The sequence below is a fragment of the Shewanella sp. KCT genome (assembly GCF_007636505.1).
Taxonomy (GTDB): domain Bacteria; phylum Pseudomonadota; class Gammaproteobacteria; order Enterobacterales; family Shewanellaceae; genus Shewanella; species Shewanella halotolerans.
This window is the reverse complement of record NZ_LVDJ01000007.1, coordinates 115,343-173,013: the sequence shown is the minus strand read 5'-3', so window position 1 is coordinate 173,013 and position 57,671 is coordinate 115,343. Positions and strand designations below refer to the sequence as shown.

Genomic DNA, 57,671 nt, shown 5'->3' with positions numbered 1-57,671 from the left:
ACCAGTGCCTGAGAGAATTTGAGCAGCTGGGCTACCAAGATCTCTTTATCGAACAGATACGCCAGGAGGCTCGACAGCTTGAGCAGAAGCTTGCACGCCGCGCCAAGGCTAACCATAAACAGGCGCCCAAGCAGCTCCCCTAGATCTCTTGCGCCAGCTGGTCAAGAAAGTCCTGCATCACCCGGGTGCGATGCCGCGCCTCCTCCCTCGCAGCCGCCGTCTGCATGGTATCCGCCAGGGTAAACAGCTTCTGCTTGAAATGATCTAAGGTGTAGCGACTATCATCCGCCTCCCGCTCCCGACAGAAGGGATCTTCCGCAGCATACAGGGGCCGCCCCAAGGCGGTGCCCACCTGTAGACAGCGCGCCACACCTATGGCGCCCAGGGCATCGAGCCTGTCGGCATCCTGCACTATCTTGGCTTCCAGCGTCTCGGGGGCAATACCCGCGCTGAAACTATGGGCGAGAATGGCATGGTGAATGGCGGCCAAGTACTGCTGCGGATAACCCACCTCGATGAGGAAGGCGATCGCCTTATCGGCCGCCAGCATAGAGCCCTGACTGCGCCTCGGATCGTCTTTTGCCAAAGTGACACAATCATGCAGCCAAGCGGCTGGCACCACCACCTCGGCGCAGGCAGATTCGAGATCGCACAGGCGCTTGACCGTCTTCACCACCCGCCTAACATGGGCGAGATCATGGGCGGCATCGGCTGACGAGCTGGCGGCAATAAATTGGGAAAATAGCGACTCAAAGGCCTGCATGGATAGGGCTCCGACAATAAAAAAGGCCGATCTATGATCGGCCTCTTTCGCTCAGATAGCAAATGCCCCTTACCTGTCGCAGGGCTACATATCGCACGGCTTGAGCGGCTTACGCAGCTGTGCCCGCACGTTGTCCATGCCTGAGTAGAACTCTTTCATCATCAACAGGCCCATCATCTTGCCGTTATCCGTAACGATCAGGTTATCGGGATCATTGGGGTCGTTCTTGATGGCACCGATCGCCTTCATCGAGGTCATCTCTTTAAACAGGGCCCAATCCAGGTTAACGCCGAAGGTGTCGCGGAAATATTTGCGCGACAGGCGACCCGAGAACATCCCCAGCAGAAAGCGATACTGCATCACATCCTTCTGGCTGTAGTTCTTCTGCTGCTCGACGCCCATGCGACCCGAGGCGATATTCTCCTGATACTTGCGCAGGGAGAAGGTGTTCACATACAGGGTGTCGTTGAGGAAGCTGAAGGAGCCCGAACCTACCCCAAGATACTCGTCATAGTCGATCACATACTCGTCGAAGCCTTCGTTATTGGCCTTGCCAAATGCCCAGGCCGACAGCTGGTTGTACTGACCGTTAAGGCTGTTGAGGATCTGGCGGTATTGGCGCGCCATATCCCCCTGAGGCGCGGCCAGCTTGCCTTTGACGCTCTTACGGGTCTGATGGGTGATCATCAAGGGATAGGTGGTGATCTGGCGAGGGTCCAGGCGTGAGGCCATATCCAAGTCGTGCTGAATCACCTCATCTGTCTGGCCACGAAAGCCGAAGATAAGATCCACGTTGATGATAGGAAACAGCTCCTTGGCCGCCATGATCTTATCGAAGGTCTGCTGACCCGAGCCAAACTTCTCCAGACGATCTGTCATCGCCAGGATGTCGTCGTTGAAACTCTGCACCCCGATAGACATGCGATCCACCAGGCCTTCCAGCTGTTTAAAGCCAGGGCTGTCCAGATGCTGAGGATCCGACTCACAGGAGACCTCTTTGATGTTGGGAAAGAGGGTCTTGGCATGTTCTATGGTACGTGCCAGCTCATCTTCTAATACGGTTGTGGTGCCGCCGCCGATATACATGGACTCGAAGTCATAGCCCAGCGCCTTGACCATCTCCATCTCCTTACGCAGCGAGACGAAATAGGCGCGCGCCTTCTCCTCCTTAAACAGGAAACGATGGAAGGTACAGAAGGAGCACAGGGTATGGCAGAAAGGCACATGAGCATAGAGCATGTACTTCTTGCCTTCGACGGGTGCCGGCATCATGGAGGCGGACTGAGTATCGAGTCGCAGATTCTTGTCGACATAATACTGCATCACTCGTTCCATCGAGCTCAGCATCCAGTTAGGGACGGTAATGTTAGCTTGGTACGGCCTAATCAATGCACCTGGCGCCGTTTGAATAATAGAAGACGAAGACATAGATATTCCTAGCTGAACCGGCCTTGAGAACAAAGCCTTTTAATAAATAAGGACTTAAAGCGATACACATCCATTTGCGGAACACAAAAGTATCACTTAAGGAATATATAAAACGTGAACTGGCTTGGAGTTACAACACCTAGCATTAGATTAGCCGAAGAATTGTTAAGCATGTCATGTTTTAGGGAATGTTGAATAAATGTGATCGCCCATTTTGACCCAATAGAGGCAAAGAGAAGACTCGAAGAGTGTGCGGTAAGCATCGACCTGTTGCGGTGATAAAACAAATAGCGTAGGTTAAATAGTTAATAAAAATAATGATATAGACTCCGGCTGTTTCAGTGGAGCGCAATTCGACACAAGGACGTTAAAAATGAAATGGAATCTACTGGTTTCGGTGCTGCTCACCGCATCGCTGGCACTCTTTGGCTATGTGAAATACACAGAGCTCGTGGCCAATAACCTCGCCAACACCCAAGGACTCTCCGCCCTGAGCAAACAGATAGCCGAAACCGGTAGCATCATACCTGCCAAGACGGTGGCCTATTTCGATCTAGCCGCTTGCCCTGAGGGGTGGCAGCCCTACACCGAGGGGCGTGGCCGCTTTACCTTAGCCGTTAATCATCAGGAGAATGCGCTGTCGGTACGCAAGCTCAATGACAAAGGCGGCGAGGAGAAACATAAACTGACACTCGCCGAACTACCCAAGCACACCCACGTCTACGACGACTGGTACTACTATGACTCGGGAGACGAGCCGGAATACGCGACCGGAGAGGGCGATGACGTAGGCATGCGCCAACATCAAAAACGTCGCACCGAGCCCGAAGGCCACAGCGTCGCCCACAACAATATGCCGCCTTTCGTCGTGCTATTGCAGTGCATCAAGCAGTAAGAAACCTTATCTGGCACATTCCCCCGGACTGTGGCTGAAATAACGTTTGAACTCGCGGCTAAACTGGGCCGGGCTCTCGTAGCCCACCTCGATGGCGGCCTGCTTCACCTTCACTCCGGGGCGCTGCAACAGCTCCTTGGCCTTGTTCAGGCGCACCTTCTTCAGGTACTGGATGGGCGATGAGGCGGTCACCTCCTTGAAGCAGCGATGAAACGCCGAGGGGCTCATGTTCACCAGGGCGGCAAGCTGATCCACCTCTATGCTAGCTGCATAGTGTTTATGTAGATAGCTTAGCGCCTTGTCGATGCGCGACAATCTCGTATGACTCAGTGCCAGGGCATAGAGGGGGGCCGCGTTGGGCAAGGCCAGCAGGCGATATAGGATCTCCAGCACCATGGTCTCTCCCAGCGCCTCGGCCTCCAGCGGCGATTGCAATGCCTGCAGCAGACGATGAATGCAGCACTCTATCGCCTCGCCGGTCGGCGCGATGAAATAGCCCGGCAGTCTCGACTCGCTCAGGGCCTGGGGCACCCTGTGGTGGTTGTCCATTATAGGGATGAGGCGGTTTAGCTGCGCCAGATCGATATCTATCATCATCACCAGCACTGGCTCCTCCTTGCTGGCGAAGGTCTCGCACTCCACCGGCATGGGCACTGTCATTACCAGAGTGTTCTGGGGATCATAGTCGAGCACCCTGTTATCCAGATAGATACGCTTCTTGCCCTGCCCCACTATCATGATCCCCTGGGAGTAACACAAGGGGCCGCGGGCACCGTAGGCGGAGCAGCGAAACAGCTTGATACCAGGCAATACGCTGTCGTTCATCCCCTCATCGGGGGCCAGCTCCGACATCAACTCGGCAATACTCTTCACACTTTACCTCTTGGGACAGGATAAGGATTCAACTGATGGCGATAATATCACCCAAGCAGAAAAAGGCATCAAAATTTATCAAATATATGCCTTTTAAACTCAACAAAGCAGAAATAGGCAAGAGTCGTGCAGCAATAGGTATTTAAAACTCGCGTCAAGAGACTAGTATGTGCAGCATATTATTAGGTGACACAAGGTATCCCCATGCTTAACTTCGATTATCGCAATCCCACACAGATCGTCTTCGGTAAAGACCGCTTGGCCGAGCTAGACAAGCTGATCCCCGCAGGCGCCCGCGTCATGGTGACCTATGGCGGCGGCAGCGTGAAACGCTTCGGCACCCTGGACAAGGTACTCAGCGCCTTGGGCGATCGCACCGTCGTCGAATTCGGCGGCATCGAGGCCAACCCACAGTATGAGACCCTGGCCAAGGCGGCCAAGCTGGCAAGAGAAGAGTCTATCGACTTCCTGCTGGCGGTCGGTGGCGGCTCTGTGATGGATGGCACCAAGTTCATCGCCCTGGCGACACGCTTCGAGGGTGATAGCGCCAGCCTGCTGTTCCACGGTTTCGCCCCTGTGCCGGTCGAAGCGGATCAGGTATTGCCTTTGGGCACCATAGCCACACTGCCTGCCACGGGCTCAGAGATGAACGCCTTCGGCGTGGTCAGCTATAACGGCGGCAAGTTCCCGGTTAACCATCCCAGCATCTACCCCACCTTCTCGCTGCTGGATCCGACCCTGACCTTCACCCTGCCAAAGATTCAGGTGGCTAACGGTGTGGTCGACGCCTTCGTCCACGTGCTGGAGCAGTATGCCACCTATCCCGTAGATGGCCGGGTACAAGACAGGACCGCCGAAGGCATAATGCGCACCCTGATCGAGATTGGCCCCATCACACTGGAAGAGCCGGAGAACTACAACGCCCGCGCCAACCTGATGTGGAGTGCCACCTCGGCCCTCAACGGCATGATAGGTGCCGGCGTGCCGTTTGACTGGACGACCCATATGATTGGTCACGAGCTGACGGCCCAGTTTGGCATCGACCACGCCCAGACTCTGGCCGCCGTGTTGCCGTCTGTCTGGCGCGTACGCAAGACCCAGAAGCACGCCAAGCTGCTGCAATACGCCGAGCGCGTGTGGGACATCACAGAGGGCGACGAAGCCAGCCGCGTCGACTTGGCGATCGACAAGACGGAGCAGTTCTTCCAACAACTTGGCCTCAAGACCCGCCTGCGCGACTATGACATCGCCCAGGAGCAGATTGACGACATAGTCGCGGCGCTTGAAGCCCACGGCATGACCGCCCTGTCAGAATCTGGCGATCTCGGCCTGGATATCAGCCGCGAGATCCTGCAGCTGGCCTGGTAAGGCGCAAAACACCACACGATAAAGGCATCCTCAGGGATGTCTTTTTGCTATGCCGCCTCCAGCAACTCCTCCCAGTAATTCCTCCCCCATTCTGGTCGACTGACAAAGCGATACAAACTGCTGACAGTAATCACCCGCGGCCCTTATTACACTGATATTTTTATCGCAGGAGACCGCCATGCCACGCCTTATCCTACCCCTGCTGCTGGTGTTCAGCAGTCTACTGGGCTGTAACGCCGACCAACCCAGAGTGCAGCCGCCGCTGGCTAACTTCGCCTTTAATCAAGAGAAACTCGAGGCGTTAATCCAGGAGCGCGAACCGATATTCTCATCGATTCAACTCGAGTACCAACACACCCACTACGACAGGCTGGAATACGCCGACATCTTCGTCGACACCCAGAAACAGATTCCTTATCTGCTGCTGGCACTGAGCAGCGAGAAGGGTCATAGCCTCACCTTAGGGATCAAGTTTGACGAGTGGCAGCTGCTGGATTGTCAGATCTTTTCCGGCCCCCACCGCATCGACAGCTTCGACTGCTCTGATGCCAAACGACTGACCCAGGATGACAAGAGCATCTTCGAGCTGCGCACCCGCGAGAAGCAGCAATACCTGCGCCTGAGCTTTGTCAGCGACTGGCTGGAGTACGCCTCCTCAATAGGCTCGACCCTCTTCTCGCCTCGGGAAAATGACACGGGTATTGAGATCCTCACCAGCAACTATTTCGAGCCGCTGATCAACAACCAGTGGTGCACCGCGGACTGCGACAACCCGGCTAGCTCGACACTGGGGGTCACCAGCTATCAGGCGCTGAAACGCCTGGTGGATCATTACCCCAAGAGGAAGAAGGTGCTGGTGTTCGATAACTTTGTCGGCGGATCCGCCGACGATGAGATCAACATGTATACCGGCTTGCTGATCCGCGAGCAGGGGTTGGATACCAAGGTCAGCCGCTCGGGACGCGTCTTCTCCGGTGCCACGGATCTGTTTACCGCCGGGGTAAGGCGCACCCTGGAGCTGCAAGACTCCACCTTAAGCGTGGCACGAAACCAGCAAGTTGGCGTACACAGCTGGAGCGATGGCGAGCTTGGCCGGGATGCCACAGAGATCTCCTACAGCGACGCCGCCCACCGTAGTCAGGCCACCTACTTCAGCCGCATGTTGGGCAAACAGGGGATCCCCTTCTACCTGTTTACCCTCACCTCGGCCCCCTCAGAGGGCGCCCATTGGATGACGCAAAAGGAGATGGCCCGCTATCGACTCACCACAGAGATCCGCTGACGGGCACGCAGAGCAATAATGCCATCGCTTGACGGCATCAGCCTCTAGGCCAGACCGCCGCGGGTCAGGCGTTCGGGATCCAGCAGGCGTCTGAGCTCCTCCTCGCTAAGGTCTGTGAGCTCCATGGCTACCTCGAGTATGGGTCTCTGCTCCTGATAGGCCTGCTTAACTATCTTAGCGGCCTGCACATAGCCCACCTTGGGGCTCAGGGCGGTGACCAGTATGGGATTGCGATGCAGGGAGTCGGCTATCTTGCCTCGATTCACCACGAAACTCGCAATCGCCTTGTCCGCCAGGAGGCGCGAGACATTGCTGAGGATCTCTATGCTCTCTAGCAGGTTAACCGCGATCAGCGGCTGCATCGCGTTGAGTTCGAAGTTGCCGGACTGACCGGCGATAGTGATCGCCATATCCTTGCCCATCACCTGAGCCGCCACCATGCAGGCGGATTCTGGGATCACAGGGTTGACCTTGCCCGGCATGATGGATGAGCCCGGCTGCAAAGGTTGCAGGCTAATCTCACCCAGGCCCGCCAGTGGGCCAGAGTTCATCCAGCGCAGGTCGTTGCTGATCTTCATGATGGCCACCGCCAGCGTCTTCAGCTGGCCCGAGAGGGCAACGGCGGTATCATGGCTCGCCATACGGCTAAAGAGATTATCCGCCGGGCGAAACTGAGTGCGGGTCAGGGCGCTGAGTCTCTCGCAGAACAGCCGGGAGAACTCCTCGTGGGTGTTGACCCCAGTCCCCACCGCCGTACCGCCTACTGGCAGCTGGGCCAGGGCGTCGCCTTGGCTGGCGATCCGCTCGCGGCAATCATCGATCTGACTCGCCCACCCCCCCAACACCTGATCGAAACGAATTGGCATGGCATCCATCAGGTGGGTGCGCCCCGTCTTGGTGACATCGGCCAGCTGCTGCGCCTTAGTCGCGATGGTCTGCGACAGCAGGGTTAACGAGGGGAGCAGCGACTGCTCTACCGCTAACAGGGCACTGATATGGATGGCGCTGGGAATAATGTCGTTGCTGCTCTGCCCCAAGTTGATCACGTCGTTGGGATGCACCGCCTGGCCCAGGCTCTTCGAGACTAGGGTCGCAAGCACCTCGTTGGCGTTCATGTTGCTGCTGGTGCCCGAGCCAGTCTGAAACATGTCGATGGGGAAATGGCGCATCATCTGGGGATCTGCCAGCAGCTCCTGCACCGCCTGGGCAACCGCCGGGGCGATATTGGGCGGCAGCAACCTAAGCGCCACGTTAGCCTCGGCGGCGGCGAGCTTAGCTAGCAGCAAGGCCCGGATGAAGCTGCGGGGCATGGGGCGGCCGCTCACGGGAAAGTTCTTGATCGCCCGCGCCGTCTGCGCGCCGTAGAGGGCATCGGCGGGAATATTAAGGTCGCCCATGCTGTCGCTTACCGCTTTACTCTCCATCTCTCTCTCCTGCTTGTTGAGACTAGCTTGATCTTAGGTCAAATTCTGCCGGGTCGCGACCTGGCAACAAGGCACAAACCTGTCCGCAACAGCTAGCAAACAACCCATTATCATTCAACATGTTATTGCAAGAAGTGATGCAGTTTCGCTTGCAAATGTCTCTCAAGGAGTTAGGCTGCCTTCACTTTATTTATTGCCAAGCGTTAGCCTGTAGATGCGAGTAACCATGAGACATAAAGGAGCCTCTGGCTTTACCCTGATAGAGATGGTGGTGGTGATCATCATACTGGCCATTCTCAGCGTAGCGGCCGCCAGCAGGTGGATAAGCCTGACACGAGAGGCGAGGATCGCCCAGCTCAAGCAGCTCGAGGCCTCGGTGCAGGCCGCGAATCAACTTGTCTATGCCCGCTCGGCCATCCTGGGACTAGAGAAGCAGCCTAAGGCCAGCTTCTTCCTCAATTCAGGCGACAGCCAAAAAATCCAGGTGAGATATGGCAACCCGGTATGGGGCGGCGATGCGGTAACTCAGCTGCTGACGGTCACCATGAGTGAATGGTTCTATGGCGGGCGCTGGACGGTGGAAGATATCGAGCTGCGCATCGGCGATCGCAGCCTGTATAAGACCCCTGGGGATCTCATGGCAGACGGCGCCCTCGCCTGCTATCTGAGGGTCGACACGACTGCCGATAGCGTGACCACCAAAATCATGGACAACGACTGTTAAGTCAGTCGCCGACCCTGTTGATGATAAAGCTAAATGTCTGGTCGCCAAAGGTGAGCAAGGCGGCCTTGTCCAGGTCGACTATCGCCTGAGAGGCGGTCTCATAGCCCTCGCCGCTCAGGCTGAAATCCACCAACACCTGAGCCGCATCGTGTGGCGTAACCTTAACGCTGAACCGGTACGTATCCGCCAGCATCACCCGCTCGGCCTCGGCCTTATCAATCACTAGCGTCGGCGCGCCAAGCACCTCGCCCTGCAGGCTGACCTCTGAGGTCACCTTGTAGGTATCGGCAAGGCTACTAAAGCTCACACTTAAACTAACACTCACACTCAGGGCGAGCGCTATCAAGATCCTTCTGATCATATTCAGCTCCTTTATGGTGAAATTGCTTTCCTTACAACCTAGTGGCTTGGCAGTTATTGTCAACATTTTCAACATCTAATATTTATAACGGCTAAAGTTTCTAGCGGCTATTTTTTCTAACTGATTTATGTTGCTAAAAGCGACTCTTGCTAGCTGCTACTATCACTCTCTGCTCCAGGCATTAAACGGCAGGCATAAAAAAAACACCCCACCGGCAACCCGGTGAGGTGTTTTTTCATGGTAACAGGAAACGCTAATGCGCGCGGCGAACGCCTTACGCTTTGTACTTCAGCGTGCCGTTAGCCTTGATCTCGTCATACCAAAGGTTGTGATGCTGGGTCGCCCAGTTTTCATCACAGTAACCCGACACCATACACTCCATACCACCTTCTGACATCACGGTCGCCATGAAGATGTGAACGATAGAGAAGGCGCAGATAACGATGGCACTGACAGAGTGAAGTACCAGGGCGATCAGGCTCAGGGTGCGGCTAGGCTCGAACAGGTTCGGGAACAGCAGCAACATGCCAGAGGCCGAGATGATCAGTCCAAATAAGGCGAAGGCCCAGAACCACATCTTCTCACCGGCGTTGGCAAAGCCCGCATCCGGATGCTTACCCTTGAAGGGACCGAAGTTGATGTAACCACCAACCACTAGGAACCATTTAACATCATACATCTTAGGCAGCTGATTCTTGGCCCACAGCGTGGTCATCAGCGCCCAACCGATCATGAAGGGGATCGCCATGTAGTCATGGATCTGCTTGGCGCCATAGACCAGGCCGGCCCAGAAGCCTTCACCCAGATATGGCTGGAAGAAGAAACGTCCCGCCAGCAGGGTCAGACCCGTGAGGATCAGCAGCAGACAAGGGATAGCCCCCAACCAGTGGATAGAGACATCAAATTTCGACCAGCGATACACCATCTTGCCCGAGAAGCCATGATGCAACTTGGAGATACCGTTCACCTTGATGAACAGCACGAAGATGATGATCATACCAAACAGCGCCGCCATCAGGGCAGGTGCCAGCCAGTCGCTGCGAAGCTCGAGTACCCGCAGATCATAGCTGTTGATTGGCTGGTTGTGGAACTGACCGTGAGAGGTAGTGTATCCGGTGGCACCCGCCTGAATCTCAGACCAAATCTGCCCCTCGGTGGCGGCATGGGTATGGTCGGTCGCGTCGCCATGGGCGAACGACAGGGCACTGAATGTGGTACCTATCACTAGCGCTAAGATCACGCTAAATTGTTTGAACCATTTGTTCATATTACATCCTTATCGTCCACACCGGGCGAGCCCGGTGTGGATTGTTGTGGCCTTATACAAGCTGAGGATTAACCCCAAATCGCATTTTTCGAACCACGGTATGCAACACGCTCGCGGAAGATGTTTGAGATAACCTCAGCATCACCGGCAAGTAGCGACTTAGTCGCACACAACTCGGCACACATAGGCAGCTTGCCTTCGGCAATACGGTTAGAACCGTACTTCTGACGCTCTGCATCTGAGTGATTCTCTTCAGGACCACCGGCACAGAAGGTACACTTGTCCATCTTGCCGCGGCTGCCGAAGGCGCCCTTCTTAGGGAACTGAGGCGCGCCGAACGGACAGGCGTACAGACAGTAGCCACAACCGATACAGGTGTCTTTGTTGTGCAGCGTCAGACCATCTTCCGTCTTGTAGAAGCAGTTTGCCGGACAAACCGCCTGACAAGGGGCGTCGGTACAGTGCATACAAGCCACTGAGATAGAGGCTTCGCCTGGCTGACCGTCGTTGATGGTCACCACGCGGCGACGTTGAATACCCCACTCCAGCGCAGAGTCGTTTTCGTTCTTACATGCCGTGACACAGCCGTTACATTCGATGCAGCGCTTGGTATCACATAAAAATTTCATTGTAGCCATAATGGCAAATCTCCCGATACTTAAGCTTTAGTGATCTGACAAAGCGACGCTTTGGTCTCTTGCATCTGCGTGACAGGGTCATAACCATAGGTCAATGCCGTGTTCGCAGACTCACCAATCACATAAGGCACAGTACCTTCTGGATAGTTATTCTCTAGGCTCTCACCATGCATCACACCGGCGAAGTGGTATGGCATCCAGGTAACACCTTGCTTAACGCGAGGGGTAACCATGGCCTTGATCTTGATGCGGCCACCTTCGGCGCCTTCCAGCCATACGGTATCGCCGTTGCGGATACCACGGTCGGCGGCATCGCCTGGGTGGATCTCAACAAACATCTCTTGTTGTAGCTCCGCCAGCCATGGGTTAGAGCGAGACTCTTCACCACCACCCTCGTACTCAACCAGACGACCAGAAGTCAGACCCAGTGGGTACTTGGTTGCCGTGTCTTTCTCTTGGATAGACTTGTACAGCGTCGGTAGGCGATGGACTTGCATGTCGTCGTAGGTTGGGTACTTAGACACGAGATCGCGACGTGGTGTGTACAGCGGCTCACGGTGCACAGGCACTTGATCAGGGAAGGTCCACACGATACAACGCGCCTTAGCGTTACCAAATGGAATACAGCCGTGCTTCATGGCCACACGCTGGATACCGCCAGAAAGGTCGGTCTTCCAGTTCTTGCCTTCGGCTTCTGCCTTCTCTTCGGCGGTCAGATCGTCCCACCAGCCCAGTTGCTTGAGCAGCTTGTCGCTGAACTCTGGGTAACCGTCTTGGATCTCGCTGCCCTTAGAGAAGCTGCCTTCGGCCAACAGGTTCTTGCCTTGGTATTCGACGCCATAACGGGCACGGAAGTTACCACCGCCCTGCAGTACGTGTTTGTTTGTGTTGTAGAGGATCTGGGTACCAGGGTGTTTCTGCTCTGGTGTGCCCCAACATGGCCATGGCAGACCATAGGTTTCGCCCTTGGCTGGGCCGCCTTCTGCTTCAAGCGTCTTGTTGCTGAAGGTGCCCCAGTTTTGGGTGTGCAGCTTCAGACGCTCTGGGCTTTGGCCAGACATACCGATAGTCCACATACCGCGGTTGATCTCACGGGTGATGTCTTCGATCACTAGCATGTCTTTGGCATCTTTAGCGATGCGCTTAGTGTATTCCTTGTCGAAACCGAGTTTCTGCGACAGGCGATACATGATCTCGATATCTGTCTTAGATTCGAATAGTGGCTCGATCACTTTCTCACGCCACTGCTGGCTACGGCCAGAGTTAGATACCGAACCTTCGGTCTCGAACTGAGTCGCCGCAGGTAATAGATAGACGCCATCCTTACGACGGTGCATAACACCCGCCATTGTTGGGAATGGATCCACAACCACGACTGTGTCCATCTTATCCAGGGCGTCACGCACCTCGCGCTGACGGGTTTCTGTGTTAACAGATTGCCCCCAGAAGAAGGCCATGCGCACGCGATCTTTCTGCGCCAGCTTCTCAGGCGTCTCTAATACGCCGTCATGCCAACGAGAACATGGAATACCAGGAGTGTTCATTGGGATGCGACCCAGGTATTCGTTCTGGTCGAATCGCCCCTTAACCCAGTCGAAATCCAGATCCCAAACGTGAGACCAGTGCTTCCAAGAACCTGTCTTGAGGCCATAGTAGCCAGGCAGGGTATCGAATAGCAGACCTAAGTCGGTTGCGCCCTGTACGTTATCGTGACCACGGAAGATGTTAGTACCGCCGCCAGATACGCCCATGTTGCCCAGAGCCAGCTGCAGGATACAGTAGGCACGGGTGTTGGCGTTACCAACGTGGTGCTGGGTACCACCCATACACCAAACCACAGTACCAGGACGGTTTTCAGCCATCAGCTTAGCCGCTTGGTAAACCTGCTCTTCACTCACACCTGTGATGTTAGCCACTTCTTGTGGTGGGAACTTCTTCACCTCTTCGCGAATGGTGTCCATCTCGAACACGCGCTGCTGGATGAAGGTCTTGTCTTCCCAACCATTTTCGAAGATGTGCCACAACATACCGTAGATGAACGGAATATCGGTACCAGGACGCAGTGCACAGTGCAGATCTGAGTGAGCCGCGGTGCGAGAGAAACGTGGGTCAACCACGATGATCTTGGCGTTGTTCTTCTCTTTGGCGATCAGGATATGCTGCATGGCAACAGGGTGTGCCTCGGCAGGGTTTGAACCGATGAAGAAGATCGCATTCGCATTCTGAATGTCGTTGAAAGAGTTGGTTTGCGCACCATAACCCCAAGTGTTAGCAACACCGGCTACAGTGGTAGAGTGACAGATACGTGCCGAGTGGTCGACGTTGTTGGTACCCCACATGGCCGCAAATTTACGGTACATGTAGCAGCCTTCGTTAGAGAACTTGGCGCTGCCCATGAAGTAGAGTGAATCTGGGCCCGACTCCTGGCGGATGCTCTGCATCTTGTCGCCGACTTCGTTGAAGGCCTGCTCCCAAGAGAGCTTCTTCCACTTACCGTCGACCAGCTTCATTGGGTACTTAAGACGCTTCTCGCCGTGACCATGCTCACGCAGCGCAGCACCTTTGGCACAGTGACCACCGGCGTTGAATGGGTGATCGAATGCTGGTTCCTGACCCGTCCAGACACCGTTTTGGACTTCGGCGTACAGGCCACAACCCACGGCACAGGCACTACATACGGTACGCTTAATCTCGATTGGGGCATCGTGTGGAATATCTTTCGCTTCGGCGCGGCGCATCATGCCGGTACCGAGAAGAGAGGCTGCAGCAATACCACCGGTTGTGATACCCGCATGCTTCATGAATTGACGACGGCTGATGCCTAAGCTTGGCTTAGCCGTTGCGACTGCCTCATTTGTTTTGCGCGTTAACTTCATCGCTCAAATTCTCCTAATTAGCTACGCAAGCTATTGTAATAACTGCGGATATGTGCAGTTTCATGGTAGCCATCGGCATGTTTTTCTTGAGATTTACTTTCGGTTGCATTGGCAACACTTACACCACTCGCGGCGATGGCCACACCGGCCGTACCACCTATGGTGAGTGCTTTCAGCAAAGATCTGCGATTCAGATCGGGCTGTTGCTTCTTCATTCTTGCTCCTAGTGGATTAGGAAGTTTCGATTAGTAGGGATGATTTATTCAAAACCGCCATCGGCACATTGGTTAAAGCAATGTTATTTACAGGTGGCAGCTTGGTAAAAATGCTATGTTTTTTAAAAACATCCGATTAATTGCCGTTGCAATATAGGTAAGAAGCGAGGCGGAGATATTGATCTAAACAGGGGTCAATAAGCGGAAAAAATGAATAAATGGCCAAAGTGTTAAGCCAGTCATACTTTAGCCAATACACTTTGCTGGCAATCCCTAAAAATAGCGAAAACCGGGATCCAGTAGATGTAATGAAGTTGTTGTTATTGAAAATAAAAAGTGCGTTCAAAAAACAGCCAAAGGTGATCTGGATCCGCTAAAATCCTCAACCTTTAACCATAAAAAAACACCCCGCCTAATGCCTAGGTGGGGTGCTTCATCTATGCGCTTTTATTCAATAACGCGTCTGCGTTTTGAGTCTAGTCGCTGTAGGTCTAGTCCCTGTAAGTCAGGGTACCGTTATCTTTGATCTCATCGTACCAAAGGTTGTGGTGCTGTACCGCCCAGTTCTCATCACAGTAACCCGACTTCATGCACTCCATACCACCTTCACTCAGTACCGTCGCCATCCAGATGTGGACTATGGTAAAGGCGATGATGATGATGGCGCTGAGGCCGTGAACCAGCAGTGCCGCCATAGAGGCTTCACGTGGCAGTTCCAGGCCAGGCATCACCAGCATGATACCGGATACCGCGATGAACAGACCGAACAGGGTTAGCGTCCAGAACCACATCTTCTCACCGGCGTTGGCGAAGCCGCTGTCTGGGTGCTTGCCCTTGAAGGGTCCGAAGTTGATGTAGCCACCAACCACCAGGAACCACTTAAGGTCATACAGCTTAAATGTCTGCAACGGCATCCATTTAACCACACAGATAGCCCAGGCCACGATGAACAAGGGACCCGCGTAATCGTGGATCGTCTTGCTGCCGTAGATCAGCGAGCCCCAAATGCCTGTGCCCACATAGGGTTGTAGCACATGCTTACCCAACATGATGTTAAGACCGGTAAAGATCAACGCCAGGCAGGAAAGCGCCATCACCCAGTGAATCCAAAGATCGGCCTTGCTCCAGCGCAATACCATCTTGCCAGAGAAACCATGACTTAGCTTTGAAGGGCCATTCACCAGATAGAAGATCAAGAAAGCACCGAACACACCGCAAACGGCCAGCGCCATCACCGGGGTGAGATAGTCGTTCTTAACGTTAGTGCCTTCGATAGCCGACACGTTAATCATGACCCCACCCTCGGCGCCTTTGGCTGTGGTGTATCCCTTGTCTCCTGACTTCACGGCTCGCCATAGCTCAGCGTCGTTGGTATTTGCCATCTGTTGACTGGTCTGTTCGTCAACGGCATAGGCTGACGTCGTCAAGCCTAAGCCCATTGCCAAGACCAATGGCAATAACAACACAGTGAATAGGCTGCGCAGTGATTTTAATAACATAGTCACTCCTTTACAGACCGTAAGCCCGAAGGCTTACGGTACTATTCACTTTAAACGCCAGTCTTAGGGGTGTAGCCCCAGATCGCATTAGGGTTACCACGGGCCGCAATACGCTCACGGTAGATGTTGGAAACCACTTCCGCATCACCGGCGAGCAGAGCCTTGGTTGAACAAAGCTCGGCACACATAGGTAACTTACCCTCGGCCAGACGGTTAGCGCCGTACTTCTTACGCTCGGCTTCGGAGAAGGTCTCTTCTGGGCCACCGGCACAGAAAGTACACTTGTCCATCTTGCCGCGGCTGCCAAAGGTGCTCTTCTTAGGGAACTGAGGCGCACCGAATGGGCAGGCGTATAGGCAGTAACCACAACCGATACAGGTATCTTTGTTGTGTAGTGTTAGGCCATCTTCCGTCTTGTAGAAGCAGTTTGCTGGGCAAACGGCCTGACAAGGGGCGTCGGTACAGTGCATACAAGCCACAGAGATCGAGGCTTCACCGGGTTGACCATCGTTGATGGTCACGACGCGACGGCGTTGGATACCCCACTCGAGAGCGGAATCGTTTTCGTTCTTACATGCTGTGACGCAACCGTTACACTCGATGCAGCGTTTGGTGTCACATAGAAATTTCATGACTGCCATAATGGCTTATCTCCTCATCAAGTTCCGTTAGGCTTTAGTGATCTGACACAAGCTAGACTTAGTCTCTTGCATCTGGGTCACCACGTCATAGCCATAGGTCAATACGGTGTTGGCCGACTCACCAATGATGTAAGGCACTGTACCTTCTGGGTAGCTCTTCTCCAGGCTCTCGCCTTCGAACATACCCGCGAAGTGGTACGGCATGAAACACTCGCCTTCAATCACACGCGGTGTCACCATTGCCTGCACCTTGATCTTGGCGCCTTCTGGGCTGTGAACCCATACGACATCGCCATCACGTAGACCACGATCCGCCGCATCAGCAGGGTTGATTTCGATAAACATCTCTTGCTGAAGCTCTGCCAACCAAGGGTTAGAACGTGTCTCTTCACCACCGCCCTCGTACTCAACCAGACGACCAGAGGTCAAGGCGAGTGGGAACTCTTTGGCGAAGTCCTGATCCTGAATTGACTTGTACAGGGTAGGAAGACGCGCAACCATACGGTCATCGTAAGTTGGGTACTTAGACACAAGATCACGACGAGGCGTATACAGAGGCTCACGGTGAACCGGAATATCATCTGGGAAGTTCCAAACGATACAACGGGCCTTAGCGTTACCAAATGGGATACAACCGTGCTTGATGGCGACACGCTGGATACCACCAGAGATATCTGTCTTCCAGTTCTTACCTTCGGCAGCCGCTTTCTCTTCTGCGGTCAGGTCGTCCCACCAGCCAAGTTGCTTGAGCATCTTGTCGGTAAACTCTGGATAACCGTCCTTGATCTCACTGCCCTTAGAGTAAGAGCCTTCGGCCAGGATGTTGTTACCCTCGTGCTCAACACCGTAACGGGCACGGAAGTTACCACCACCGAAGCGGACTTCACGGTCGGTACGGTAGAGGATCTGGGTACCTGGGTGTTTCATCTCAGGTGTGCCCCAACATGGCCAAGGCAGACCATAGGTTTCGCCCTTAGCTGGGCCACCCGGTGCTTCCAGACTCTTGATGTCGAAGGTGCCCCAGTTTTCCTGGTGCATCTTGAGACGCTCTGGGCTCTGACCTGTATAACCGATGGTCCACATACCCTTGTTGTATTCACGGACAATATCTTCGATCAACGGCTCGTCACCGTTCACCTGGATATGCTTACACAGTTCTTTCTCTATGCCCCACTTCTTCGCCAACTTGTACATGATGACGTGGTCAGGCTTAGATTCGAACAGCGGCTCAATAACCTGTGAACGCCACTGCAGTGAGCGGTTAGAGGCTGATACCGAACCATAGGTCTCGAACTGAGTCGCCGCCGGCAGCAGATAGACGCCATCTTTACGGGTATGCATCACACCCGCCATAGTTGGGAATGGATCCACAACCACTACTGTGTCCATCTTGTTCAGTGCTTCACGCACCTCACGGCCACGGGTTTCGGTGTTGACCGACTGACCCCAGAAGAATGACATACGGATGTTGTCTTTCTGAGCGATCTTAGACTTGTCTTCCAGCACGCCGTCGTGCCAACGAGAACAAGGAATACCGGTAGAGGTCATAGGATCCTGACCCAGACGCTGTTCCTGGTCGAAGCGAGCCTTCACCCACTCATAGTCCAGATCCCATACGTTACACCAGTGCTTCCAAGAACCTGTCTTGAGGCCATAGTAACCAGGCAGGGTGTCGAACAGCAGACCGAAGTCGGTAGCGCCCTGTACGTTATCGTGACCACGGAAGATGTTAGTACCACCACCAGAGACGCCCATGTTACCCAGGGCCAACTGCAGGATACAGTAAGCACGGGTGTTGGCATTACCTATGTGGTGTTGAGTACCACCCATACACCAGACTATGGTGCCAGGCTTAGTCTCGGCCAGTGTCTTGGCCACACGGTACATCTGCTCTTTAGGTACACCGACCACGTTTTCAACTTCTTCAGGGTTCCACTTAGCGGCAGCTTCGCGGATACGCTCCATGCCGTAGACACGCTGGTCGATGAAGGTCTGGTCTTCCCACTTGTTTTCGAAGATATGCCACAGCAGACCATAGATATAAGGAATATCGGTACCTGGGCGAATATGCACGTACTCGTCGGCCTTAGCCGCAGTACGGGTGAAACGAGGATCGACAACGATAATCTTCGCGCCGCGCTCTTTACCTTCCAGAATGTGTTGCATGGCAACCGGGTGAGCTTCTGAAGGGTTAGAACCGATAAACATCATCGCCTTGGCGTTGCGGATATCGTTGAACGAGTTGGTTTGCGCACCATAGCCCCAGGTGTTAGCAACACCGGCTACAGTGGTAGAGTGACAAATACGTGCCGAGTGGTCGACGTTGTTGGTGCCCCACATGGCAGCGAATTTACGGTATAGGTAAGCCTGCTCGTTAGAGAACTTGGCACTACCCATGAAGAAGATTGAATCCGGGCCTGATTCCTTACGGATATCCAGCGCCTTCTGACCTACTTCCTCGATAGCCTGATCCCAAGAGATACGCTTCCACTTACCGCCTTCTAGCTTCATGGGGTACTTGAGACGCTTCTCGCCATGGCCGTGCTCACGTAGAGACGCACCCTTGGCACAGTGACCGCCGGCATTGAATGGATGGTCGAAAGCCGGCTCTTGGCCTGTCCACACACCATTTTGCACTTCGGCATAGATACCACAGCCCACAGAACAGTGAGAACAGATGGTACGCTTCACTTCGGTTGGCGCATCATGTGGCACTTCTTTCGCTTCGGCTTTGCGCATCATTCCAGCGCCAAGCATAGAGGCCGCGGCAATACCACCAGTAGCAAGACCTGCAGACTGAAGGAACTGACGACGACTTAGACCCAGGGCAGGCTTTTTAGCGACTTCTGCCTGGTCTGTTTTGCGGGTTAATCGCATCACACACTCTCCTAATGTTATTGAATTACTGCGTAATTACTCGTCCAAGGCTTACTTGGTACGTAAAGACGCGTAATAACTACGAATATGATCTGTCTCGTGGTAACCATCGCCTTGCGCTGCATCTTTTTGAGGTGCAGGCGTTGCCGCCGCGGCCTGGCCGCTCACGGTTGCCACGGCACCCGCTGCACTGCCCAGGGCTAATGCTTTTAGCAATTGACGACGACCCATATCAGAAGCTTGCTTCTTCATAGTGTCTCCTTGATGTTGACTCAATTTAGGCTCTAGTCTCTTCATCTCGGTCGATTTGGCTTTGCAGATAAGTCGACACTAAGACCAGAACCCGACGCTTGATGAGGGTTGCCCCTCGGTTTCAATATGTCGGCGCGTTGGCGCCGACCACTAAGCTAAACCACAACCTAGGACGCGAGTTCGCTGGCTGTCGGTTCAATCTTCTCCGCTTCGCTGCCGGGGCAGTTCACCGGAATATCTAACTTAAGTTGTTCAAATTCGTTGGCTTCGATGACGAAGAACGCCTTCGCCAGCTGGGCCACTGTGGCATAGAAGGCCGCGCTTGGCGCCCGTCCCAGGTGGTCACAGAAGCGATCGATCCAGCTGCCGATGTGACGTTGGTAAAACGCCAACTGGCGGAAGCCAGGCGCCTCGAGGATCAGGGTGCCCATCACCTCACACAGGGCGGCTACATGATCTTCCGGTTCCTTCACCTCTTCGCTGCGCTCAAACCCCAGCTGAGCCAGATCCTGTCTGAGCAATGCCAGCGGCTTGTCCATCAGAGAACCCGTCATAAACCAGCTGCCATAGGGCAAGATCTCACCGCTACCCACGCCGAGGAAGATGTTGAAGTACTCATCTTCCAGCTGCTCAGGGGTAAACTGGCCCGCCGCCAATTTAAGCGCCAACCAGGCCTTGGTCATGTCGCTGTCATCGTCGGCATCTATCTCCAGGGTGGAAAGGAACTGCAACAGTTCAGCACTTGGCTGCTTGCGTAAAAGCGCCGCCAAAAGCTGGTAGATATCGGCTCTTAACTGATCGTTTTCTGAAACTTCTCTTACTAATTCGGTCATGGCTAAACTCTTATCGCAGTTGCTTTTCAGGATCTTGAAGTATGTCTTCAAACATGTCTTTTACCCGGCAGTCGCTACACATCTTCAGACGCTCGGTATTGGCACTGAAGGCACTGTGTCCGCCGACTACATCCAGCATCCGTTGCACCATGGATTGGGTGGCGAATGGGGTACCACAACGAATACATTCGAACGGGGCCTCCTCATTCAGGGTTTGACGGCTCTGACGGGCCGCCGCATCGAAATTAATCTGTGGTGTCAGACTGATCACCTTCTCCGGACAGGCCGACTCACACAGGCCGCACTGCACACAGGCCTGCTCGACAAAATAGAGCGCCGGCTTGTCGCCGCCGTCGGTCAGTGCCTGGGTAGGACAGGTCGACACACAGGAGAGACACAGGGTGCAATTATCGGTATTAACGCTCACCTTACCGTAAGGAATATTGCTCTTGCTCAGACAGGCATCGGTAGAGGCCGCCTGGCTGTTGAGGTGATCGAGCGCCGCGTAGAGGGTCTCACGCTTAGTGGTGGCAGCGAATTCACCCGGCACTATCACGGGCCAGCTTGCGCTCGGCTCGATCAGCGAGGCCAGCTCGGCAATCTGCTTGGCCTCAATCACGCTGACACGCTGGGGCTGACCCATCTCGTCGAGGATCTCGTTGGCCAGCTTGAGCTCGCCGTTGAGCATCTGAGTCAGGGTCGGCGCGGTGGCCTCAGTGTTGAGCACTAAGATCTGACGTGCGCCCCAGGCCAAAGCCGCCATCCAGTGATCCATGCTGGCGACCGTGATCTCCTCGAGTTCTACCGGCAAGATGGCGCCGGGCAGCTCATCGCCGATGAGCGAGGCCCCCAGGCTGGCATCGTGGAACAAAATCACGGGGGCGGTCTGCGCCGCACTGCGGAAGCGTGTCACCAGCTTATTCAGGTAGGAGTGCAGCGCCTGTGGCGTCGGCAGGTCGTAACTGATGGCTCCCGTTGGACAGGCATTGGTACAGCTGCCCGCGCCATGACAGAGGTAAGGGTCGATCTCTATCTTGTGATCTACGCTGGAAATGGCATCGGCCGGGCAGAAGTTGAGGCAGCGGTTACAGCCATCTATGCCGTTTCTGTGGTGAGCACAGATGTCGCTGTTCACCTTGACGTAGCGAGGCTTATCGAACTCACCGATCAGCTCGGGCAGCTGGGCGATGGTATCCATCAATTTGGCCTCATCCTGCCCCACGTAGAAGTAACCCGGTGGCAGCATCTCGAGGTTGATGCAGGGCGCTTGGCTAAGGTCGAGGATCAGGTCGAAATGGGCCTTACGAATGGCCACCAGGCTGAGATCGGCAGTGCCATTGTCATGCTCAACCTTGACCTGGAATTGACCCAGGAAGCCTTTGATCTCGATGAGCTTGTTGTAATAGCTCTCGACATCTTCGGCGGCGTTCATCACCTTCTCCAGGTGGTCTTCATCCTGACTGGTGATCGACTCGTTGGCCAGAATGGCGCGCTGACCCATGCTGGCCAACTTGTCGGCCGCCAGACGTGCCAAGTCTTCCGGGCCAATGATCAACACATTGCCCTCTGTGGTGTAACTCACTGTGGGTGGGATCAGGTTTTGCAGAATTTGTGTCTGTCCCAACACTTGCTGGCGCACCTGTTTCAGGTGGGCCAAATTGTCGCTCGTCTCTAAATGCATGCTCACATTGCGTTCCTAAGCAGTATTTGGCTGCTGTATCAGCCGGGTGGCTGTTGTGCTCTGACGGCATGCGCTTGTTGCGCCAGCTTCACCCTAAGTTCAACGATTATCTAACTCGTTGTTAATTGTCGTTAATACAGCAATTCACGTACCAAATTTATGGATTTAAAAGCACTCTAAACTTACCTTAAACAACAGGAGGCTTGGTTGAGGCCTGTATTTCTGGTTCATTTTGGGACACCTCGTCGGATGCCCTGTCCAAATTGTCCTCGACCTGAGGCGCAGCATTTTCCTGCTGTGCCAGCTGGATTTCCGCCGTCTCGGCAGCCGCCTCGACCTTCTCTTCATCCTTGGTCAGATGCCTGAAGACCTTCTTGGCTAGCTCGGCCGAGACCTCGGCGGTCAACTTGGGCTGGTCTGTGTAGTCCAGGGCATATTCCAGCAGGCCATCGATCTCGTGATAGTGTGGCTGCTTCCACAGGGCCCTCAGGGCCGCCGTCTTGGCATCAGGATCGACGTTGTCGGCCATGAAACTGGCGAAGCTGCCGCCCACCTCTATCTTCTCCGGATCCGGCAGGTCCTCGGCAGTCAGTATCTTCTTCTCTTCGGGAGCGACTTGGTCGCTAGCTTCGACACCATCCGCGCCTTCGGCCTCAACCGATGGCTCGACCGGCGTTTCCTGGGCCTGTTCAGCCAGACGCGCCGCCTCTTCCTCGGCCTGCACCTGTTGGCGACGCTGAGTCCAGCGTGCAAAGAGTCCGCTTGGCTTCTCACTCATCAGGACACTAGCCCCCTATCCGGATTGGTACTCGGCCCCTCGTTCTTACGGCGATTGACATGCTTACGCCTATGGGCGCATATCTCCACCTCGCCGTGACGGGTGATGAAGGCCTCTATCCAGCAGGCGATCGCCTTGGGCATGGGGAAGTTCAGCACTGGGGTGTCGCCCTCGAGGCAACCGGCTGCGACATTTTGGTCGGCCGAGATATAGGCGGGCACCCAGGTGCCATCTTCCAGCTCGTCGCACACCACGTAGAGCATGGCGTTATCCATATCCAGGTTGATGCGATAGCTGCCGCGCTCATCTTTGTAGAGTTCAAGCATCACTATGTGGGCCCCGGCTGGTGCGGGCTGGGTGGCGGGAACTATCTGATCTAATTCCCAACTTTCAGCGGTCCAGCGCCCCATCTGTTTCTCCACCTTTTTCAGTGAAACATACATGGGCCATTGACTTTCGGTATGTTGCATTGCGTCTCCGTTTTGCCTAGCAGGCCGGCGTATTGCTGATTCGCCGGGCATTGGGTTAGCGATAGACCTAACGAAGCAATTTACATGCCATCGCTAGAAGGGGAATAGTTTGAACTGGATCATCAAATCCCTAACAAGCGTAGGACAATTTGTCCTAAAAGCCATTTTGGCCGGGACAGAAAAGGGCGACATCGCACAAAGTCGACGCCTGGATCACGCATTTACACTCGAAATCCTTGCGTGGGAACGATACTTGCTATGCTCAATGCGCCCCAATGCAACAAGACGAGAGCAATGACAAGTTTCAAACATCCCACACTGGTCAAGACCCAAGCCGATGCCCCACTCACCATGGCAGTGAAAGCCATCAACGAGCAGGGCGAAGTGGTCGACAAATATATCGCCTGCGAGCGCCCCCTCACCCTCTACCTGAACTGGCGACCCATAGTGACCCTGATGACACTGGGTGCCCGTCCCGAGGCGCTGGCACTGGGCTATTTGAAGAACCAGGGCTTCATCAGCGACGTCCATCAGCTCGAGTCTGTGATTGTGGATTGGGAGGTCAACTCGGCGGCGGTGATCACCAAGGAGTCGACGGCGCATCTGGAAGAGAAGCTGGCGGAGAAGACGGTCACCACAGGCTGCGGCCAGGGCACTGTCTATGGCGGCTTCATGGATGGCGTCGAGGATATTCGCCTGCCCACGCCTCAGCTGAAACAGAGCATGCTCTACAGCCTGCTCAATAACATAAGCGCCTACAACGAGACCTATAAGAATGCCGGTGCCGTACACGGCTGTGGCCTATGCGAGGGCGATCAGATCATCGGTTTCGTCGAAGATGTCGGCCGTCACAACGCCGTCGACACCCTCGCCGGCGAGATGTGGCTCAAGCAGCAGAGCGGCGGCAACAAGCTGTTTTACACTACGGGCCGTCTCACCTCAGAGATGGTGATCAAGGTGGCCAAGATGGGTATCCCCGTCTTGCTTTCGCGCAGCGGTGCCACCCAGATGGGGCTGGAACTGGCCCAGAAGCTGGGGATCACCATGATCGCCCGCGCCAAGGGACGCCACTTCCTCATCTACCATGGTGCGGAAAATATCGAATTTGATGCCACACCGCCGAAACGTAACCTAGGTTAACGGCGAAGGTTAAAGGATTATCCATGACTGAACCCAGCGAACTCGTCTACATGAGCGCCAAACAGGTCGCCGAATATCTGGACCTGAACGAGAAGAAGGTCTACTCCATGGCCAATGACCGCATATTGCCCGCCACCAAGGTGACGGGTAAGTGGCTGTTTCCCAAGATTTTGATCGACCGTTGGGTCATGGACTCCTGCCATAGCGGCATGCTGTCGGATCGCATGCACATCACCGGCAGCGACGACCCCCTGCTCTCCATGTTGGTGGCCCGTCTCATGTCTAAGATAGGCAAGAGCGACCTAATTAGCTACAGCTCCACCGGCTCCCGCATGGGGCTGGATCTCCTGTCGCGCGGATACGCCGACGTCTGTACCCTGCACTGGGGCAATGTTGAGGAGCGCAACATACGTCACCCCGCCCTGCTCAAGGGCTACCCCAACCACCAGCAGTGGGTGATGGTGCACGGCTACACCCGCCAGCAGGGGCTGATGATGCGCAGCGAGATGCACCACAGATGCCAGGAAGAGGAGAAAGTGATCAGCCTGCCCTGGCGTTGGGTCGGCCGCCAGGCCGGTGCAGGTAGTCAGCAACACCTGGAACACTGGCTGATCAAGCAAGGTGCCAGCATAGAGCAGCTCAATCCGCAGATCACCGCCTATAGCGAGCGCGAGCTGGCAGGCTTCATCGCCCGTAACGAGGCCGATATCGGCTTCGGCTGTCAGTCGGTGGCGCTGGAGAGTGGCCTGAGCTTCGTGCCTCTGGTCACCGAATCCTTCGACTTCGTGATGCCCCAGGGGATCTACTTCCGTCGTCAGCTCCAGGCCCTGTTTGAGATGCTCGGCAGCACCCAGACCCGTCAGCTGGCGGCTCAGCTGGGCGGTTATGATCTCAGCCAGTGCGGGCAGATGTTGTGGACGGCTCACTAGACCCGGGGATCTTTTTGGGCAGTGGCCCACACATCGCTTTGTCTTTGAGTTAGTATGTTAGCCATCGCAGGAGAAAATCAGCCACAGGCAGATCTATGGAAGCAGAGTTAAACGAGATCCAAAACTTCTTAAGCCAATATCCCCCGTTTAACGCCCTGCCCGACGAGGTGGTCGACATGGTGAGCCACCATGTGGAGATCGCCTACTACCGCCAAGACACCCCCATCATCCACTTTGGCGATCAGATCCATGACCTCTACATGGTGCGCAGCGGCGTGGTAGAGGTCTACCGCCGCAAGGGCGAACTCTATAACCGCCTCGATAGCGGCGATCTCTTCGGCCAAATGGGCCTGCTTACCAACAACAAGGTGCGCTTCCCGGTCAAGGCGATCGAGGACACCCTGGTCTATTGCATCCCAGAGGCGATCTTCCAGCAGCTGTACGATGAGTACGACACCTTTGCCGACTTCGTCGAAGTAGAAGACAGCGCCCGGCTGCGCCAGACTGTCTCTAACTCCAGCGAACAGAACGATCTGACCACCTCTAAGGTGAAGACACTACTCACCCGGGATGCCCCGCTGATCCATAAAGGTGAAAGCATACAACAGGCCGCCATCATGATGGCTCAGGAGAATGTCTCCGCCCTCCTGGTGATCGACCCGGACGTCCTGGAAGAGGATGATGCCGATACCAGTCCCCTGCTTGGCATCATCACAGACAGGGATCTCTGCACCCGGGTCTTGGCAGAGGGAATAGATCCGGGCACCGAGCTGGCCAGCGTGGTGAGCACAGAAGTGATCACCTTAGATCATAACGCCTATGTCTATGAGGCCATGCTCACCATGCTGCGTTACAACGTGCATCATCTACCGGTGTGCAAGGGACGCAAACCCATAGGCATAATCGAAGCCACGGATATCGTCAGATACGAGTCGCAAAACTCCCTGCTACTGGTCAGCAGCATCTTCCAGCAACAGAGTCTGGAGGAGCTGGCCACCCTCGCCACCCAGGTCAAAGACAGCTTCGTGCGACTGGTGAACGAAGACGCCAACTCCCACATGGTGGGCAGCGCCATGTCGGTGATCGGCCGCAGCTTCAAACAGCGGATACTCGAGCTGGCCGAAGAGAAACTCGGTCCACCGCCCATCCCCTACTGCTTCCTGGCGCTGGGCTCCATGGGCCGCGACGAGCAGCTGATCGTGACTGACCAGGACAACGCCATCATACTCGACGACGACTTCGACAAGGCGAAGCACGATGACTACTTCAGCCTGCTGGCCAACTTCGTCTGCGATGGACTGGATAGCTGCGGCTATAGTTACTGCACCGGGGATATCATGGCCACCAACCCCATGTGGCGCATGACACGCAAAGAATGGGAGGCCTGTTTCGCCGACTGGATCGACGATCCAAACCCTAAGGCGCTACTCAACGCCTCCATCTTCTTCGATCTCGACGGCGTCTATGGCCGCCTCAAGTGGGCCGAGCAGCTCAACGGCTTCATCGTGCGCCGGGCACGCAAGAACAATCGCTTCCTGGCCTGCCTCGCCCGCAACGCCCTGAATCGCACCCCGCCACTGGGTTTCTTCAAAGACTTCGTGATGGAAAAAGATGGCCGCCACAACAACTCCATCAACCTCAAGCGCCGGGGCACGGCGCCGCTGGCGGATCTCATCCGGGTACACGCCCTGGCGGTGGGCTCCCGTGCACGCAACTCTTTCGAGCGCCTGGATGACATCATAGACGCCAACATACTGCCCAAGGGGCGCGGCGAGGATCTGCGGGACGCCATGGAATTTATCTCCATGGTACGCATCCGCCATCAGGCCTTCGACGTGGAGCAGGGAATCGATCCCGACAACAACATAGAGCCTGAGCATCTGTCGGATTTCGAGCGACGTAACCTCAAAGATGCGTTTCAGATCTTGAGTAACGCCCAGAACTTCCTCAAGTTCCGCTACAACGCAAGCAATCAATTTAAGTGAGCCTAAGATGCTGAAGAAGCTACTATCACCACCTAGCATCGACTGGCCGGGCAAGTTTGAGCAGCGGCTCAAGACCACGGAACACCTGGGACTACGTCAGTACTACCTGGGCGGCCTGCCGGATCCCGACACGCCGCTATCACAGGTCGAGCTGCTGGCGATGGACTTCGAGACCACAGGCCTAAACGTGGATAAGGACGATATCGTCAGCATAGGCACAGTGCCCTTTAATCTGCGGCGGATCTTTCTCAATCGCGCCCAACACTGGACGGTAAGACCCAGAGAACAGCTGGCAGAGGAGTCGGTGATCATCCACGGCATCACCCACAGCGACATACTGGACGCACCGGATCTCTCCGCCGTCTTCGAACAGGTGCTGGAACAGATGGCGGGCAAGATCATGGTGGTGCACTATCGGCAGATAGAGCAGCAGTTCCTGGAGCGGGCGCTTATTCGTCGCATTCACCAGGGAATTGAGTTTCCTGTCATCGACACCATGGCATTGGAGTCTGAGCTACAGAAGCGCCAACATGGCGGCCTGCTACAACGCCTCAAGGGCGACAAGCCAGGCTCGGTGCGATTGGGTCAAAGCCGGTCAAGATACGGCCTGCCCAGCTATCCGCCCCACAACGCCCTGACCGACGCCATCGCCACCGCCGAGTTGCTGCAGGCACAGATCGCCCATCACTTCGACCCCAACCGCCCTATCAAGGAGTTCTGGCGTTAGCGCTTGTCTAAGCTCTGGTATTGGCGTTTATACTTGCCCTGACATCGGCGCAGGCAATAAAAAAGGAGGCCAGAGGCCTCCTTTTTTTCACTCAATCCGCATTAGAAACGCTCGGTGCGCATCCCCTTCAGCAGGCTGACACACATCAGCAGCAGTATCACGGTAAAGGGCAGTGCGGTCGAGATAGCTCCGGCCTGCAAGGCCTGAATCGCCTCGGTCCCACCGATCCACAGCAGGGCCATGGCAATCGCGCCCTCGAGCAGGGCCCAGAACACCCTCTGCGGTACCGGCGCATCTATCTTGCCGCCGGCCGTGATGCTGTCGATCACCAGAGAACCTGAGTCCGACGAGGTAATAAAGAACACCAATACCAAGATCACTGCGATGATAGAGAGCAGAGTGCCCATAGGCAGCACATCGAACATCTGGAACATGGCCAGTGGCACGTCTGTCAGACCTTTCGCACCTAGTTCACCCACATTGTTGACGACCTGATCGATCGCCATGCCACCAAATACCGACATCCAGATCAGAGTCACAGCGGTCGGCACCAATAACACGGCGGTGATGAACTCTCGCACGGTACGCCCCTTAGAAACCCTAGCGATAAACATGCCAACGAATGGTGACCAGGAGATCCACCAGGCCCAGTAGAATACTGTCCAGCCCTGGAACCAAGCCTCATCGGTACGCCCGTGTGGATTACTGAGCGGAATAATGTTCTCTACATAGGCCATCAGGGTGGTAGGAATGCTGCCCAGACTAATGGCGTAGCCGATCATGGCCACCAGGATCAGCAGCAGGAAGGCGACTATCATATTGATATTACTGATCACCTTAACACCGCCGTCGATACCCCGTACCACGGACACTACTGCCAGCAGAGTCACGGCGACGATCACTATCATCTGCAGCCCCAGGCTGGCCTCTATACCAAACACATGGTGGATACCGCTGGCAGCCTGCTGAGCGCCGAGTCCTAGCGAGGTTGCCAGACCAAACAGGGTCGCCAGCACGGCAAGGATATCGACAATATGTCCCGCCCAGCCCCAGGCTCTGTCACCTAGCAGGGGGTAGAAGATGGAGCGGATGGAGAGAGGCATACCCTTGTTATAGGCGAAAAAGGCCAACGACAGCGCCACGACACCATAGATGGCCCAGGGGTGTAGACCCCAATGGAACATGGTGGCCCCCAACGCCAACTTGGCCGCCTCCGGCGTGTTGGGTTCGACCCCGAGCGGCGTCTCATACCAACCGGTAAAATAGGCCACGGGCTCTGCCACACTCCAGAACATCAGGCCTATCCCCATACCGGCGGCAAATAACATGGATAGCCAGGAGAGGAAGGAGTAATCTGCGGTGGCCTCGTTACCACCGAGTCTTATCTTGCCGTAAGGCGAGAAGATCAGACCCAGGCAGAAGAGCACAAAAATATTCCCCGACCAGATAAACAGCCAGTCGAAGGCGCCGATAATCTTCCACTTGATGCCATCGAGCACAGACTTGGCCGTCTCGGCATCGGTCAACAAAGTTGCCAATAGAAAGGCGGCAATTAACCCGGCACTCACCCCAAATACGGGGTTATGCACATCGAACCCCCACTTCTGCACATTGTCCTGACCGACGGTATAGTCGGTGCTTTCAATGCTGTACTTATCAATACCTTTCGTCATCGATTCTCTCCGTTAAGACCTCAAAGAATCGCCACCAGGCCATCATTTAGATTCAATTAAAATGATTTGAACTCATAGCAATGCAATAAAAATATTCGAACCTATTGTAACGCCATCAACCGTTTATTCCAAATTAAAGCCAAATTTCGACTATATAGATCCAGTTTTAGCGGTGAAAACCCTTGAAACCTATGATGTGGATGACCAACAACATAATTCGAATACAAACAATAAATGATTTATTAAGAGATAATAAACTTATGATGAATCACATAAATGAGAGAAAGGACGACAACAATAAGCCCTAAAAGCACTTGAACCCGGTGTGTCGCGAAAGCTACTATCGGCCCAACATCGGGAATCAAAGAGTGCATCAGGATGCAAAAAACCATACTCATCACTGGCGTAGGCAAGCGTATCGGCCTCTATCTGGCCAAGGCCTTTCTCGTCCGCGGACACAGGGTGATCGGCACCTATCGCAGCCATTACCCCAGCATAGATGCCCTCACCGAGCTGGGCGCCGAACTTTACCCCTGTGACTTCACCGACCAAACCCAGCTCGAGGCGCTGATTCAGACGCTAGCACAGAACTATCAGCAGCTGGATGCGGTGATCCACAACGCCTCGCTCTGGCTGAGTGATGATGACACTGCGGGCATCGACCAGGTGATAGCCCAGATGATGAAGGTTCATGTCTACGCCCCCTACCAGCTCAATCTCGCACTGGCACAGCTACTACAAAATCCCGAGACCATGACGGACATCATCCATATCACCGACTATGTGGCGCAAAAGGGCAGCAAGAAACATATCGCCTACGCCGCCAGCAAGGCCGCACTGGAAAACATGACCCTCTCCTTCGCCGCCAAGTTGGCGCCACAGGTAAAGGTCAACGCCATCGCTCCGGCGCTGATCTGTTTCAACGAGCATGACGATGCCGCCTACCGCGAGAAGGCCAAGGCCAAGTCGCTACTTGCCAGAGAGGGCGGCGAAGTCGAGGTACTAGAGGCGATCGACTACCTGATGCGGAGCCAGTATGTAACGGGACGCTCCCTGGCACTGGATGGTGGCAGACACCTAAAATAGGCCTGAACCTAGAATGATATTGCCGGTTTGCCGTGAAAGACCGGCGGTAAGACACAAAAAAGCGAGGCCTTAGCCTCGCTTCTTATTCAACTACCTAGATCAAACCACCTAAAAGTAAGTGAACGCTCACATACCGCAAACATGGCAATGAGGCTGCTTAGGTAGCTTCATCTCGCGAAACTCCATGGTCATGGCATCTATCATCAGGATGCGGCCGCTGAGGGTCTTGCCCATCTTAGCCAGCACCTTGATCGCTTCCACCGCCTGCAGGCAACCTATTATGCCCACCACGGGCGCCAGAATGCCCGACTCGACACAGGTCAGCTGTTGATCGCCAAACAGCTTGCTGTAGCAATGATAACAGGGGCTCTGCTCGCCGTAGTCGAATACGGTAACCGTGCCCTCCATGCGGATGGCGGCGGCCGACACCAAAGGCACCTTATGTTGAAAACAGGCCTGATTGAGCTGTTCGCGCACCACTATGTTGTCGGTGCAGTCCATCACCAGATCATGCTCGGCCACCAGCGCCAAGATCTGCTCATCGTCGAGCACGGCATTGATGGTGTCTACCCTGAGATGGGGATTGAGCTGCATCAAGGATCTCTTGGCCGACTCCACCTTGGGCTGGCCGATAGTGGCATCATGGTGTAACACCTGGCGCTGCAGGTTCGACAGCTCGACGGTATCGAAATCCACCAGGGTCAACTGACCTACCCCGGCGACCGCCAGATATTGGGTAGAGGCGCAGCCTAAGCCGCCGGCACCGATCACCAGCACCTTGGCCAGCTTGAGTCGCTCCTGGCCTTCGAAGTCCATCGCCTTGATGGAGATATGGCGGCTATAGCGCAAGATCTCCGCATCGGAGAGGATCTCTTCTTGGGTATTAGGTTCCATCTGCCCTGCCCCTAGAGTGCCAGCACTGAGTTGAAGGGCTCCACTGTCACCAGGCTACCTTCCGGCGTATCACCTTGCTCCTGAGCCAGTATGATGAAACAGTTAGCCAGACTCATGGAGGTGAGCATGCCAGACCCCTGACCGCCTGTGACACTCACCTCGGCCTCACCCTGAGCATTTTGACTCAGCACGCCACGCTGATACTCGACCCGGCCCGGGAACTTGCGTAGGTTACCCTTGAGCTTGGCCTGCAATTGCAGTGGCTTCACCTGAGGCAGCCCCTGCATCTTGTTAAGCAGCGGCCACACCAACTTGTAGAAGGTCACCATGGAGGAGACGGGATTGCCCGGCAGACCACAGAAGACCGCCTCGCCGATACGACCGAAGGCGAACGGCTTGCCCGGCTTGATGGCCAGTTTCCAGAAGGTGATCTCACCCTCCTCGTCGAGGATCTGCTTGGTAAAGTCGGCATCCCCCACAGAGACACCGCCCGAGGTAAGCACCATATCGGCGTTGGCCGCTGCGTTACGAAACGCGGCGCGGATCGCCTCAGGGTCGTCTTCGATCACTCCAAGGTCTATCCACTCGACGTTGGCGCGGCTCAAGAGTCCCTGAATGCTGTAACGGTTGGAGTCGTAGATCTGACCCGGTGCCAGCTCTGTGCCCACGGGGCGCAACTCGTCACCGGTAGAGAAGAAGGCCACCTTGACCAGACGGGTCACCCTTACCTGGCTGGCACCTATGGTGGCCAGCACGCCCATCTCGGCGGCGCCGATCTGGGTGCCGGCGCAGAGCACCTTGCCACCCGTCTTCACCTCTTCACCGCGACGACGCACGTTAGCGCCTAACGCCTTGGGCGCCTCAATCACTATGCTGTCGCCGTCGACCTCGACTTTTTCCTGCATCTGCACTGTGTCATAACCCGGCGGCACAGGCGCGCCCGTCATTATGCGCACACAGGTATTGGCGCTGGCCTCGCCCTCGAAAGGATGCCCGGCAAAGGAGTGGCCTATTAGGGTGAAACGATTGCCCTGGGCCAGATCCTCGAAACGGAAGGCATAACCGTCCATCGCCGAGTTATCGAAGGGTGGCAGGTCTATACTTGAGGCCAGCTCCTCGGCCAGCACACGTCCCAGCGCATGGGGAAGCTGCACCATTTCCGATTCTTCCAGTGGACGAACTTGTTCCAGAAGCTTGATGATGGCTTCATCGGGATGCATTAGGCTGGGTTTTGCACAGGGATCGGCTTGCATAGACATAGAGTACCTTAGCGTTAACTGTAGGATATGAGTAAAAGCGAATATTGCCGCTCATTATGCCATGCTGAAACCAGAAGACTATGATCTCGACGGCAGTTTTTGGCCGCAATCCGCCGAGATTCAACCAAAAAGCCGACACCAGCGGGGCGGATGTCGGCTCGACTATCTCCAAAGGTATAGATTAACCGGCGCTCAACTCCAGGCTATTGGCCTGCACCTTCACCTGCTGGCCATCTTGCAGCGTCTCGGCGCCGCGAATCACTACCTGGTCGCTGTCGCTGAGCTCACCCTTGACGGCAATCCACTCCCCTTCACCATCGCCCAGCTCCACGGCCACCCTCACCGCCTTGTTGCTCTGGTCTATCTTAAACACGAAGGCACCGGCGGAGCGCAGCACCACGGCGTCGCGGGGCACTAAGGTGGTCAACTGTTTAGGAGCAATAGGCAGTGCCAGGGAGACCAGCTCGCCGACATTGAGCATATCCTGCCGCTCGAGCGGTAGGTCGATACGGGCCTCGAAGGTCTGGGAGCGCACATCAGACACAGGGATCAGGCTGCGGATCTTGGCAGAGAACTCCCCCAGGCCATGATAGACCCGCAGTTCATCCCCCACCTTTACCCGGCGACTGTGCTTGAGCGGTGCATGCAGGCGGATCTCCAGGTTGTCCGGGTCTGTGATGGCGACGATAGACTCGGCGCGGCTGATATCCTCGCCCGCCTGACGCTGACGCGCCGTGATGATGCCGGCAAAGGGCGCCTTCACCTGGGTGCGGGCAATATCATCGAGGATCATCTCGAGTTTGATCTGCGCCAACTTAAGGTTAGCGGCGGCCAGGTCGCGATCCGAGCGCGCCTTATCCAACTCGGTCTCCGAGGCGTTCTTGTTGGCCATCAGCTTCTGCAGACGCTTCAGCTCGCGATTAAGCCGCGACAGGCCTACCGTCTCATACTCTATCTGCGCCTCCTGCTGAGCCTTCTGCAGCTCGAGACGAGTCTTCTCGATGCGGGCGACCACCTCACCCGCCTTCACTAGCGTACCCGCCTCGATCACCCACTCAAGCTTGCCCTCGATACCCGCGGTCAGCTCGGCATAGTTACGGGAGTGCACAGATCCTATCACCATGATCTTGGGCGACAGGGCACGGTTCTCAACCTGAACCACCTGCACCAGACGCTCGGGCGCCTCGCCCTGGGCCCAGCTCATGGGGCCGATTAGAGAGAGCGCCAGCACAGCGGCAATTAAGGATCTCATGACTTCACTCCTGTAGTGGATGCGAGGGCGGGCTCGTCGGCCACCCTTTTGGTAACTGGGCTCAACCTATGGGTCAGACGCAACAGGCTGGGCATCAAAATAAGGGTAAACAAGGCGCTAAAGGTCATGCCGCCGACGATAACCGCCGCCAGGCCGCGATAGATCTCGCTGCCGACACCCGGCACCAGCATCAGAGGTAGCATGCCAAAGATGGAGGTCAGGGTACTCATATACACAGGGCGGGCGCGGGTCGCCACGGCCTGAGCGATAGCCTGGTCGATATCCGGCGTCTCCCGATAACTCTGGCGGGTCTGATCCACCAGCAAGATGGCGTTATTGACCACCAGCCCCAACAAGATGATGAAACCTATCATGGTCAGCAGATCCAGGCTCTGGAAACTAAACAAGTTTAGCAGCCGCAGGCTGACCACACCGCCACAGATCGCCAGCGGCATAGAGAGCAAGACCAGCAGGCTATCCTTGGCCGACTTAAACATGGCGGCCATCAGCAGGAAGAGGATCACCACGGCCAGGGCGAAGTTGGCGCCCATATCCTTGATGGTGCTGTCGAGCTTGTCGGCGCTGCCACGATACCCGAGTGAGCTGTTTTCCGGCAAGCTGGCTCTCAGGGTCGGCACCGTCGACTCGTTGAGTTTCTCCAGCGCCTCATCCAAAGACATATCCGCTGGCGGGAAGATCAACAGGCTGACGCTGCGCTTGCCGTTGACTCGCTGCAGCTGGGTTGGCCCCACAGTTCGCTTGAGGGTCGCCAGCTCGCCTATGGTCTGAATACCGGCGGCCTGGGTATAGACAGGAGTCGCCGATAGTTGCTCGGGCACCTGCCACTTGGGCCCCTTGAGCAGCACGTCCATACGTTCGTTACCATCGAAATACTCACCCACAAACAAGCCAGAGGTGTAGGCTCGAATGGCGTTGGCTATCTGAATCCGGTCGACACCCGCCTGGGCCAAGCGGCGCTCGTTGGGGATCAGCTGCAGCTCAGGTTGTGCCATGGAGAGGCCTGGAATCGGCCTAACCACGGCGCCGGGCAGCGCCTCTTGGATCAGTCCCATGCCCTTGCCTGCCGTCTCCATCAGGGCCTCCATGTCGGCCCCCTGGAGGTCGATATTGATCGCCCGGCCGCCGTTAAAGCCAAACTGCAGCAGGGAGCCGCGGTTGGTAAAGGCCTGGGTATCGGGCAGGCCCACCAAGATCTCCTTGTTGAGCAGCTCTATCATGGCATCGGCCTGGGACGGGTCTTCGGGATAGATGAAGAGCACGTTGAAGGCACTGTACATGGAGAAGTTATATCCCTTGATATAGGGCTGTTTCTCCTTGTCATAGTATGGCTTGAGGCGTTCTATGATCACATCGCCCACCTCCTTCTCCAGCGTCTTGACGTTGGCGCCCGGCGGCAGGGCGAAGAAGGCGAATATGCCGTCCGAGCGCGCCTGGGGCAGAAAGTCGGGTCTCGGCATCAGGACCGCCGTCAGCATGGCGGCTCCCAGTATCAGGGTGACACACCAGAAGACGGCGCGTTTAGTGTCGCCGGTGAGGCGCTGCACGGTTGCCGATATCCAGCGCCACAGGCGGCCGCTCTGCTGGCCATCATCCTGGGGCGAGAGCTTGAGCCACAGGCGGCCGCTCTGCTGGCCATCATCCTGGGGCGAGAGCTTGAGCCACAGGCGGCCGCTCTGCTGGCCATCATCCTGGGGCGAGAGCTTGAGCCACAACAGGCTAAATACCGGGATCAGGGTGATGGCACTGATAAAGGAGGAGACCACGGCCACCGACAGGGTGAGCGCCAAATCAGAAAACAGCTGGCCTTCCACCCCGGGCATAAACAGGATCGGCAGGAAGATGGCGACCGTTGTGGCGGTGGAGGCCAACAAGGCGCCCTTGACCTGATCTGTGCCCTTGGCGATGGCCTCGCGGATCGGTGTCCCCTGCTGCAAGATGCGCACGATATTTTCCTGCACTATGATAGCCGCATCCAACACCAGTCCCACGGCAAAGGCCAGGCCCGCCAGGGAGATCACGTTCAGGGTGCGCCCCATCATCTCGAGGAAGAAGAAGGCGATCAGCAGGGCGACGGGGATAGTCGAGGCGATCATCAGGGTCGCACGGAAGCTACGCAGGAAGGCGTAGAGGATCACCAGCGCCAGCACGACACCGATCGCCAGGTTGCCCTTCACCAACCAGATGGCCCGCTTGATATGCACAGAGGCGTCGAAGGAGAGATCCAACACCAACCCCGCCTCCTTAAGCGGCCCCTGATTGAGCTCGGCAATCGCCTCGTTGACGCCATCGAGCACCTTAACCGTATTGGCATCGAAGGTGCCTTCTATCGTCATATAGTAGGCAGGATAGCCATTACGCTTGGTAAAACCCTGCACTTCTGCGGTAGAAACCGCCACATCCGCCAGCTCGTTGAGGTAGATGGGGCGCCCCTCGTTATAGGTGACGATGAGATTACCTAGGTTTTCTGGTGTGTATTGGCCGATGAAACGTACCGTATATTGGCGACGCCCCACGTTAGCAGTGCCGCCCGAAATATCCGCCGCCCGCGACAGTGTGCTGCGCAGTTGATCCAGAGTGATCCCCAGCGCCGCGGCGCGATAGGGGTCGAACTCGATATGTAACTCTTTCGGCAGGCGACTCTGCAGTTGCACCGACCCCACCCCAGAGATCAGCCTCAGTCTGGGCTCCACCACATCGTCGATCAGCTTCTGATACTGGGCAAAGTCGGTGGCCGGATTGTCCGGCGCCATACGGATCAGTAGGGAGGCCAGGTTGGGCGCGCCGTTACCACCGCCGACATTGATGAAGGGCTCGTTGGCATCCAGCGGCCTTGGGGGCGTCTGGTTGAGCGCGTTGATCACATTGATCATCCCCGCCTGCATGTCGCTGCCCACCTCGAAGGTCAGTGTGATACCACCAAAGCCCTGGGAGATATTTGAGGTCATCTCAACAACGCCAGGTACCTGGCGCAGCACATTTTCCTGAGGCTCGATGATGTTGGATTCCATCTCCTGGGGCGCCGCCGAGCGCCAGTTGTTGAAGACGGAGATCTGTGGCCGTTGAATGTCCGGCAGTAGCTGTATCGGCAGCTTGCCTATGGCTAACACGCCGAATATGGCGATCAGCAATAGGGCCACTAGGGTACCGGCAGGGTTATTGGTGCTTAATTTGGTGAGGTTCATCGATTGTCCCACCCCAGGCACGTCAGACCCGGCCGGGGTTATGAGCTTAGTTTCTTGACCCTAAAGCCTAGAGACAAAATGTTAATAAATCCGCCTGATTTGGTTAGCAAATGTAACAAGCAGACATGAATGCACCCCAACAGGCCATTAACGATAATTATTTGCATTTAAAAACATTGAGTTAAGTAAAGATGGTTGCAATTCACTGGGGGGTTAAACACAATAAATAGGGCCTATTGACCTTTCCTGTTTGTTTTTGCAGCAGTTTGAAGGTGATTGATACAAGGCAGAGCCTGTTTGTGTAGTGGTTCTACACAAACAGGCGATAACGCAGTAGAAATGGCCTACAAACACTGCCCAAAGGGTTCATCTAAACGCGCCCTGCCCTATGTTGTTCGCAATTTACATAGTGCAACTATGCTTCATTGCTCTCGCCTCGAGCAAAACGCGTTTAGATAGAACAAAAATTAAACCTGAAAGGTGAACAGGCCCTAGCACCAAGAAATGACTTAATTTAAGGAAGTAACTATGCTGGCACAAACGATGATAGATCAGTTGAACGCGCAAATTAATGTGGAGTTCTTCTCCTCTAACCTCTACCTACAGATGAGCGCCTGGTGTGAAGACAAGGGCTTTGAGGGTGCCGCGAAATTTATGCGTGCTCACGCCGAAGAGGAGATGCAGCACATGCATCGTCTGTTTACCTATGTGAGCGAAACTGGCGGCATGCCGCTGCTGGGGGCAATCGAGGCGCCGCAATCACAGTTCGATTCGCTACTGGCCCTGTTCGAATACACCTATGAGCACGAGCAGATGATCACCAGCAAGATCAACGCCCTGGCCCACACCGCCTTTACCAATCAGGACTACTCGACCTTCAACTTCCTGCAATGGTATGTGTCTGAGCAGCACGAAGAGGAGAAGCTGTTCAAGTCTATCGTCGATAAGATCCGTCTGGTGGGCGAAGATGGTAAGGCGCTCTTCTTCGTCGATAAAGATCTGGCGCAGATGGCTCAGCAGGAGTCTGCCAGCGTGATGACCGTCGGCGAATAAGCCAGATGCGGGGCATGGCGCCCCGCCTTTTCTCCGCTAAGCGTTCCGTAAATACTCTCTGCAAAGGCACTCGCCCAATAAGCTTTGTCTCAAGCCTAATACTCGAGCACCTCTCCCAAACCGTTTCTAAGCAATCTGGCTATCGGCAGCGATTGAGTTGAGCAGTCAAAGCAATGAGGTCGGTTTTTCCCTGACGATACGACGCAGCAAGGGCTCGAGCTCCTTGAGCGGCATAGGCTTGGCCACAAGATAGCCCTGCACGAAGTCACAGCCTAATCCCTGTAGGAAGCTGCGCTGCGGCTCGCTCTCCACCCCTTCGGCCACCAGGCGCATATCCAGGCTCTGCCCCATGGTGATGATCGCCTTGATCAGGTTGGCATCCGCCCTGTCTTCCAACATGTTGTCGACGAAACTCTTGTCTATCTTGATCACCGAGATGGGAAACTGCTTCAAATAACTGAGGGAGGAGTAGCCTGTGCCGAAATCATCCAAGTAGATCTCCACCCCTAGGTGACGAATCGCCGTCAGCGCCTTAAGCGACAGCTCGGTGTCGGCCATCAGAATCGATTCGGTGATCTCTATGTGGACATATTGGGGCGCTACATCATATTTCTGCAGCAAGCCGTTGAGCATGCAGGCGAAATGGCTGGGATCGCCGTGGGCCAGCTGACGACCAGAGACGTTGATCGCCATGTTGATCATTATCCCCTGGCTATGGCACTGGCGTAGATCACGCAGCGCCTGCTGGATCACCCACTCGCCGATAGGCTCGATAAGCCCAGTCTCCTCGGCGATGGGGATAAACTCATCCGGAGGCACCAGGCCTCGCTGAGGATGACGCCAACGCAGCAAGGCCTCCAGGGCGACCCCTTCGCCGTTACTGGTATCGACAATCGGCTGATAATGCAGACAGAACTCGTGTTGCAGCACGGCGCTGCGCAGCGACTGCTCCAGGGTGATACGTGCCAGCATGTTGTTGTTCATGTCGGGAGAGAAGTAGCCGAAGCAGTTACGGCCATCTTGCTTCGCCTGATACATGGCGGTCTCGGCGTTACGGGTCAGCACCTCGACACTAGTGCCGTTGCTGGGGTAACAGCTGATGCCGACACTGGCGGAAATCAGCAGCTCGTTGCGATTGATGCCGAAAGGCGACGACAGGTGCTGCAAGATCTGCTGCGCCCGCTGCTCTATCTCACCCTGATGCTTGGTGTGCCCCATGACCACCACAAACTCGTCGCCACTGAGACGGGCGACAAAGTCATGCTGTTCCAGCAGAGCTTCCAGCCTGGCGGCCGCCACCTGCAACAGCTCATCGCCTACCGCATGACCATAGATGTCGTTGATATATTTAAACCTGTCCAGATCGATGAAGAGTACGGCCACAGAGCAGCAACGCTGCTCTGCCAGTTGCAACATTTGCGACAGGCGCGAGGTATAGAGCTGACGATTAGGCAGGTTAGTCAGGGCGTCGTAGTTGGATTTGTACCAGATATCCTGCTCGTACTTCTTACGGTTACTGATATCCAGGAAGAGGCCGATATGTTGCACCACCCGCCCCTTGTCATCCTTCACCACAGTAATGGCCAGGTATTCGGGATAGATCTGGCCGTTCTTACGCTTGTTCCAGATCTCTCCCTGCCACTTGCCGTATTGCTTGAGCGACTGCCACATCTGCTCATAGAAGTGGTGGGGTTGCTGATGGGAATTGAGGATAGCCGGGCTGCGCCCCTTCACCTCCTCCAGGGTATAGCCGGTGATCTGGGTAAAGGCGGGGTTTACCGCCTCGATCAGGTTGTCCTTGTCGGTAACCACTATCCCTTCGGCGCAATATTCAAACACCGCCGATGCCAGGGAGAGTTCACGGTTGGCCTCCTGCCGCTCGCTCAACATGGCGTTGAGGGCCATCGCCATCTTGGCCACCTCGTCTCGCCCATCCACCGGCACAGACAGCTGCAGCTGAGTATTCTGGGCCATGCGCTGCATCAAGGAGGCTATGGTGCCGATACGGGTCACCAGGTTATTGACTATGAGGCGACCCAAGACAATCAAAAACAGAAAGTTACAGATGGCCGCCATGATGCCTAACACCAGGAAACTGAGCGCCTCACGCCCCTGACGTTGTACCAAGTTAGCTATGTTATTGCTCAGGGTCAGGCTCGCCTGATTCATCTGCCCCAGGGCCTCAGTGGCCAGCCCCCACCAGGCCTCGCTGGCCACCGCCGGGTGTTGGTGTTGCAGCTGAGACAGGGCCGCCAACATGGCCTGATCGGCTATGATGGAGCGCTCCTCTTGTGGCAAGGGTCCGGCATGACCGGATAGCCTGTGCTGACGCTGGGCATCCACCGCCTGACGATACTGCTCCACGGTATTATCTATCTGGGCCAGCGCCTCGCGCTGTGGTGAGGTCACATGGGGCAGCTTCTGGGCCTGTTGCAGCAGCCCCAGTATGGCCAGGCAGTCCTCCTCGAACAATATGATGTTGGTCTCTTCGCCAGAGAGCAGGTAATCCTGATAGTGATCGATCAAGCCGCCATACCCCAGCCTCTCCCTGAGGCGATTGGCCAGCAGAATAAGATTTACCTGCGCCTTCACCCGCCCTTTCATCAGCAGCAGCTCCTGGGTCGCCTCGTTATCTAGGGTCTCCTTGATCAGGGCAAGATCCGCCGCTGAAGTGGTCGAGAGCATTTCGTGAAAGGCGTCCAGCAGGTCATCCTGCATCGAGTATTGGGCGAGATAAGCCTGATGATCTAGGCTGTCGGCAGCCAGCAGACGATTGAGCAAGTCGCGATCTTTGCCCGCCAACTCCTGTAGCTTGAGCATATGGATAAGGTCGTTGTAGGCCTTGGCGAGCAAGGTGTTCTGTACCTGGGACTGAATCTGGGAGATGAGCACCAAGAGGTGCTGAGTAAACTCGCTGTAAAAGTTGAAGCCGCTTCCTTCACCGCGACTATCTATCGCCCGGCGCACCTGCTTGAGGCGAGCCCCCAGGGCATGAATAGTGTCGACACTCTGTTGCAGGTTGACGCTGGGCCTGTCTATCTCGCTGAGAGAGAGGTGTAGGTTGGCGATATTGGGGGCATCCAGCAGTTCCTGCAATACCTTGTCTGTCTGACGCCGCTGGGTTTGTAGCCGCCGCTCGAATCGCTTGCCCTGGCTGGCGACAAAACCGGCCGACAGGCCGCGCTCATTCTGCAGGGCGAAGATGAGCTTCTGGGTCTGCTCTGTGATCATCACCCCTAGGGCATTGCGCTGGGCCGTCTGCTGGCGCTCGATCAGATCGAGCATGCGCAAGCTGCCGAAGATCAGCAGCAGCAACATGGGGATAGTCGCCAGCAAGATTAATTTCTGGCTCAGACTATACCGGTTCAGCATAGATGACATCTTAAGCGCTCCTTGCTCGATTATCACAAAAGCAGACGCGAGGAATTTAGGGTCTGAGAGTAGTAACATAGCCTAACCCCCGCCGTCATACCTATTTCACCAAAGTCTAATCTAGGTCACGAAATTAACGCTTTCATGGTGAATTATTAGATAAGCCTTTATTTTTTATTAACATTTAAATTGGCGAGAAGATTTTTCAGGAAGGCATTCGGCGCAAGATGACTAAGGCAGGCACAGGGGTTGACACAAAAAAAGGCCGATGAGATCGGCCTTTTTGTCGGACTATACTAAACAAATAGCCAATTTAAGGTTAATTATTTAGTTTAATATGACAAATCAATTAACTCGTATAGGTTAACTGATTTGCGCTAACGCATTTGGGTTAGCTCGCCTTTTCCAGTAATGACTTGCGATAGCAGACGATATCTTCGATGGTGAGCACAGGCATCTGATGCTGCTCGCCGAAGGCGATGATCTCGGGCAAACGCGCCATGGTGCCGTCGACATTGGTCACTTCGCACAGCACGCCCGCCGGCTTAAGCCCCGCGAGCTTCATCAGATCTATGGTGCCCTCGGTATGGCCGCGACGGGTCAACACGCCGCCGGGCTGCGCGCGCAGCGGATAAACATGGCCGGGACGCGCCAGGTCGCTAGGCTTGGCATCATCGGCGATGGCGGCCTTGATGGTGGTCACGCGATCGGCCGCCGACACACCTGTGGTTACCCCCACCTTAGCTTCGATACTCACGGTAAAGGCGGTACCGTATTGGCTGGAGTTGTCTTCCACCATGGGCGGTAGCTCCAGCTGCTTCACCCGCTCGTCGGTGAGACAGAGACAGACGATACCGCTACATTCGCGGATCAGCAGCGCCATCTGCGCTTGGGTCAGGTGTTCTGCGCTATAGATAAGATCCCCTTCGTTTTCGCGATCTTCATCGTCGACCACCAACACACCTTGACCGGCTCTAAGCGCGGTGAGGGCTGCTTCGACACGAGTGATGGCATCGCCAAAGGGAGAAAGTAGAGACTGATTCATGGTTAAATCCTTAGTAAGACTAATAAAATGGTTTTTCCAGAATCAGGGCATGCAGAAAATGACGCGCCTTGGGGTCTCTTTGAAAAAGATATCCAGGCTCGCCGAATAAGAGGTGTGCAGGCACGAGAAAAGCGTGAGGCTAGGCTCATCTTCTCGCGGTCACGCTATCTTATATTCTCTTTCATCCGGACTTAGTGCACTAGGTGCTCATTACCGTCGGCTCTGGAATAGATGGCTTGTTGCACACTTCACCAGATCTGCTGACCCTAGCTGCAAACTAATACCTAGATGCAAATAGGCGCTCGCGGGCTGACATCCCATAGGATGATCACCGCCGGTGGGGAGTCTCACCCCGCCCTGAGAATGTACTCTCCTTTGATGGAAAGCGCCGCTATGGTGCCCCTAAAACCATCAAAGTACAAGCGCTAGGGGTGACAAATATAAGCCAGATCACCTAAGCTCTTGCTCCAGTACCCGCTCACTTTCGGCTCAGAATAAGGTCAATCCAATGTCAGGGATAACGCCCCCGGTCGCACGCAAACAAGCCCACCCTCTCAAACATCACGGCAATGAGCGTATCGATGACTATCATTGGCTGAGAGATGATGAGCGCCAATCCCCCGAGGTACTGGCTCATCTGGAGGCAGAAAACGCCTATCACAAGGCCTGTTTTGCCCCCTTCGAACCACTACAGCAGACGCTGTTTCAGGAGCTTATCGGCCGAATCGACAAGGATGAGTCGAGTGTCCCCTATCGCTGGCACCAACACTGGTACTACAAGCGCTATCAGGGAGAGCAGGAGTACCCGCTGTTTGGCCGCAAACACGAGCTTGAGGGTGAGGAGCAGCTATTGCTCGATGCCAACGAGCGCGCCCAGGGTAAGGAGTTTTATAGCATGGGCGGGCTGAGCGTCAGCCCGGACGAGACGCTGCTGGCCATCAGCGAAGATACCCTGAGTCGGCGCCTCTATCACATCAGCATAAAGCGCCTGGACACGGGTGAATGGCTCAGCGACAGCCTTAGCGACACGGATGGCGAGATCGTCTGGGCCAAGGATAACCAGCACCTCTTCTATATCGCCAAGGATCCTCAAACCCTGCTGGGCGACCGCGTCTATTGCCACCGCTTGGGTGATCCCCAGGCCAATGACCGCCTGGTGTATCAGGAGGCGGACGACAGCTTCTACCTGACGATCGGCAAGAGCCTGGATGAATCGCGCATCCTGCTCACCCACGAGAGTACGCTCACCAGCGAGGTGTCCACCTTAGATGCCAACCAACCAGAGGCATGCTTTACGCCACTGCTTCCACGGGAGCCGGGACACGAATACTCGGTAGCTAAGCGCGGTGAGGAGTATTACATACTCACCAACTGGCAGGCGGTAAACTTCCGTCTGATGAAGGCAGTAGAGTCGAGCTTCGCCGATAAGCGCAGCTGGCAGGAAGTCATCCCCGCAGATGAGTCGCGCCGCCTGGAAGATCTGCTGGTGTTAAAAGACTATCTTGTGGTGCAGTATCGCCAGCAGGGGCTGAGCCAGATCCGCATCATGCCCCTCAACGGCGCCACGGAATATGAACTCGACTTCGACGATGCCGCCTACGTGGTGGGTCTGGATGTTAACCCGACTCAAGATAGCCATCATCTGCGCATCTACTACGCCAGCCCATCGACGCCCGAGTCCATCTACCTGGTGGATCTCACCCAGGCCAGCCCGAGACGCCTGCTGAAACAGGAGCGGGTACTCGGCGGCTTCGATAGCCAACACTACCAGACAGAGCGGCTCTTCATCGACGCCAGAGACGGCGCCAAGGTGCCCGTGACCCTGGTGTATCGCAAGGACAAGTTCCGCCAGGACGGCAGCAACCCCTTGTATCAATATGGCTATGGCGCCTACGGCTACACCATAGAACCTGACTTCGACAGCGCCATCCTCAGCCTGTTGGATCGCGGCGTAGTCTATGCGGTCGCCCACGTGCGGGGGGGCGAGATGCTGGGGCGTCCCTGGTACGACGCCGGCCGCCTGATGCACAAGCAAAACAGCTTCAACGACTTTATCGACGTCACCCTCGCCCTGGTGGAGCTAGGCTACTGCGCCCGGGATAAGGTGGTTGCCAGTGGCGGCAGCGCCGGTGGCCTCCTGATGGGCGCGGTGATCAATCAGGCGCCGCAGCATTATCTGGCCGTGGCGGCCCACGTGCCCTTCGTCGATATCGTCACCACCATGCTCGACGAGTCGCTGCCCCTGACCACCAACGAGTATGATGAGTGGGGTAACCCGAATCAGGCCGAGGCTTACCACTACATGCTGAGCTATTCCCCCTATGACAACATCTGTCGCCAGGCCTACCCGCACCTGCTGGTCACCACAGGCCTGCACGACTCTCAGGTGCAATATTTCGAGCCCGCCAAGTGGGTGGCGAAACTTAGAGAATATAAACAAGACGATCATCTGTTGCTGTTTCATATCGACATGGAGGCGGGCCATGGCGGCAAGAGCGGTCGCTATCGCCACTTTGAGGACACGGCCGAAGAGTACGCCTTCTTCCTCGGCCTGCTGGGACTCGCCTAAGATGACCCAGGAGAAGTTAGCTTGCACCACCTGGAGCCTCTACATGATCCGCTGCGCCAACGGTCACCTCTATACGGGGATCACCACAGATATCGACCGCCGCTTCAAGGAACATAGCGACAATGGCCCCAAGACGGCCAAGTATCTCAGGGGTAAGGGGCCGCTGACCCTGGTCTATCGCGAGCGGGTTGGCAGCCGCTCGGATGCCCTGAAGCGGGAAATCGCCGTGAAAAGGCTCACAAAAACGCAAAAAGTCGCCCTAATACACTTTGATGCAAATGATGAATGTCCCTAAAAATTACAGGGGAAAGCAGCCGTAAATCATAGGCTAAGGCCAGAACAAACCAAACAGGCCTGGCTCAACAAGATGTAAACCCAAGATTTACCTCAGGTTAAACGTCTTTACTTACCCATAACAAACCACTATCTTAGGCGGGCGCGTTTATGTGGAAAGACTATGAATTTACAACGACAAGCAAAGGCAACGGGAATGCCTGCGCAAGACAAGTACCAGGGACGCGGCTTTATTGGGTTACTCTTGCTTCTGCTCTGTCTGCACCTCTTGGTGCTGAACTCGGCAGTCAATCTATCCCTGTTTAGATTCTTTAACGGCATTGCGGCCTACGCCCCTGCCGATCTCCTCCTGCTGATCACAGACCTAGGCGATGGCATCACCCTCGGGGTGATCACTCTCTGCTGTCTGGTGAAACGGCCCGAACTCCTACTCAGGGTTGTCATCGCCAGCGTGCTGTCGCTGATCTTGGTGCCCTTGCTGAAGCAGACCTTCGATGCGCCTCGTCCGGCTGTAATATTAGAGACACTGAATATTGTCGGTGAGATCCGCCTGAAACACAGTTTTCCTTCGGGCCATACCGCCACCGCCTTCCTGTTTGCCGGCACCCTCTTCTTCGCCTATCGGCAGACCCAGATAAAATGCCTGGCAATCACTTTCGCCAGCCTGGTGGGACTGTCTCGCATTGTCGTCGGCGCGCACTGGCCAGAGGACGTGATCATGGGCGCCTTCGTCGGCCTCTTCTGCGCCTATGCGGCGGCCCATTGCCCCCTGGTCAAGCTCACCCAGTTCCACAAGGCGCTCATCTTGGCCTTCCTCTGGTGTGTGTTGGTGGTGAGCGAGCTGGATAAGAGCTTCGACAAAGATCTCATCTGGCCGATCCTCATGCTCAGATGGGGCCTAATTGCCACGGCCGCCCTGTTGATCTGGCGTGAATATGGCGCCATGCACAGGGTAAGACGTTGGCTGGCGTTTCAAGGTTAACAGCCCAAAAGGCGTAAGACTTTCACCAACATTCACGCTTTCTTCACACTTAGGTGCCTACACTGGAGGCTCCTAAGATGAAGAGGTGCGCCATGTTCAGACTGACCCAGGCTCAGACCACCAGAGAAACCACCCTGACGATGACCACAGATCGCAGCCGCTACGGCACGCTGATCCTACTGGTCAGCTTGCTGGCGCTGCTCTGCCTGAATCAGGATCTCAACCTGAACCTCTTTCGCGCCATCAACGGCCTCTCACCTAGCCTGCCCCAGTGGCTGCAGCTGGGGATAACCGATCTCGGCCACGGCAGCACCCTAGGCACTATAGTGCTCATCTGTCTGCTGCGTCGCCCCGAGCTGATGCCGCGGGTATTGACCGCCAGCCTGCTGTCGATGATCTTGGTCCCGCTGCTAAAACAGTATTTCGATGCCCCCAGACCGGCGGCAACCCTGGATTTTCTCTATATCGTCGGCGAGACGCGTTTGCATCACAGCTTTCCCTCAGGCCATAGCACCAGCGCCTTCCTGTTCGCCGGCACCTTGCTGATGGTGATGCAGGATAAGAAGAGTAAATGGGCCCTGTTGATGGGAGCTGGCATGGTAGCGCTGTCACGCATCTTGGTGGGTGCTCATTGGCCGGTAGACACGCTGGCGGGCGCGCTGTTGGGGCTCAGCTGCGCCTATGTCGCCTCCTATGTTCCCCTGGTACGTCTGTCATCAAGGCACTGGAAAATTCTGGTGGGCGTCTTACTGCTAACGCTGGTGGTGTGCCAGTACAAGGAGACCTCTTCGCAGATGGCCTGGCAGATCATTGGCCTTCGTTGGGGACTCCTGCTGCTAGCCGGCGTGCTGGTGCTTCGCCAATATCTGCAGTCTCGCCAGCCGCTCACGCCGCGTAAGTGGGTCAGAGCCTAAACCTTTAGAGTCTTAATGGGGTGGGCATCGGCTAATCCCTAGGTTCGTGCGACCCCGAGATTAGCCTCTGCGCCGGGAAGTCCTGGCCTTAGTCTATGCTGACCTGGCCCTGAATATTGTCGAAGCTAAGGTTACCTGAGCCCGCATCTATGATGTGAAGCCCCTGGGTGTCCACCACGCGGATGCCGCCTGAGCCATCGTCTATGGTGACCTTACCCTGAACGCCTCTAACCTCTATGGCGCCCGAGCCGTCGTCAATCTCCACATCTCCTTGTACCGAGGCTATGGTCAGGCTGCCTGAGCCATCCTTAACCTGGATATCGCCCGCCACATTGGTGAGGGTAATGCTGCCCGAGCCATCATCTATGGTGAGCTTTTGGCCGCCATCTATCTCTATGGCACCCGAGCCATCTTCGATCTCCATATCCGCCTGCACGCCGCGAATGACAATGCTGCCTGAGCCATCATGGATATCCAGTTTGATTCCAGCAGGCACCTTCACCAGCAGATCTATGTAGGGCGACTTACCATTTGAGAAACTGGCCCGGTGAAAGGCATCGAAGTTGGCGACCAGCTTGGCCTTGTTACCCGAACGAGTCAGGGTCAGTTCGGGCTCGGCGCCATCAAAACCATAAATGTCGGCATCCAGGGTGATCTGCTCAACCGAGGCGTCGCCCACTATCTTCAGGCTACCGGCGCCGGTATCGGCGACCAGTGTCTCCAGCGACTGAGCATCCAGCGTCAGCTGCGTCTGTTTGTGATAGTCGAAATCGTCCCTTCCCGCACTATTTACATTTACTATGCATCCAGTAAGGCCAAATACCAGTGCGGTCGCCATAGTCATTACACGAGCCAACATAAACACCTTCCTTAATCTCTGTTAAAGTCGTTTGTACCGCCTCGATGGGGCGGCTTAGATAGCCCAACTAAGCAGATAATATGCCAACAAGTTATCTAATTGTTTTTGCTATGTTATTATCATGCTTAACCGATTTTTGGATGGCGATGCCGCCACCCGATTCGTGGAATTAGTTACTATTTAGTGAAATACTTCATCAACTTATGAGGCGCGCGGTGGATTATCTGACCCTAAATCGAACGGCCTGGAATCACAGGACCCTAGAACACCTGGACTCCAGCTTTTACGATGTGGACGGCTTTCTCGCCGGCAACAGCTCGCTGCAGGAGATAGAGCTAGCCGACCTGGAGGTAAAGGGAAAAAGCCTGCTGCACCTGCAATGCCATTTCGGCCTGGACACCCTCTCCCTGGCTCGCCTGGGCGCCGAGGTTACTGGCGTGGATCTCTCCGATACTGCCATCCATCATGCCAAGCGACTGGCCGAGGCCTGCGACCTTAAGGCCGACTTTATCTGCAGCGATCTCTACCAAGTGGGCGCGCAGCTGCAGCGGCGATTCGATATGGTCTACACCTCCTATGGCGCCCTCTGCTGGCTGCCAGATTTAATCCCTTGGGCAGAGTTGATTTATGAGTCGCTGCTACCCGGTGGTGAATTTTATATGGTGGAGTTTCATCCCGTGCAGGCAATGATGGAGGGTTACAGTTATTTTGCCCAGCAGGAGCCGGATGTTGAGGAGGAAGGCACCTATACGGAAAACGCCAGTGACACCAAACACACCATGGTGACCTGGCCCCACTCCCTGGCCGATGTGATAGGGGCGCTCATCCAAGCCGGACTCAAGGTGGAGGCGATTCAGGAGTATCCCTTCAGCCCCTATGATGCCTTCGACAATCTGGTAACGGGAGAGAGCCTGGGACTGACCAGCGACAGGCCCAGGTATTATCAGCTGCATCAGGGCAAGCCGATCCCTATGGTCTACAGCCTGTCGGCCCGTAAACCTGAGTAATCCTTCTCTCAGGGATAAACCAACATAAAAAAAGCAGGCCAGGCCTGCTTTTTTTGTTTAGTCTCTGAGCACGGGATAGACCCTGTACTGCTTATCAAAATAGGGGCTACGCTCGTAGAACCAGCGCAGTCTCGCCTCGGCATCCTTAGCAAATTCAGGATCCTTGAGCGCCGCCTCAAACTCGGCCGCTAGGGACGCGTCCTCCTTGAGCATCTTGACCGCCAGCGGCTCTACCGCGTAGTGCTCGATATATTCGGTGCGGGTAAAGATAGGATTAAAGAAGCCCCACTGCAGCAGCGAGTCGGGCGACTGTGCCTCCAGCAAGAGGATAGCCAGATCGCCAAGGGGTTGCTGTGTGCTGATCTTCACCGTGCCCGCCGGCAGCGCCACCTTAGCCTTATGGCTCGACACAGGGGCAGAGACCCGCTGGCGTCCCTCATAGTCCTTGGCGTCGAACGCGGGCTCACCGAATCGATATTGCGTCAGGGTCAAAGTCTTGGGCTGCTCCAGACGCGTCATGCGTATGCCATGAATGCTTAAACGCTCGATCACCTCCTGCCACTGAGGCGGAACATAGTAGGCCTTGGGACGATTCACCTTGATGTCGGCGCGAGTCTTACCTATCACGGGCAGGTTCTCATACAGCTTGGGCTCGCCGGTCCAACGCACTACCGTCTCGCCGCTGATGGGGCTCTGCTCCAGGCGATAGTCTATCCCCTTGAAGTCCCATCCCTTAGGCTGGGTCTCCGACTGCCAGGTCAGTGTGATGCGGTCGCTGTAGCGATAGCTGTCCTGCTTGATGGCGCTGCGCAGCGCCGTGCCCTGCTCGCCCAGCACCTCCAGGGTCGAGGCCAGCATCACATAGGTGCCAAGCACTCGCTGCTTGAAGGGCTTGAGGCTATGATTCTCGATCAATATGGTCGGCAGATGGCGGGCATCGCCATAACCGTTAGAGTAGCGTGGGCTGGCGTTCCACAGGGAGAGCCCCTGGCTCAGGTCGCGATTATCGATGGCAAACACCAAGGGGCCGGGCACATGTCCCTGCGCGCTGAGCGCCTGCTCGACTTTGGGACGATACTTGTCGTTGAGCCAGCGATAGCTGGCGGGACTCAGTCCCTGAGCCAGGTTATAGCCGAAGGTGACATCATATTGATAATCTATGCCGTCGGTGACATGCACATCGATATAGAGATCCGGCTGCCAGCGATTAATTGCCGCCAACATATGCTGCATCTCCAGGGTATCTGCCTTGGCATAGTCGCGATTAAGGTTGAGATTATTGGCCGTGGTACGCCAGCCCATCTCCACCGGGCCCCTCTGGTTGACCCGGTTAAACTGGCCGCTGCGCTCGTGGGCATCGACGCTGAAGATAGGCACGAAGAGGAGGTTCGCACCGGTTAACAGCGCCTGCTTGTCTCCCATGACCATGTCGCGCAGCAACATCATGCCCGCATCCTTGCCATCTATCTCGCCCGAGTGGATCCCCGCCTGCACCAAGAGTGTTGGCTTACCATTGGCCTGGAGTTCATCGGGGGTCGCTGCCCCCTCCTGGCTCGCCACTATCATCCAGATATCTCGCCCCTGAGGACTCTTACCCAAGGAAACCTTGCGGAGCTTGTCGCTGGTGGCGAGCAACTTATCCAGCCAGGCGAAGGTATCGTCATAGCTGGGGCTGGACTTGAGACCGCCCTGCTCGAAGGGGGTCGCCCAGGGATCATCTGCCGCGCGCAACAAGGCTTCGCTGGCGCCGTGCCAGGTAATGCTCGGCGGCAAGATGGCATCATTGATATAAGTCTTATTTAACGAGACTTGGGCCGGTAGAGGGCCGCTGGTCTCCGCCATGGCGGATGCGCCGAAGGCGGCGAGACAGAGGAGCGTAGCGCGAGAATATAGGGACATCTTAAGTTACCTAACGGCTTATTATTAGCCGATTATCTTTCAATAAATAACCAGCAAGTGCAATATGTTAGGCAATAAAAAGCCCGGTTATTACCGGGCTTTTTGACGAAATGGCTAATGCCTATTCTTGTGGTGTCGAGTCGGCGACCTGAGTTTCGGCGCCCTTCTTCTCGCGCTTACTGAAGATACGCTCCACAATCACGAAGAAGATAGGGATAAAGAAGATCCCCAGGAAGGTCGAACTCATCATGCCGCCCAATACGCCGGTACCGATTGCGTTCTGGCTGCCCGAACCTACGCCCGAGCTGATGGCCAGCGGCACAACACCCAGACCGAAGGCCAACGAGGTCATCAGAATTGGACGCAGACGCACACGCACCGCGTGCAGGGTCGCTTCCACCAGACCCGCGCCCTTCTCGTAGAACTCTTTGGCGAATTCGACGATCAGGATGGCGTTCTTGGTCGCCAGACCTACGGTAGTCAACAGACCCACCTGGAAGAACACGTCGTTAGGCAGGCCACGACCATTCATCGCCAGCAAGGCGCCGATGATCCCCAGTGGTACCACCAAGATCACCGCGAACGGCACAGACCAGCTCTCATACAGGGCCGCCAATACCAGGAAGACCACCATGATAGACAGGGCATAAAGCGCCGGCGCCTGGTTACCCGAGAGACGTTCCTCGTATGACAGGCCGTTCCACTCGACGCCGAATCCTGGCGGTAGCTTGGCCACCATGGCCTCGATGTCGGCCATTGCCGCACCCGTACTATAACCTTGTGCCGTACCGCCCTGGATGTTCATCGCAGGCAGACCGTTGAAACGCTCTAGACGCGGCGAACCATATTCCCAAGTACCTGTGGCGAAGGCCGAGAAAGGTACCATCTCACCCTGGCTGTTACGCACATACCAGGTATCGAGGTCTTCCGGCTGCATACGGTACTGGGCATCACCCTGTACATAGACCTTCTTCACACGACCACGGTCGATGAAGTCGTTCACATAGCTACCACCCCAGGCAGTACCGAGCACGCTGTTGACCGCGTCGATATCGATACTCAGTGCGCGAAGCTTGGCGTGGTCGATATGGATGCGATACATAGGCGCATCTTCCTGACCGTTTGGACGCACGCCCACCAGGTTAGGATTTTGCGACGCCATGCCCAGCAGCATGTTACGGGCCTCGAGCAGCTTCTCATGGCCTTGGCCATTTCTGTCTTGCAGATAGAAATCGAAACCGTTTGCCGTACCCAGCTCGATCACCGCAGGCGGTACGAAGGCAAACACGAAGGCTTCCTTCATCTGCATGAACATGCCCATGGCACGTCCGGCGACCGATTTAACGTCTTGACCCGGGCCGGTGCGCTCAGACCAGTCTTTCATGCCAACGAAGGCCAGACCCATGTTTTGACCACTACCGGCGAAGCTGAAGCCAGATACGCTAAATACCGACTTGACGCTGTCGCCCGTCTCGTTGAGATAGAAGTCGGAGATCTTGCTCATCACCTTCTTGGTCGTCTCTTGGGTCGAGTTAGTCGGCAGGATCGCCTGAGTAAACAAGATACCCTGGTCTTCGTCCGGCAAGAAGGCGGTCGGCATGCGCATGAAGATCCAACCCACGGCTACCGTCAGGGCCACGTAGATCAACATGACGCGACCAGCGCGCTTGATCATCGCTGCCACGCCAGCCTCATAACGCGAGGTCATCTTGTCGAAGGTGCGGTTAAACCAACCGAAGAAACCCGTCTCGACCGCATGGTGGCCCTTGGCAATCGGCTTCAGCATGGTGGCACATAGGGCCGGCGTCAGGATGATCGCCACCAGCACAGAAAGCGCCATGGCCGATACGATAGTCACGGAGAACTGACGATAGATCACACCGGTCGAACCCGACATGAATGCCATAGGCACGAATACCGCCGACAGGGTCAGACCGATACCCACCAGGGCGCCGGTGATCTGGTCCATCGACTTCTTGGTGGCCTCTATCGGGCTCAAGCCGTCTTCGGACATCACACGTTCGACGTTCTCTACCACCACGATGGCGTCATCCACCAGCAGACCGATGGCCAATACCATGGCGAACATGGTCAGGGTGTTGATCGAGAAGCCGGTAGCCGACAGGATGGCGAAGGTCCCCAGCAGTACCACAGGTACCGCGATGGTCGGGATCAGGGTCGCACGGAAGTTCTGCAGGAAGAGGTACATGATCACAAACACCAGTACCACGGCTTCCAGCAGGGTATGCACTACGCCCTCGATCGATTTCTCAACGAAGGGGGTGGTGTCATAGGGATAAACCACTTCCAGCCCTTGCGGGAAGAAGGGCTTCATCTCATCGACCTTCTCACGCACGCGCTCGGCGGTCGCCAGGGCGTTAGCCCCCGTAGCCAGCTTGATCGCCAGACCGGCAGCCGGACGGCCGTTATAGAAGGACTCTACCGAATAGCTTTCCGACCCCAGTTCGACTCGGGCCACATCTTCCAGGTAAACCTTAGCGCCCGACGGATCGGACTTGATGATGATCTTTCTAAACTCTTCGGCGGTCTGTAGACGACTCTGAGCCGTTACCGTGGCGTTGAGTTCCTGACCCGCGATAGAGGGTGCACCACCTAATTGACCCGCTGATACCTGAGCGTTCTGCTCACGAATCGAGGCCATGATGTCCAGGCTGGTGAGGTTGTATTGGGTCAGCTTAAGCGGGTCTAGCCATATACGCATGGCGTACTGGGCACCGAACAGCTGGATCTCACCCACACCGGGCACGCGGCTCATAGGGTCTAAGATGTTAGATCCCACATAGTCGGAGATATCATTTTTCTCCAGCGAGCCATCCTGGGACACGAAGCCCAATACCATCAAGAAACCCGAGCTGGATTTGTTGACCTTAACCCCTTGCGCCTGCACCTCTTGCGGTAGCAGAGGCATCGCCAGTTGCAACTTGTTCTGCACCTGGACCTGGGCGATATCGGGATCGGCCTCGGCATTGAACGTCAGGGTGATCTGCGCGTTACCAAAGCTGTCACTGGTAGACGAGATGTAACGCAGATGGTCGATACCCGTCATGCGCTGCTCGATCACCTGGGTCACAGTGTCTTCCATGGTCTTGGCAGACGCACCCGGATAGATGGCGTTAATCACCACGGTCGGCGGCGCAATACTCGGGTACTGCGACACGGGAAGCTTCATGATAGAGAGCACCCCGGCCAACATAACAATAATTGCAATCACCCAGGCAAAGATAGGGCGATCGATGAAAAAACGAGCCATAACTTTACCTTACTTCTGTGGTTGCTTGTCTGATTGCATCTCGCTGAGTGGTTTACCCACCACAGGGGCGCCCGGACGTATCTTCTGTAATCCCTCGACAATCAGCTGATCGCCAGCCTTCAAGCCGCTGGTGATGCGCCACTGATGATCGATCACCTCGGCGGTCGTCACGACTCTTGGCTCAACCTTGCTCTCGGCGCCAATCACCATGGCAACGGCCTGACCCTTGGTATTACGGGTAACCGCCTTCTGCGGTACCAGAATCGCCTTAGGATCTGTACCCGCGTTCAATACGGCGCGCACATACATGCCAGGTAGCAAGACACCATCCGGGTTAGGAAATTCAGCCCTTAGGGTTACCGAGCCAGTGTTTTCATCGACACTCACCTCGGCGAATCTGAGAGACCCCATGTGCTCATATTCCGTGCCATCTTCCAGGATCAGACGTACATCGGCATTGTCAGCCGCCTGCAGTTGTCCCTGCTTAAGCTTGGCCTTGAGACGTAGCAGCTGAGCACTGGATTGGGCGATATCGACGTTGATAGGATCCAGCTGTTGAATCGTCGCCAGTGCGGCGCTCTGATTCGCTGTCACCAGGGCACCGGCAGTCACGGAAGATTTACCGATACGGCCCGAGATAGGCGCCTTCACCTGAGTGTATTCCAGGTTAATCTTAGCCGTGTTAATCGCCGCCTTGGCCACAGTCACGTTAGCCAGCGCCTCTTTGTAGAGGGCATCCGCCTCGTCGAAATCTTGTTGGCTGATGGCATCAGTCTTGATCAAGGCCTTATATCTGGCCGCCTTGGCCTTGGCAGACACCAGGCTGGCATTGGCACGGGCCAGATCGGCTTCGGCACTGACCAGCGCCGCCTTATAGGTCGATGAATCGATCTGATAGAGAGATTGGCCTTCGGTTACCTCACCACCCTCGACGAAGCCGCGCTCGGTGATGATACCCGACACCTGAGGACGCACCTCGGCCTCAAGATATGCCTTGCTGCGACCCGGTAGCTCAACCTGAATAGCCTGGGGCTGCTCGACAACCTGAACCACCCCAACCTCCATGCTTCTTGGGGCTGCTGCCGAATGACCTTGGTTCTCGTCCTGGCCACAACCTGTTATCCATAACGCCACACTAACTAACGAGGCAATTTTTACTATTTGCCGCATGAGAACTCCTAATCAAAGCCGCAACAAAAAACACCCATGCACGGGTAAGGCGCTATGGGGTATCTTGAGGAAGCAAAATTAAAAAAAGATTTAGAAACTATTTATCTCACACCTAGCCGAGGTCAACAAGAAGATGTGGGCAGAGATATTGTAAGTTAATGCAAATTTTTATTTTTAATCATGTTTTCTTGTTAAAAAACAGTTAAAAATTGCGTATTTCCACCCTATTTTAGCGTTTTTTGTGTCTAAAATGTGATCCCTGTCATTTAGGCATGATGAAAACTAACACCATAGGAAACATGAGGTTAATTTAGACCTATTCATAATTGTTCACATCTTTATTTGATCAGTTCATCTGTGCCGACAAGGCCATTCACATCTTGCGCCTATAGTCGCCTCATCAGCCAAACAACAGCTAGATGAGATGAAGATGATGAAGACCTTAACCCAGTTAAAATGCTCGATACTCCTTGGCAGCCTGTTAGCCACAAGTGGCGTCATGGCCGAAGCGCAAGACACCCAAGTCTTAGGCGGCAATATCACAGGCAAGCTGACCTTTGCCTCAGACTATGTCTTTCGTGGTGAATCAGAAACCATGGATGGCGATGTCCCTGTCGTGCAAGGCACACTGGGATGGGGAAACGATCAGGGTTGGTACGGCGGTGTATATGCCTCCAACATCAAGTTTGCCGATCCAAATCTTGAAATCGTCACCGCACCCTACATAGGTAAGGCGGGCACCTTCGGCGATTCTGGTATCACCTATGATGTCATGCTCTTCTCCTACCTCTACCCGGGCGCCTCATACTCTAACTACACAGAGTTATGGCTCAAGGTAGGTAAGCAGTTCGGCCGCACCAAGCTGCAACTGGAAGTGACCCCGACCGTCGATGACTGGTTTGGTGTCGATGGCTGGCAAGGCGTGAACTACGCCATCCATCCAAGCTACCAGTTCGACAATGGCATTAACCTGTCTGCCAGCGTCGGCTATCAAGATCTAGACGGTAACGGCGCCGAAGGCTGGGGCCACTGGAACCTGGGTGTCAGCAAAACCTTTGCCGGCCTGAGTTTCGATCTCAGATACCACGGCAGCACAGTGGATGAGAGCCACAAGGTTTACGGTACACAAACTAAGATTTTTGATGACCGAGTCGTTATCGGCGTCAGCAAGAGTTTCTAAGCACAGCAGTTTCCAATCTCTGCACGTCTTTGCCAGCCCTCGGGCTGGCTTTTTTGTATAGGGATATACTTATCCCCGGTGCTCAGGGATGAGCATGGAGGGGATTTGTACAAGGCCAAAAATATCCCCGGTGCTCAGGGATGAGCATAGAGGGGATTTGTATACGGCCAAAGATATTCCCGGTGTCCATGGCCTCTGATGTTCCTAACATTTTTTGGCATTCCCCCCATCCATGGGGGTCAGAATGCTTATCCCCGGTGTTTAGACGGAGCTAGGTTATATCCGGTTATCACCCACGCCACAGGCGAGGATACGGCTGATCTCCGCCAGAGAGCGGCCCGACTGCCCCTGCCATTCATTGAATACCTCCTGCACCTGGGTCAGGCCACGTTTAGAGGTAAAACCGGCATCGATCAGTTTGTGAGCCTGAAAATATCCCTTGATATCTTCGGTCAGCAGAAAGGTATCTTTGCCTATGGTGCGCAGAAAATAGGGGCCGGTATTGCCACCCAGTCGGCAGCCCAGGCGTTTCAACTCGGCCCAGAGTCCCACGATATTATCGCTGGGCCACCGAGCGATAAACTTGGCAAAGCTGCCGTGAGCGAGCTTAAAATCATGCACCATCAGGGCATTGTCATAAATCGCCATGGTCTTCTTCAGGTGGCGGATCAACTCGGGGTCGCTGGCACGCTGCTGGATCTGCTCAGGCGATAGCATCAAGATCTTGTGGGGCTCGAAGTTGAAGAAGGCCGCCTCGTAAGCC

At 55.5% G+C, this 57,671-nt stretch carries 46 protein-coding genes and 1 riboswitch (2 of these 47 running past the window's edge); of the genes, 17 read left to right on the top strand and 29 right to left on the bottom strand.

Annotated elements, in window-relative coordinates:
- Positions 1 to 143: the 3' portion of a hypothetical protein gene (locus AYI87_RS12065; protein WP_144202382.1), read on the top strand. Its footprint begins 73 nt before the window's first position; only the last 143 of its 216 coding nucleotides appear in the window; its start codon lies off the left edge, out of view; its stop codon occupies positions 141 to 143.
- On the opposite strand, the gene AYI87_RS12060 is transcribed toward AYI87_RS12065, so the two are convergent.
- The gene (locus AYI87_RS12060) at positions 140 to 763 is read right to left on the bottom strand and encodes an HD domain-containing protein (protein WP_144202380.1); all 624 of its coding nucleotides are present in this window, start codon (positions 761 to 763) and stop codon (positions 140 to 142) included. The genes AYI87_RS12065 and AYI87_RS12060 overlap by 4 nt on opposite strands.
- Positions 764 to 847: 84 nt before the next feature.
- Positions 848 to 2,191 carry a coproporphyrinogen III oxidase family protein gene (locus tag AYI87_RS12055; RefSeq protein ID WP_144202379.1) on the bottom strand — a complete coding sequence of 448 codons (1,344 nt, stop codon included), beginning with the start codon at positions 2,189 to 2,191 and terminating at the stop codon, positions 848 to 850.
- A 373-nt stretch (positions 2,192 to 2,564) separates the two neighbouring features.
- On the opposite strand from AYI87_RS12055, the gene AYI87_RS12050 reads away from it, so the two are divergent.
- Positions 2,565 to 3,086 (top strand): hypothetical protein, encoded by a 522-nt coding sequence (locus tag AYI87_RS12050; protein WP_144202377.1) that lies wholly within the window; start codon positions 2,565 to 2,567, stop codon positions 3,084 to 3,086.
- Between the two features lie 6 nt (positions 3,087 to 3,092).
- Here the strand turns inward: AYI87_RS12050 and AYI87_RS12045 are convergent, their stop codons facing one another.
- Entirely contained in the window at positions 3,093 to 3,959 is an 867-nt protein-coding gene (locus AYI87_RS12045) for an AraC family transcriptional regulator (protein WP_144202375.1), read from the bottom strand.
- A gap of 204 nt (positions 3,960 to 4,163) precedes the next feature.
- On the opposite strand from AYI87_RS12045, the gene AYI87_RS12040 reads away from it, so the two are divergent.
- Together AYI87_RS12040 and AYI87_RS12035 are read left to right on the top strand one after the other, a co-directional pair.
- Positions 4,164 to 5,327 (top strand): iron-containing alcohol dehydrogenase, encoded by a 1,164-nt coding sequence (locus tag AYI87_RS12040; RefSeq protein ID WP_144202373.1) that lies wholly within the window; start codon positions 4,164 to 4,166, stop codon positions 5,325 to 5,327.
- A gap of 178 nt (positions 5,328 to 5,505) precedes the next feature.
- Complete coding sequence (locus tag AYI87_RS12035; RefSeq protein ID WP_144202372.1) at positions 5,506 to 6,609, top strand: hypothetical protein; 1,104 nt, start codon at positions 5,506 to 5,508, stop codon at positions 6,607 to 6,609.
- 44 nt (positions 6,610 to 6,653) lie between these two features.
- Here the strand turns inward: AYI87_RS12035 and AYI87_RS12030 are convergent, their stop codons facing one another.
- Positions 6,654 to 8,033, bottom strand: a complete 1,380-nt coding sequence (locus tag AYI87_RS12030) for a class II fumarate hydratase (RefSeq protein WP_144202370.1) — start codon at positions 8,031 to 8,033, stop codon at positions 6,654 to 6,656.
- A gap of 226 nt (positions 8,034 to 8,259) precedes the next feature.
- Between AYI87_RS12030 and AYI87_RS12025 the strand changes: the two genes are divergently transcribed.
- A complete protein-coding gene (locus AYI87_RS12025) occupies positions 8,260 to 8,757 on the top strand; it encodes a type II secretion system protein (protein WP_186300613.1) in 498 nt (165 codons plus the stop codon).
- Between the two features lies 1 nt (position 8,758).
- On the opposite strand, the gene AYI87_RS12020 is transcribed toward AYI87_RS12025, so the two are convergent.
- The 13 genes from AYI87_RS12020 to AYI87_RS11960 form a co-directional block, all read right to left on the bottom strand.
- Positions 8,759 to 9,118 carry a hypothetical protein gene (locus tag AYI87_RS12020; RefSeq protein WP_144202367.1) on the bottom strand — a complete coding sequence of 120 codons (360 nt, stop codon included), beginning with the start codon at positions 9,116 to 9,118 and terminating at the stop codon, positions 8,759 to 8,761.
- Positions 9,119 to 9,392: 274 nt separating this feature from the next.
- Positions 9,393 to 10,385, bottom strand: a complete 993-nt coding sequence (locus AYI87_RS12015) for a formate dehydrogenase subunit gamma (protein ID WP_144202365.1) — start codon at positions 10,383 to 10,385, stop codon at positions 9,393 to 9,395.
- Positions 10,386 to 10,453: 68 nt separating this feature from the next.
- Positions 10,454 to 11,023, bottom strand: coding sequence for a formate dehydrogenase FDH3 subunit beta (gene fdh3B / locus AYI87_RS12010; RefSeq protein WP_011863874.1), 570 nt, complete (start codon positions 11,021 to 11,023; stop codon positions 10,454 to 10,456).
- Between the two features lie 20 nt (positions 11,024 to 11,043).
- Positions 11,044 to 13,899 (bottom strand): molybdopterin-dependent oxidoreductase, encoded by a 2,856-nt coding sequence (locus AYI87_RS12005; RefSeq protein ID WP_144202363.1) that lies wholly within the window; start codon positions 13,897 to 13,899, stop codon positions 11,044 to 11,046.
- Positions 13,900 to 13,916: 17 nt separating this feature from the next.
- Positions 13,917 to 14,114 (bottom strand): twin-arginine translocation signal domain-containing protein, encoded by a 198-nt coding sequence (locus AYI87_RS12000; RefSeq protein WP_011863872.1) that lies wholly within the window; start codon positions 14,112 to 14,114, stop codon positions 13,917 to 13,919.
- Between the two features lie 491 nt (positions 14,115 to 14,605).
- Positions 14,606 to 15,613: a formate dehydrogenase subunit gamma gene (locus AYI87_RS11995; protein WP_144202361.1), complete on the bottom strand. Its 1,008-nt coding sequence runs from the start codon at positions 15,611 to 15,613 to the stop codon at positions 14,606 to 14,608.
- 50 nt (positions 15,614 to 15,663) lie between these two features.
- Positions 15,664 to 16,254, bottom strand: coding sequence for a formate dehydrogenase FDH3 subunit beta (gene fdh3B, locus AYI87_RS11990; protein WP_011863870.1), 591 nt, complete (start codon positions 16,252 to 16,254; stop codon positions 15,664 to 15,666).
- 27 nt (positions 16,255 to 16,281) lie between these two features.
- Positions 16,282 to 19,131: a formate dehydrogenase subunit alpha gene (locus tag AYI87_RS11985; RefSeq protein WP_144202485.1), complete on the bottom strand. Its 2,850-nt coding sequence runs from the start codon at positions 19,129 to 19,131 to the stop codon at positions 16,282 to 16,284.
- Between the two features lie 51 nt (positions 19,132 to 19,182).
- Positions 19,183 to 19,383, bottom strand: coding sequence for a formate dehydrogenase (locus AYI87_RS11980; protein ID WP_144202359.1), 201 nt, complete (start codon positions 19,381 to 19,383; stop codon positions 19,183 to 19,185).
- A gap of 167 nt (positions 19,384 to 19,550) precedes the next feature.
- Complete coding sequence (locus AYI87_RS11975) at positions 19,551 to 20,216, bottom strand: molecular chaperone (protein ID WP_041509655.1); 666 nt, start codon at positions 20,214 to 20,216, stop codon at positions 19,551 to 19,553.
- A gap of 10 nt (positions 20,217 to 20,226) precedes the next feature.
- Positions 20,227 to 21,897 (bottom strand): 4Fe-4S binding protein, encoded by a 1,671-nt coding sequence (locus AYI87_RS11970; RefSeq protein ID WP_144202483.1) that lies wholly within the window; start codon positions 21,895 to 21,897, stop codon positions 20,227 to 20,229.
- Positions 21,898 to 22,084: 187 nt separating this feature from the next.
- Positions 22,085 to 22,675 (bottom strand): DUF3306 domain-containing protein, encoded by a 591-nt coding sequence (locus tag AYI87_RS11965; protein WP_144202357.1) that lies wholly within the window; start codon positions 22,673 to 22,675, stop codon positions 22,085 to 22,087.
- Positions 22,675 to 23,145, bottom strand: a complete 471-nt coding sequence (locus AYI87_RS11960; protein WP_144202355.1) for a DUF3305 domain-containing protein — start codon at positions 23,143 to 23,145, stop codon at positions 22,675 to 22,677. Before AYI87_RS11960 ends, AYI87_RS11965 begins: the two co-directional genes overlap by 1 nt.
- A gap of 294 nt (positions 23,146 to 23,439) precedes the next feature.
- On the opposite strand from AYI87_RS11960, the gene AYI87_RS11955 reads away from it, so the two are divergent.
- The 4 genes from AYI87_RS11955 (at position 23,440) to AYI87_RS11940 (ending at position 27,926) form a co-directional block, all read left to right on the top strand.
- Positions 23,440 to 24,285, top strand: coding sequence for a formate dehydrogenase accessory sulfurtransferase FdhD (locus AYI87_RS11955; protein WP_144202353.1), 846 nt, complete (start codon positions 23,440 to 23,442; stop codon positions 24,283 to 24,285).
- 23 nt (positions 24,286 to 24,308) lie between these two features.
- Complete coding sequence (locus tag AYI87_RS11950) at positions 24,309 to 25,214, top strand: helix-turn-helix transcriptional regulator (RefSeq protein ID WP_144202351.1); 906 nt, start codon at positions 24,309 to 24,311, stop codon at positions 25,212 to 25,214.
- Positions 25,215 to 25,309: 95 nt separating this feature from the next.
- Positions 25,310 to 27,199: a putative nucleotidyltransferase substrate binding domain-containing protein gene (locus AYI87_RS11945; protein WP_144202349.1), complete on the top strand. Its 1,890-nt coding sequence runs from the start codon at positions 25,310 to 25,312 to the stop codon at positions 27,197 to 27,199.
- A gap of 7 nt (positions 27,200 to 27,206) precedes the next feature.
- The gene (locus tag AYI87_RS11940; RefSeq protein WP_144202348.1) at positions 27,207 to 27,926 is read left to right on the top strand and encodes a 3'-5' exonuclease; all 720 of its coding nucleotides are present in this window, start codon (positions 27,207 to 27,209) and stop codon (positions 27,924 to 27,926) included.
- 101 nt (positions 27,927 to 28,027) lie between these two features.
- On the opposite strand, the gene AYI87_RS11935 is transcribed toward AYI87_RS11940, so the two are convergent.
- Entirely contained in the window at positions 28,028 to 29,599 is a 1,572-nt protein-coding gene (locus tag AYI87_RS11935) for a BCCT family transporter (protein ID WP_144202346.1), read from the bottom strand.
- 378 nt (positions 29,600 to 29,977) lie between these two features.
- On the opposite strand from AYI87_RS11935, the gene folM reads away from it, so the two are divergent.
- Positions 29,978 to 30,685: a dihydromonapterin reductase gene (gene folM, locus AYI87_RS11930; protein WP_144202344.1), complete on the top strand. Its 708-nt coding sequence runs from the start codon at positions 29,978 to 29,980 to the stop codon at positions 30,683 to 30,685.
- A gap of 126 nt (positions 30,686 to 30,811) precedes the next feature.
- Here folM and moeB read toward each other — a convergent pair whose 3' ends face one another.
- The 4 genes from moeB to AYI87_RS11910 form a co-directional block, all read right to left on the bottom strand.
- Complete coding sequence (moeB, locus tag AYI87_RS11925; protein WP_144202342.1) at positions 30,812 to 31,579, bottom strand: molybdopterin-synthase adenylyltransferase MoeB; 768 nt, start codon at positions 31,577 to 31,579, stop codon at positions 30,812 to 30,814.
- Positions 31,580 to 31,590: 11 nt separating this feature from the next.
- Positions 31,591 to 32,838 (bottom strand): molybdopterin molybdotransferase MoeA, encoded by a 1,248-nt coding sequence (gene moeA / locus AYI87_RS11920; RefSeq protein WP_144202340.1) that lies wholly within the window; start codon positions 32,836 to 32,838, stop codon positions 31,591 to 31,593.
- A gap of 181 nt (positions 32,839 to 33,019) precedes the next feature.
- Positions 33,020 to 34,090, bottom strand: a complete 1,071-nt coding sequence (locus AYI87_RS11915) for an efflux RND transporter periplasmic adaptor subunit (protein WP_144202338.1) — start codon at positions 34,088 to 34,090, stop codon at positions 33,020 to 33,022.
- Positions 34,087 to 37,293: an efflux RND transporter permease subunit gene (locus tag AYI87_RS11910; protein ID WP_144202336.1), complete on the bottom strand. Its 3,207-nt coding sequence runs from the start codon at positions 37,291 to 37,293 to the stop codon at positions 34,087 to 34,089. Before AYI87_RS11910 ends, AYI87_RS11915 begins: the two co-directional genes overlap by 4 nt.
- Positions 37,294 to 37,821: 528 nt before the next feature.
- On the opposite strand from AYI87_RS11910, the gene ftnA reads away from it, so the two are divergent.
- Positions 37,822 to 38,346 carry a non-heme ferritin gene (ftnA, locus tag AYI87_RS11905; RefSeq protein WP_011863852.1) on the top strand — a complete coding sequence of 175 codons (525 nt, stop codon included), beginning with the start codon at positions 37,822 to 37,824 and terminating at the stop codon, positions 38,344 to 38,346.
- A 165-nt stretch (positions 38,347 to 38,511) separates the two neighbouring features.
- On the opposite strand, the gene AYI87_RS11900 is transcribed toward ftnA, so the two are convergent.
- Both AYI87_RS11900 and ribB read right to left on the bottom strand, forming a co-directional pair.
- Positions 38,512 to 41,727 carry an EAL domain-containing protein gene (locus AYI87_RS11900; protein WP_260865134.1) on the bottom strand — a complete coding sequence of 1,072 codons (3,216 nt, stop codon included), beginning with the start codon at positions 41,725 to 41,727 and terminating at the stop codon, positions 38,512 to 38,514.
- A gap of 382 nt (positions 41,728 to 42,109) precedes the next feature.
- Complete coding sequence (gene ribB, locus AYI87_RS11895) at positions 42,110 to 42,763, bottom strand: 3,4-dihydroxy-2-butanone-4-phosphate synthase (protein ID WP_144202332.1); 654 nt, start codon at positions 42,761 to 42,763, stop codon at positions 42,110 to 42,112.
- Between the two features lie 169 nt (positions 42,764 to 42,932).
- A riboswitch (FMN riboswitch) is annotated at positions 42,933 to 43,132 on the bottom strand.
- A gap of 139 nt (positions 43,133 to 43,271) precedes the next feature.
- On the opposite strand from ribB, the gene AYI87_RS11890 reads away from it, so the two are divergent.
- From AYI87_RS11890 to AYI87_RS11875, 4 genes are all read left to right on the top strand, one after another.
- Positions 43,272 to 45,332 (top strand): S9 family peptidase, encoded by a 2,061-nt coding sequence (locus AYI87_RS11890; protein WP_144202330.1) that lies wholly within the window; start codon positions 43,272 to 43,274, stop codon positions 45,330 to 45,332.
- Positions 45,247 to 45,627 carry a GIY-YIG nuclease family protein gene (locus AYI87_RS11885; RefSeq protein ID WP_258406347.1) on the top strand — a complete coding sequence of 127 codons (381 nt, stop codon included), beginning with the start codon at positions 45,247 to 45,249 and terminating at the stop codon, positions 45,625 to 45,627. Before AYI87_RS11890 ends, AYI87_RS11885 begins: the two co-directional genes overlap by 86 nt.
- A gap of 162 nt (positions 45,628 to 45,789) precedes the next feature.
- Positions 45,790 to 46,608 carry a phosphatase PAP2 family protein gene (locus AYI87_RS11880; RefSeq protein WP_144202328.1) on the top strand — a complete coding sequence of 273 codons (819 nt, stop codon included), beginning with the start codon at positions 45,790 to 45,792 and terminating at the stop codon, positions 46,606 to 46,608.
- A gap of 92 nt (positions 46,609 to 46,700) precedes the next feature.
- Complete coding sequence (locus AYI87_RS11875; RefSeq protein ID WP_186300612.1) at positions 46,701 to 47,522, top strand: phosphatase PAP2 family protein; 822 nt, start codon at positions 46,701 to 46,703, stop codon at positions 47,520 to 47,522.
- 88 nt (positions 47,523 to 47,610) lie between these two features.
- Here AYI87_RS11875 and AYI87_RS11870 read toward each other — a convergent pair whose 3' ends face one another.
- Positions 47,611 to 48,381 (bottom strand): hypothetical protein, encoded by a 771-nt coding sequence (locus AYI87_RS11870; protein WP_144202324.1) that lies wholly within the window; start codon positions 48,379 to 48,381, stop codon positions 47,611 to 47,613.
- Positions 48,382 to 48,596: 215 nt separating this feature from the next.
- Between AYI87_RS11870 and AYI87_RS11865 the strand changes: the two genes are divergently transcribed.
- Complete coding sequence (locus AYI87_RS11865; protein ID WP_186300611.1) at positions 48,597 to 49,388, top strand: class I SAM-dependent methyltransferase; 792 nt, start codon at positions 48,597 to 48,599, stop codon at positions 49,386 to 49,388.
- 57 nt (positions 49,389 to 49,445) lie between these two features.
- Here AYI87_RS11865 and AYI87_RS11860 read toward each other — a convergent pair whose 3' ends face one another.
- The 3 genes from AYI87_RS11860 to AYI87_RS11850 all read right to left on the bottom strand — a co-directional run bounded on the left by AYI87_RS11860 (position 49,446) and on the right by AYI87_RS11850 (position 55,728).
- On the bottom strand, positions 49,446 to 51,230 hold the full coding sequence (locus AYI87_RS11860) for a M14 family metallopeptidase (protein ID WP_409928972.1): 1,785 nt from the start codon (positions 51,228 to 51,230) through the stop codon (positions 49,446 to 49,448).
- A 178-nt stretch (positions 51,231 to 51,408) separates the two neighbouring features.
- Positions 51,409 to 54,558 (bottom strand): efflux RND transporter permease subunit, encoded by a 3,150-nt coding sequence (locus tag AYI87_RS11855; RefSeq protein WP_144202317.1) that lies wholly within the window; start codon positions 54,556 to 54,558, stop codon positions 51,409 to 51,411.
- Positions 54,559 to 54,567: 9 nt separating this feature from the next.
- Positions 54,568 to 55,728 carry an efflux RND transporter periplasmic adaptor subunit gene (locus AYI87_RS11850; RefSeq protein ID WP_144202315.1) on the bottom strand — a complete coding sequence of 387 codons (1,161 nt, stop codon included), beginning with the start codon at positions 55,726 to 55,728 and terminating at the stop codon, positions 54,568 to 54,570.
- A 424-nt stretch (positions 55,729 to 56,152) separates the two neighbouring features.
- Between AYI87_RS11850 and AYI87_RS11845 the strand changes: the two genes are divergently transcribed.
- Positions 56,153 to 56,908 carry a TorF family putative porin gene (locus AYI87_RS11845; RefSeq protein WP_144202313.1) on the top strand — a complete coding sequence of 252 codons (756 nt, stop codon included), beginning with the start codon at positions 56,153 to 56,155 and terminating at the stop codon, positions 56,906 to 56,908.
- A 276-nt stretch (positions 56,909 to 57,184) separates the two neighbouring features.
- Here the strand turns inward: AYI87_RS11845 and AYI87_RS11840 are convergent, their stop codons facing one another.
- Positions 57,185 to 57,671, bottom strand: partial view of a DNA-3-methyladenine glycosylase I gene (locus AYI87_RS11840; RefSeq protein WP_144202311.1) — the 3' portion only. The gene runs 203 nt beyond the window's last position; only the last 487 of its 690 coding nucleotides appear in the window; the start codon falls outside the window, past its right edge; its stop codon occupies positions 57,185 to 57,187.

Bases quoted from the DNA above. Each gene is read 5' to 3' on its own strand.
- AYI87_RS11910 (WP_144202336.1), bottom strand. From the start codon at position 37,293: ATGAACCTCACCAAATTAAGCACCAATAACCCTGCCGGTACCCTAGTG.
- AYI87_RS12055 (WP_144202379.1), bottom strand. From the start codon at position 2,191: ATGTCTTCGTCTTCTATTATTCAAACGGCGCCAGGTGCATTGATTAGG.
- folM (WP_144202344.1), top strand. From the start codon at position 29,978: ATGCAAAAAACCATACTCATCACTGGCGTAGGCAAGCGTATCGGCCTC.
- AYI87_RS11960 (WP_144202355.1), bottom strand. From the start codon at position 23,145: ATGCAACATACCGAAAGTCAATGGCCCATGTATGTTTCACTGAAAAAG.
- AYI87_RS11970 (WP_144202483.1), bottom strand. From the start codon at position 21,897: ATGCATTTAGAGACGAGCGACAATTTGGCCCACCTGAAACAGGTGCGC.
- AYI87_RS11945 (WP_144202349.1), top strand. From the start codon at position 25,310: ATGGAAGCAGAGTTAAACGAGATCCAAAACTTCTTAAGCCAATATCCC.
- AYI87_RS11880 (WP_144202328.1), top strand. From the start codon at position 45,790: ATGAATTTACAACGACAAGCAAAGGCAACGGGAATGCCTGCGCAAGAC.
- moeA (WP_144202340.1), bottom strand. From the start codon at position 32,838: ATGTCTATGCAAGCCGATCCCTGTGCAAAACCCAGCCTAATGCATCCC.
- ribB (WP_144202332.1), bottom strand. From the start codon at position 42,763: ATGAATCAGTCTCTACTTTCTCCCTTTGGCGATGCCATCACTCGTGTC.
- AYI87_RS12035 (WP_144202372.1), top strand. From the start codon at position 5,506: ATGCCACGCCTTATCCTACCCCTGCTGCTGGTGTTCAGCAGTCTACTG.
- AYI87_RS11965 (WP_144202357.1), bottom strand. From the start codon at position 22,675: ATGAGTGAGAAGCCAAGCGGACTCTTTGCACGCTGGACTCAGCGTCGC.
- AYI87_RS11900 (WP_260865134.1), bottom strand. From the start codon at position 41,727: ATGTCATCTATGCTGAACCGGTATAGTCTGAGCCAGAAATTAATCTTG.
- AYI87_RS11955 (WP_144202353.1), top strand. From the start codon at position 23,440: ATGACAAGTTTCAAACATCCCACACTGGTCAAGACCCAAGCCGATGCC.
- AYI87_RS11885 (WP_258406347.1), top strand. From the start codon at position 45,247: ATGGCGGCAAGAGCGGTCGCTATCGCCACTTTGAGGACACGGCCGAAG.
- AYI87_RS11995 (WP_144202361.1), bottom strand. From the start codon at position 15,613: ATGTTATTAAAATCACTGCGCAGCCTATTCACTGTGTTGTTATTGCCA.
- AYI87_RS11915 (WP_144202338.1), bottom strand. From the start codon at position 34,090: ATGAGATCCTTAATTGCCGCTGTGCTGGCGCTCTCTCTAATCGGCCCC.
- AYI87_RS11890 (WP_144202330.1), top strand. From the start codon at position 43,272: ATGTCAGGGATAACGCCCCCGGTCGCACGCAAACAAGCCCACCCTCTC.
- AYI87_RS11860 (WP_409928972.1), bottom strand. From the start codon at position 51,230: ATGGCGGAGACCAGCGGCCCTCTACCGGCCCAAGTCTCGTTAAATAAG.
- AYI87_RS11850 (WP_144202315.1), bottom strand. From the start codon at position 55,728: ATGCGGCAAATAGTAAAAATTGCCTCGTTAGTTAGTGTGGCGTTATGG.
- AYI87_RS11845 (WP_144202313.1), top strand. From the start codon at position 56,153: ATGAAGATGATGAAGACCTTAACCCAGTTAAAATGCTCGATACTCCTT.
- AYI87_RS11940 (WP_144202348.1), top strand. From the start codon at position 27,207: ATGCTGAAGAAGCTACTATCACCACCTAGCATCGACTGGCCGGGCAAG.
- fdh3B (WP_011863870.1), bottom strand. From the start codon at position 16,254: ATGGCAGTCATGAAATTTCTATGTGACACCAAACGCTGCATCGAGTGT.
- AYI87_RS12005 (WP_144202363.1), bottom strand. From the start codon at position 13,899: ATGAAGTTAACGCGCAAAACAAATGAGGCAGTCGCAACGGCTAAGCCA.
- AYI87_RS11985 (WP_144202485.1), bottom strand. From the start codon at position 19,131: ATGCGATTAACCCGCAAAACAGACCAGGCAGAAGTCGCTAAAAAGCCT.
- ftnA (WP_011863852.1), top strand. From the start codon at position 37,822: ATGCTGGCACAAACGATGATAGATCAGTTGAACGCGCAAATTAATGTG.
- fdh3B (WP_011863874.1), bottom strand. From the start codon at position 11,023: ATGGCTACAATGAAATTTTTATGTGATACCAAGCGCTGCATCGAATGT.
- AYI87_RS12015 (WP_144202365.1), bottom strand. From the start codon at position 10,385: ATGAACAAATGGTTCAAACAATTTAGCGTGATCTTAGCGCTAGTGATA.
- AYI87_RS11950 (WP_144202351.1), top strand. From the start codon at position 24,309: ATGACTGAACCCAGCGAACTCGTCTACATGAGCGCCAAACAGGTCGCC.
- AYI87_RS12030 (WP_144202370.1), bottom strand. From the start codon at position 8,033: ATGGAGAGTAAAGCGGTAAGCGACAGCATGGGCGACCTTAATATTCCC.
- AYI87_RS11870 (WP_144202324.1), bottom strand. From the start codon at position 48,381: ATGTTGGCTCGTGTAATGACTATGGCGACCGCACTGGTATTTGGCCTT.
- AYI87_RS12025 (WP_186300613.1), top strand. From the start codon at position 8,260: ATGAGACATAAAGGAGCCTCTGGCTTTACCCTGATAGAGATGGTGGTG.
- AYI87_RS11935 (WP_144202346.1), bottom strand. From the start codon at position 29,599: ATGACGAAAGGTATTGATAAGTACAGCATTGAAAGCACCGACTATACC.
- AYI87_RS12050 (WP_144202377.1), top strand. From the start codon at position 2,565: ATGAAATGGAATCTACTGGTTTCGGTGCTGCTCACCGCATCGCTGGCA.
- AYI87_RS12040 (WP_144202373.1), top strand. From the start codon at position 4,164: ATGCTTAACTTCGATTATCGCAATCCCACACAGATCGTCTTCGGTAAA.
- moeB (WP_144202342.1), bottom strand. From the start codon at position 31,579: ATGGAACCTAATACCCAAGAAGAGATCCTCTCCGATGCGGAGATCTTG.
- AYI87_RS12020 (WP_144202367.1), bottom strand. From the start codon at position 9,118: ATGATCAGAAGGATCTTGATAGCGCTCGCCCTGAGTGTGAGTGTTAGT.
- AYI87_RS11975 (WP_041509655.1), bottom strand. From the start codon at position 20,216: ATGACCGAATTAGTAAGAGAAGTTTCAGAAAACGATCAGTTAAGAGCC.
- AYI87_RS11875 (WP_186300612.1), top strand. From the start codon at position 46,701: ATGTTCAGACTGACCCAGGCTCAGACCACCAGAGAAACCACCCTGACG.
- AYI87_RS12060 (WP_144202380.1), bottom strand. From the start codon at position 763: ATGCAGGCCTTTGAGTCGCTATTTTCCCAATTTATTGCCGCCAGCTCG.
- AYI87_RS12000 (WP_011863872.1), bottom strand. From the start codon at position 14,114: ATGAAGAAGCAACAGCCCGATCTGAATCGCAGATCTTTGCTGAAAGCA.
- AYI87_RS11855 (WP_144202317.1), bottom strand. From the start codon at position 54,558: ATGGCTCGTTTTTTCATCGATCGCCCTATCTTTGCCTGGGTGATTGCA.
- AYI87_RS11980 (WP_144202359.1), bottom strand. From the start codon at position 19,383: ATGAAGAAGCAAGCTTCTGATATGGGTCGTCGTCAATTGCTAAAAGCA.